Origin of the sequence: Pontivivens nitratireducens, from assembly GCF_014235845.1 — a bacterium.
In the GTDB taxonomy this organism is placed as follows: Bacteria; Pseudomonadota; Alphaproteobacteria; order Rhodobacterales; family Rhodobacteraceae; genus Pontivivens; species Pontivivens nitratireducens.
The window spans coordinates 111,282-166,687 of sequence record NZ_JACJUQ010000001.1; the positions used below are offsets into that span (position 1 = coordinate 111,282).

The following is a 55,406-nucleotide window of genomic DNA, read 5'->3' on the forward strand; positions in this document are numbered from 1 at the left end:
GATTGCGACGTGATCCTCCGCCGGACGGGAATCCTTTACCTGAGTTTCGGTATTTCCGCAAAAAGGGCAGCGCATGTGGCGAACTCCGTCCAGCAGTGCAGATTTGGCACTGCGAGCCATCGGTGGTGGTTCGTGCTACTTTGCCTGCCATGCCTAGGGGTGGCAAGGGTTCACGCGCGGATGCCCCTCAAATACCGGATGCCGAACCCGTGGTCCGGCATCCGATTTCGCGGTGCTTAGGGCGCCTCAGAACGTTTCGATCTGAAGTTGCGCCGCGCAGGTCTGCGGCCCGTAGGTGCCGATCCAGATATCGTAGGTGCCGCTGGCCGGGTTGTTGATGTGCAGCAAGGCGTCGTTCGCGCTGCTGCCGTTGCTGTCATCGTCGAAGAACCAGTCGCCATCGCCATCGTTGATCAGCAAAACGCTGTCGCAATTGCTGACCACACGCAATTCGAGGCTGTAATTCGCATCCTTGTAATAGTTCAGTTCGAAGTCGGGCGACTGTGCGACCCATCCCGTGGGGGAGACGCCGTTATATGTGCGGATACCGCAGCGCGAGACATCGGAACTGCCGCCAGCCGTAACATTATAGTTCTGTGCCGAGTATAGCTGTGTCGCCGAAGCATTGATCGTCGGCCCGGAAAATCCAATGTTCGGACAAGCATAAGCTGCCCCGGCGATGAAAGTCATGGCGGCGGTGGCCAATAATGTCTTGAGCATTTTTCTGTCCCCTCGGTCAGGTGCGGTATATTTCGCGGGCATAATGCGTTCTGAACGTCGTTTCATGCAAGCAATACTGGATCGCACACCTTGTCCGCCCATTGTAATCTGCATTAATGGGATGCGGTAAATTACTGTTCTTCCTGTGTTTTACAGGCGCCTGCGAAGTGTACATGAATTCGCAATATGCAATCGTCTAGATCAGCGTCACCACGACTTTGCGTTCGTGCGGGGCCGAACGATGCTCGAACAGGTATAGCCCCTGCCATGTGCCCAGCGCCAATGCGCCACCTACGATGGGAACGTTCAGGCTGACGGGCAGCACCGCCGCCTTGATATGGGCTGGCATGTCGTCCGGCCCCTCGGCACGATGGGTCAGATAGCGCATCGCGGGATCGTTCGCGTCCGGCACCATCCTGTCGAAAAAGGCTTGCAGGTCGCGGCACACGTCGGGGTCGGCATTTTCCTGTATCAGAAGGGAGCAGGAGGTGTGCTGCACGAACAGGGACACCAGCGATGCCTTGCGTCCGTGCCTTTCGACCAGTGCCTGCACATCAGGCGTGAACTCGGTCAGACCGGCACCGCGTGTGCGGATCCTCAGCGTTGTCTGCATCGTCTTTCCCTCCTCAAACAGGCATCCTATGGAACGGCCCCGGCGTGATGCCGTTGGTTCACAACATTAAAACGGAGAGATCGGCATGAGTGACAGGGTTCTTTTTCTGACAGGTGCATCCAGCGGGATCGGCGCGGCAACGGTTCGGGCCGCGGTCGATGCCGGCTGGTCCGTCGGCATGATGGCGCGCAGTGAGGACAAGCTGGCGGAGATGGCCAGCGAATTCGGCGCGAGCGTGCTGGCGCTGCCCGGCGATGCGACCGAGTACGAACAGCAGGTCGAGGCCATCGGGCGGACCGTGCGACATTTCGGAAAGCTCGATGCCGCATATGCGAATGCAGGCACGGGTCTTTCCTCAGCCGGCACCGAGAACGGCGATACGGATGAGTGGCACCAAATGATCCATATCAACGTGCTGGGGGTTCTGTGGACGGCGAAGGCGGCCATGCCGCACCTCAAGCGGACCCAGGGCCATATGGTCATGACGGGCTCGGCCGCCGGGCGGCGCCATATCGCCGGATCGGTCTACGGCGCGTCGAAATGGTTCGTCCATGGCTATGGCGGCAATCTGGCGGCGGAAATGAAGGAATGGGGCGGTCGCTGCACGGTCATCGCGCCGGGGATGGTCGATACGCCGTTCTTCGATGAGGGCAAACCGGACAAGTTGCAGTCGCAGGATGTCGCGAATGCTGTTGTCTACGCGCTCGACCAGCCTGCGCATGTCAACGTGAACGAGATATTCCTGACCCCCACCGATTGATCTGGCTTTGCAAGAAATCGGCGGGTCGAAAGCTGTGCGCAGAACGTCAGCCATTTACGGCAAAAGTGACGCATCCATCAGCCTGAAACGGGGCAGGGGCATCTGGCCCCCGCCCCGAAAAAGTTACTGATCGAGGAAAGAACGCAATTTGCGGCTGCGCGACGGATGCTTCAGCTTGCGCAGGGCCTTCGCCTCGATCTGGCGGATGCGTTCGCGGGTCACGCTGAACTGCTGCCCGACCTCCTCCAACGTGTGATCGGTGTTCATGCCAATGCCGAAACGCATTCTCAGCACACGCTCCTCACGCGGGGTCAGTGATGCCAGAACCCGCGTCGTCGTTTCCTTCAGGTTGCCCTGAATGGCGGCCTCCAACGGCAACATCGCGTTCTTGTCCTCGATGAAGTCGCCGAGCTGCGAATCCTCCTCGTCCCCGATCGGAGTTTCGAGCGAGATCGGCTCCTTGGCGATCTTCTGGACCTTGCGGACCTTTTCGAGCGGCATTTGCAGCTTTTCCGCCAATTCCTCGGGCGTCGGCTCCCGACCGATTTCGTGCAGCATCTGACGGCCGGTGCGGACCAGCTTGTTGATCGTCTCGATCATATGAACCGGGATACGGATCGTGCGGGCCTGATCGGCAATCGAGCGGGTGATTGCCTGCCGGATCCACCAGGTCGCATAGGTCGAGAACTTGTAGCCGCGGCGATACTCGAATTTGTCCACGGCCTTCATCAGGCCGATATTGCCTTCCTGGATCAGGTCGAGGAATTGCAGGCCCCGGTTCGTGTATTTCTTGGCGATGGAGATCACCAGCCGCAGGTTGGCCTCGACCATTTCCTTCTTGGCCTGACGGGCTTCTTTCTCACCCTTCTGAACCTGCTGAACGATGCGGCGAAATTCGGGAATATCGACGCCGATATAGGTGCCGACCTCTCCCATTTCAGCGCGGACGTTCTCGACCTTTTCACGGTGGACGGAGGCGAGGGTGGACCAGCCACGGCCCTTGTTCTCACCCACACGGTCCAGCCAGCCGGGTTCCAGCTCGGCACCGCGATATTCAGCGATGAAATCCTTGCGGTTGATCCGCGACAGGTCCGACAACTTCACCATGTCGCCGTCCAGCGACATGATCTTGCGGTTGATGCCGTAGATCTGGTCCACAAGGGCCTCGATCCGGTTGTTGTGCAGGTGAAGCGAGTTCACCATCTCGACGATTTCGGAGCGCAGGCGCTGATAGTCCAGTTCCTGTGAGGTGGAAAACGTGCTGGCCTGGTTCAGCGCGGCGGACATGCGGTCGTCCTGCATGGCGGCCAGACGGGTGTAGTCACTCGCGATCCGGTCAAGCGTTTCGAGGACTTGCGGCTTCAGCTGAGCCTCCATCGCGGCCAGCGACAGGTTGGCCTGTTCGTCCTCTTCCTCGTCGTCCTCATCCGTGGTTTCGGTTTTCTCCTCCTCGGATGCATCATCTGTGGAATCGGTCGGGGTCGTGACCTCGCCCTCTTCCTCCTCCTCCAGCGTTTCGCCGAAAGTGGTCTCCAGGTCGATGACGTCGCGCAGCATGATGGCCTCTTCCATCAGCTCCTCACGCCAGATCGTGATGGCCTGGAAGGTCAGGGGGCTTTCGCACAGGCCCAGGATCATCGTGTTGCGGCCCGCCTCGATCCGCTTGGCGATCGCGATCTCGCCCTCGCGGCTCAGCAGTTCGACGGATCCCATCTCACGCAGGTACATCCGCACCGGATCGTCGGTGCGATCCAGTGTTTCGTTGCTGGCCGTGGTGGTGGCGATTTCGCGGCTGGTGGAGGCTTCGGCGTCGCTGGGGGCCTTGGCGTCCTCTTCCTCGGCTTCCTCCGGCTCGATGACATTGATGCCCATTTCGGACAGCATCGCCATCACGTCCTCGATCTGCTCGGACGAGACCTGATCGGGGGGCATCACCGTGTTAAGCTCGTCGTAAGTGATGTATCCACGCGCCTTGGCCGTCGTGATCATCTTTTTCACGCCGGCCTGGCTCATGTCCAGAATGGAGCTCGATCCGCTCTCCTGATCCTCGTCCTTGCGTTGTTCGAGGTCGTTTGCAGCCATGATGCACTCCGTCAAACCGTGCCGTTCCATACCCGAATCAGGGCCGAATCAGCGAAATATCCTGCACGATACTGAATCGATACTGATTCGGCCCGTGCTGCTTTAGCGTTTCTTTATCCAGACCTGCTCCGCGATTAAACGCGAAAGATGGTCTGACAATTCCTGTTCACCGCCGGTTTCGGCGTCTTCGTCCCTGTGACCGCGCAACGCCCGGTCCCGTGCAAGGCTGGCCTGTTGCAGCCGCCAGGTGACACCCTCGTCGGCAACACCATGCAGATCCTCCTCTGCGTCGCGCACCTCATCGCGGATGCCCATCTCGGCGGTCAGCTTGGCCATCTCCTCCAGAATCGCGGCCTGTGCGACCGTTGCGTCGGCCTCGGGGGCCAGATGTCGCGCGACCCGGACGTTGCCCAGCGTATTCAGCCGTTCCCGTGCGTCATAGCCGATTTGCGCCATCGTCGCTTCTACAGCCGCACTGGCATCGTGATGTAGGGGGCTGGTCAAATGAAACAAGAGCACGTCGCGCACTGTGATAAGATCGGCACAGGCCATTGGCAATCGTTCCAGCGATGCCTCCAGCTTCAGCGCTATGTCGGGATGGTTCAGGCATCCCGCGATGATCGCGCTTTCGCGCAGGCGCACGTGATCGTCCAGCGCGTGCGCCTCACGCGCCAGGAACGAGGCACGAGCCCCGGCGCTGGCCGGTTCGGGCGCACCCTTGGGCCGCCAGGGCACGCCCTTTCCAAACCCGCCGCGCCGATTCCGATTGCCGCCGAACAGGGCCTGCCGTTTTTCGCGCAGGGCGGCGGCGTAATGATTGCGGATCGACGGATCCTCGATCATTTGCAGCAACTTGCGCAGGTCCGCGTCCAGTGCCGCGCGCCGCTCGGGGCTGTCAAAGACGCGGCCCTCCGTCTCCCGCTCCCACAGCAATTCGACCATAGGGCGGGCCCCGTCGAGCAAAGCGTGCATTGCGGATGCGCCGCTTTCGCGGATCAGGTCGTCGGGGTCCTGACCGGCAGGCATCATGCAGAACCGCAGGCTCTTGCCCGGTTGCAGCATCGGCAGCGCCACGTCGATCAGGCGCTGCGCGGCGCGGATGCCGGCCTTGTCCCCGTCCAATGCGATGACCGGCTCATCCGCGATCCGCCACATCAGCGCCAGTTGCCCCTGCGTGATCGCGGTGCCGAGGGGGGCGACCGCGTGGCCAATTCCAGCTTGCGCCAGCGCGATCACATCCATGTAGCCCTCGGCCACCACCAGCGATTGCGTCTTGCCCGCAGCCTCACGCGCGGGGCCGTGATTGTAGAGCGCGCGCCCCTTGTCGAACAGCTCCGTCTCCGGTCCGTTGAGGTATTTGGCCCGGGCGTTCGGGTCCATCGCGCGCCCGCCAAGGCTGATCGCGCGGCCCCGCGCGTCGCGTATGGGAAAGACGATGCGGTCGCGGAACCGGTCATAGGGATCACCGCTGTCGGGCTGGGCCGCCACGCCCGAGGCGACGATGTCCTTCGCGTCGATCCCCTTGCCGCGCAGATGTTCGAACAGAACGGTGCGGCCCGCGGGGGCATAGCCGATCTCGAACCGCTCGACGGTCTGCTTGCTCAGGCCGCGACGGGCGATGTAATCGCGTGCGGCGGCGGCCTTCGCACCGGAAAGCTGCCCGCGATAGAACTTTACCGCCATTTCGACGATGTCGCTGAGTCCGGCGCGTTCCTGCGCCCTGGCGACGGCCTTCGGATCGCGGGCGGGCATCTGCATTCCGGCCTCACGGGCGAGGATCTCGACCGCTTCCATGAAGCTGACATTCTCGGTTTCCTTGACGAAACCGATGGCGTCACCCTTCGCATGGCAACCGAAGCAATAGTAGAAACCCTTGCGGTCATCGACGTGGAACGAGGCGCTCTTTTCCTGATGGAACGGGCAGGCGGCCCACATGTCGCCCTTGCCCGGATTCGACTTGCGGCTGTCCCACGTGACCTTGCGCGCGGCAACGGCGGCAAGGGACGTGCGCGCGCGCAGTTCGTCGAAAAAGGAGGGTGGAAGGCTCATCCCCCCAATATCGGCTTTCGCGCAAGGATCGGCAAGATGCCTCGGCGCGAAGTCTTCTCGACGAGGCTGCGATTCAACAGGGCTGCGACCGGTCATGCCGATCCAGGACCAGGATCATCCAGCCCAGCATGATGCCGTTCAGGACATGCCACAGCCAATGCACCCCCAATGGCACCACCGCGCAGATCGCCGGGTCCAGCGACCGCACGATCAACGAAACCGCCAGCACCGCCGCGCCGATCAGCAGGCCGCGCCCGGTCCGGGGCTTGCCCGGCAGCAGCCACAAGCCATAGCCCGCGATCAGCAGCGCGGTGGGGATGTAGCCCTCGGACCCGTTCAGCCCGCCAGTCACGGCCGCGATGCCGCTTGCGATCACGGCCGAAAAGGGAAGGAACAGCGCCACCGCGACGAACCCGGCCCACCGGGGGAGGTCCAGCATGCGCACCGTCGCCAGCCACAGATATACCAGTATGAACAGCAGGATCGGAAACACATCCGCCGCACTGGCCCAGCGCGTGGCGAATGTATGGAACATGAACGATCCGACACCGATTGTCGCCAGTATGACCAGCAGCAACCGCGCACCGGGATCCGCCCGATCCCGCACCATGCGCCACACCACGACCGCCGCGATCAGAAACGCGGCGTTCGTCACGGCATTGGCAGGCTCGGACCAGAAGCTGAAATCCGTGCGCTCGCAGTAGTTGTCGATCTGGGCTGACCAGTCCATGTTGTTCCCCATCCGGCTGTGCCGTACCATGACTTGCTGACGAGGACACGCAAATGAAAATCACCTGGCTCGGCCATTCCGGCTTCCGTATCGAGATCGGCGATCAAATCCTGCTGGTGGACCCATGGCTCGCCGACAATCCCAGCTTCGCCAGCGCCGAAAGAGGCCGCGCGATCACCGGCGCGACCGCGATCCTGCTCAGCCACGGTCACGGCGATCATTCGGCGGATGTTGTGGGCATTGCGAAGGAACTGGACATTCCCGTCGTCGGTATCTTCGATTTGATGAGCTGGTGGGAGGAGAAGGAAGGCATCTCCACCATCGGGTTCAACAAGGGGGGTACGGTCAAGCTGGGCGATGTCGCGATCACCATGGTCAACGCGACCCATTCGTCCAGTATCTCCACCCCCGATGGGCCGCGCTATGCCGGGGGCGAGGCCGGCTTCATGATCGCGGGCGAGGGCAAGACGATCTATTTCTCGGGCGATACGGACGTCATGGTGGACATGGCTGTGTTTCAGGCGCTGCACCATCCGCAGATCGGCATTCTGGCCGCCGGGGGGCACTTCACCATGGATATGAAGCGTGCCGCCTATGCCGCGAAGACGTTCTTCGATTTCGAAACGGTGATCCCGTGCCATTACCAGACCTTCGGCCTGCTGGAGCAATCGGCGGATGTCCTGCGCGAGGCCTTGCCGGATGTGAATGTGATCGAGCCGGAGGTGATGCGCCCGATTACCCTTTAGGCCGCTACACTTCAGATCGAATGATTGCCGGGGTCAGCGCGGCCTGCGGCGTCCGCCCCGCAGGGGGTTTGCCGGGCATGGCGAACTCCCGCCTTTCCACCGGGCATTCCGGCCTGTAAACCTGCGCCCGAACCACGGGAGCATTCGAGATGGCACTGAGCCGAGGCCAACAACTGCGCTATTGGGGGATCGGCGCCCTGATCTTCTTCGCGTTCCTGTGGTTTATAGGGGATACGCTGCTGCCGTTTCTGGTCGGCATGACCATCGCGTATTTCCTGGACCCCGTGGCGGATCGGTTGGAGCGGGCTGGATTTTCCCGCTTGTGGGCGACCGTGGTGATTACGGTCGGCGTGCTGCTCGGCGCGATGATCGTTCTGGTTCTGCTGATCCCGGTGGTGATCGACCAGACCCAATCGCTGATCGCTGCCGCACCCGGCTATGCCGAGACGTTGCGCAATTTCCTCGAAGAACGTTTCCCCGATTTTCTGGAGGAAGGCTCGGACGTGCGCGACGCCATCGACAGCACGACGGAAACGATCCGCGCGCGCATTCCCGACATCGCCAACTCGATCCTGGCATCCGGCATCGCGCTGCTGGATTTCGTTCTCCTTCTGGTCGTGGCGCCTGTGGTGGCCTTCTACATGCTGATGGACTGGGATCGCATGGTGGCCAAGATCGACGGCTGGCTGCCGCGTGAGCATCGCAGCAGCATCCGCGCGCTCGCCCGGCAGGTGGACGACGTGCTGGCGGGCTTTGTGCGGGGGCAGTTGACGGTATGCCTGATTCTGGGGACCTTCTACGCCGTGGCGCTGACCCTGATCGGCCTGCAATTCGGGCTTGTGATCGGCCTGTTCGCGGGCCTGATCAGTTTCATCCCCTTTATCGGCTCGATCATGGGAGGCATGGTCAGTATCGGCGTGGCCCTGTTCCAGTTCTGGGATCAGCCGCTGTGGATCGCCGCCGTGGCCGCTATCTTCGCGCTGGGTCAGGCGGTCGAGGGGAACGTTCTGACGCCGAAGCTGGTCGGCGGGTCCGTCGGTCTGCATCCGGTCTGGCTGATGTTCGCGCTGGCGGCCTTCGGCGCGCTGATGGGCTTTACCGGATTGCTGATCGCGGTGCCCGTCGCAGCCGTCCTGGGGGTGCTCGCACGGTTTGGACTGGAAAAATACCTTCAGGGCAGCCTGTATCGCGGGACCGAGGGGCGGGACGAGGATTTATGAGCCAGCTGCCCCTCGACCTGCCGCACAGACCCGCGCTGGACCGTGAGGCGTTCTTCGTCTCCGCCTCCAACGCGGCGGCCCTCACGATGGTTGAGGCCTGGCGCGACTGGCCCGGTGGCAAACTGGCGCTGACCGGGGCCGGTGGCAGTGGCAAGACTCACCTTGCCCATGTCTGGGCAGCCGGTGCCGGGGCCGTGGTGGTGGACGCCGTGGACCTGCCGCAGTCCGATCTGCCCGCGCTGGCTGAAATCGGGGCCGTCGCAGTCGAGGATGTCGATCACATTGCCGACCTGCCCACCCCGCGTGAGGCGGAGGCCGCGCTGTTTCACTTGCACAACATGCTCTCCGGCGCGGGGGGCAAGCTGCTGGTCACGGGCAAGGGCGCGCCTGCGCGCTGGCGCATCGCGACCGCGGATCTGGCCTCTCGGCTACACGCGGCGGGGCTGGCGACGTTGGGCGCGCCGGATGATGCGCTGATCCACGCGGTGATCGTCAAGATCGCCAGTGACAGGCAACTGGACCTCGACCCGCGCCTGCCGCCCTTTCTGGCGCTGCGGCTGGACCGCTCGCTCGCCTCGATTGCCGGGGCGCTGGCCGAACTGGATCGGCAGGCGCTGGCGGTGCAGCGGCGCATAACCGTGCCCTTCGCCCGGCAGGTTCTGGGGCTGTGACGCTTTTGCTCCCCCGTAATATCCCCGCCGCAGGTTGCGCATGCCGGACAGGGTATTTGTCCGGGGTAATTATCGCATAGCCTTCCTCCGCCCACTGGCGAAGCGCGCCTCGATGGGCTAGAGGTCGCGCCGACCGACATGAGGAAACCCGATGGCCCGTTATCTCGTCACTTCCGCCATTCCGTATATCAACGGCATCAAGCATCTGGGCAATCTGGTGGGCAGCCAGCTTCCCTCGGACGTTTTCGCCCGCTATCTGCGGGCGCGGGGTCACGAGGTGATGCATATCTGCGCCACGGACGAGCACGGCTCCCCGGCGGAGCTGGCCGCGCAAAAGGCAGGCAAGCCGGTTGCGGAATATTGCGCCGAGATGCACGAGGTTCAGGCCGAACTGGCCCGGGGCTTCCGTCTGGCTTTCGACCATTTCGGGCGCTCGTCCAGTCCGCAGAACCACGAATTGACGCAGCATTTCGCGGCTCAACTGGCCAAGCAGGGCCTGATTGCCGAGGTTGTGGAGCATCAGATTTATTCCGTCACAGACGGCCGTTTCCTGCCCGATCGCTATGTCGAGGGGACCTGTCCCAATTGCGGTTTCGAATCCGCGCGCGGTGACCAGTGCGACAACTGCACCAAGCAGCTGGACCCCACCGACCTGATCAATCCGCGATCCACCATTTCGGGCGCCACCGATCTGGAGGTGCGTGAGACGACGCACCTGCACCTCAAGCAAAGCCAACTGCGCGCCGAGCTTTCCGACTGGATCGAGGGCAAGCATGACTGGCCGTTGCTGACCACCTCGATTGCCAAGAAGTGGTTGAACGACGGCGACGGCCTGCAGGATCGCGGCATCACCCGCGATCTGGACTGGGGCGTGCCGGTGCCCGATCTGCCGGGCAAGGTTTTCTACGTCTGGTTCGACGCCCCCATCGCCTATATCGCCGCCACGGCGGAAAAGTTCGACGATTGGGAGCGTTGGTGGCGCACGGACAAGGGCGCCGACGACGTGACCTATGTTCAATTCATGGGCAAGGACAACGTGCCCTTCCACACCCTCAGCTTTCCCGCCACGATCATCGGATCGGGTGAGCCGTGGAAGCTGGTCGATTACATCAAGTCCTTCAACTACCTCAACTACGAGGGCGGGCAATTCTCCACCTCGCGCGGGCGGGGGGTCTTCATGGATCAGGCGCTGGGCGTGCTGCCGTCGGATTACTGGCGCTGGTGGTTGATGAGCAACGTGCCCGAAACCTCCGACGCGCAGTTCACGTGGGAGAGTTTTCAGGCGGGCTGCAACAAGGATCTGGCCGATGTGCTGGGCAATTTCGTGTCCCGCGTGACCAAGTTCTGCCGCTCCAAATTCGGCGAGGAAGTCCCCGACGGCCCGATGGACGAGACCGAGCAGGCCTTGATCGAGGAGTTGACCCGCCGCGTCACCCTCTACGAGGGGCACATGCAGGCGATGGAGTTTCGCAAGGCCACGGCAGAACTGCGCGCGATCTGGGTCGCGGGCAACGAATACTTGCAGGAAACCGCCCCCTGGGCCGTTTTCAAGCAGGATCCGGTGCACGCGGCGGGGATCATCCGCCTCGCGCTGAACCTCTGCCGTCTTTACGCCGCGCTGTCCGTTCCGTTCATCCCGGACGCCGCCGCGATGCTGGCAGAGGCGCTGAACACCGACCTCGACTGGCCCGATGACATGGCATCGGCGCTCGACACGCTCAAGCCGGGGCATGCGTTCAGCGTGCCTGAAAACCTGTTCGCCAAGATTACCGACGAGCAGCGCGAGGAATGGCAGCAGACGTTCCAGGGCCGCTGAGGTGGCACCGCACAATTTGTAACCGCACAATTTTGCCCGTGCCCCAAACCGGGATGTGGGCGTAAGACCGGGGTGGCGCGCACGATCGTGCGTCGCACCACAGCCGCGAAGCAGCCTCAGCGCAGTCCCGTTTCAGGGCGTCTTCCGGCCCGAAGTCGAGGACGATACGTGCAACAATCCCCCCCAGGCGGCGCCCTGCCACACCCCGCCCGAGAGCAACCGGACAATGCACGCGGACTGGCGTGGATGTTCTTTTCCGTCGTCACCGCCTCAGCCATGTCGGTTGCGGTGCGCTATGTCGCGGCGGATGTGGACAGCCGCATGGTCGTGACCTTGCGCGCAGGGGTCACGACATTGATAATCCTTGCAGTTCTGCCGCTGATCTGGCGCAAGCTGCGCTTTACCTCACCCCGCGACCATCTGATCCGGGGGGCGCTGATCGGGTTCTCGACGCATCTGGGATTCTTCACGCTGGTGCACTTGCCCTTGGCGACATCGACAGTGCTGTTCTTTACCGCTCCGATTTTCGCGACGATCCTGGCGGCGGTGTTTCAGGGGGAACGTGTGGGCCCGCGCAGATGGGGCGCGGTTTTGGCGGGGTTTGCAGGGGCTCTGATCATTTTACGACCGGGTTTCATCGGCTTGGAGGTCGCGATGCTGACGGCGCTCGGGTCCTCCCTGCTGTTCGCCATCGCCCTGTCGATGAGCCGCCGCATCGCGCGCGTGGACGGTGCGCTGTCCGCGTTCGTGTCCTCAGTGGTGGTGACGCTGGTCATCAGCGTGCCGATCGCGTTGCCTGTCTGGCAGATGCCGCACGGCTCCTCCGCGTTGATCGGACTGGCGGTTCTGGTGGTCTGCGGTGCCGCGCGGAATGTCGGGGATATTCAGGCCTATCGCTATGCCGATGCGGGCCTGCTGGCACCCATCACCTACCTGCGGCTCGTCCTGATCGGCGGGGCCGGATACGTTCTGTTCGGAGAAGTTATCGACAGCTATACCGCAGCCGGTGCGGCGATGATTGTGGCGTCCACGCTCTATATCGCGCACCGCACCCGCGTAACCGCCTTAAGGGCGAGGTCGTCAGCGTCGTAGCTTTCCCGCAGTTCCGGGTGGCGCGCGCTGACAGGTGACTGCGCCGCGATACTTGGCGTTGCTCCCCCCGGTTGAGTGCCGGGGTGCATTCCGCCGCGAGGATTGAGCGCGAAGCGCACGCCCGATGTTGCCCCTCACCCCCGGGGACCTTAGGCTGCGGCGACCGTTTCCGGAGGCCCCATGAGCGATTCCAATTACCAAGTCCTCGCGCGGAAATACCGCCCCGAAACCTTCGCCGATCTGATCGGGCAGGACGCCATGGTCCGCACGCTCAAGAACGCGTTCGAGGCGGACCGCATCGCCCATGCCTTTCTGATGACGGGCATTCGCGGTACGGGAAAGACGACCACCGCGCGGATCATCGCCAAGGGGCTGAACTGCATCGGGCCGGACGGGCAGGGTGGCCCCACGACCGAACCCTGCGGTAAATGCGAACCGTGCATCGCCATCGCCGAGGGGCGCCATGTCGATGTGATGGAGATGGACGCCGCATCGCGCACCGGGGTCGGGGACATCCGGGAGATCATCGATTCCGTGCGCTACCGCGCTGCTTCGGCCCGATACAAGGTCTATATCATCGATGAGGTGCACATGCTCAGCACCTCCGCCTTCAACGCGTTGCTCAAGACGCTGGAGGAGCCGCCCGAGCATGTGAAGTTCATCTTTGCCACCACGGAAATCCGCAAGGTGCCTGTCACCGTGCTCAGTCGATGTCAGCGCTTCGACCTGCGGCGGATGGAGCCAGAGCAGACCATGGCCTATCTCGCTCAGATCGCGGGCAAGGAAAACGCCGAAGTGGCAGAGGACGCGCTGGCCCTGATTACCCGGGCCGCCGAAGGGTCGATGCGCGACGCGCTGTCCTTGCTGGATCAGGCGATCGCCCACGGGGCGGGCCAGACCACCGCCGATCAGGTGCGCGCGATGCTGGGGCTGGCAGACCGGGGCAGGGTGCTGGACCTGTTCGATACGATCATGCGGGGCGACGCGGCGGGCGCGCTGGCGGAACTGTCCTCGCAATACGCCGCTGGCGTCGATCCGCTGGCCGTCATGCGCGATCTGGCGGAGGTGACGCATTGGATCAGCGTGGTAAAGATCTCACCCGAGGCAGCCGAGGATCCAACCGTCACGCCGGACGAACGCTCGCGCGGCCTGGACATGGCGGAGAAGCTGCCGATGCGCGCGTTGTCACGCGCGTGGCAGATGCTGATCAAGGCGCTGGAGGAGGTCGCCGCCGCGCCCAACGCGATGATGGCCGCTGAAATGGCAATCATCCGCCTGACCCACGTGGCCGACCTGCCCAGCCCCGAGGATCTGGTGCGCAAGCTGCAAAATAGCGGCGCAACGGGCGGCGGCGTGGCGCAAACGACCTCCGCTGGCAATGGTGGTGGCGGCGGGGGCGGCAGCGGTGGCGGAATGACCGCGCGCGCGGCGCTGGGCGGCACCCCTGTCATGCGCTCCGTCTCGCAGACCGTGGCATTGGCGGAGGCGGAGGAAAACCCCCTCGCACGCTATGCGCAGTTCGAGGATGTCGTCGCCCTGATCCGCAAGCGGCGCGACATGCAGTTGCTGGTTCAGGTGGAACGCTACGTTCGCCTCGCCCGCTACAGCCCTGGCCGGATCGAGTTTCAGCCGACGGAGGATGCACCGCCGCAACTGGCCTCGGTTCTGCAACAACGTCTTCATGCGTGGACGGGCGTGCGCTGGGCCGTGACGCTGGTGTCCGAGGGCGGGGCCGAAACGCTGGCGGAAACCAACGCCGCCCTGGCCGATACGATGGAGGCGAAGGCCCGCGAGCACCCGTTGGTCCTGGCCGCGATGCAGGCTTTCCCACAGGCGCAATTCGTGCGCATCCACGTGCCGGAGCCTGAGGAGGACATCAACGAGACGGTCGTGCCGATCGATCCGGACGATGTCGATGACGATTGGGCACCGGTCGATCCGTTCGACTGAACCCGCCGCCGGTTGCGGTGCCCCGCATTGGTTGTTACATCGCAGCACGCAGCTTACCGAAAGTGTCGAAATGGCCGAGACGACCGAGGGTCGCGCACGCGCGAAAACTCTATCCCCGATCCGGGGTCTGGCGCCGTTCCTCGCCCCCTATCGCGTCTGGATCATCGGCGCGGGACTGGCGCTGACGTTCACGGCCGCGCTGACGTTGATCCTGCCCCTCGCCGGGCGTCGGGTGATCGACAATTTCCTCGCCGAGGACCTGGGCCGGATGGACGCCTATTTCGCGGCGGCTTTGGGCATCGCCGCGCTGCTGGCGGTCGGCACGGCGATCCGCTACATGCTGGTCACGATCATCGGGGAACGTGTCGTCGCGGACATTCGCAAGGCGGTCTATGATCGCGCCATCGGCATGTCGCCGGTCTATTACGAGCGTCTGATGACGGGCGAGGTGTTGAGCCGCCTGACCACCGACACGACGCTGATCCTCTCCGTCATATCCTCCAGCGTTTCGGTGGCGCTGCGCAATGTGCTGACGCTGTCGGGGGGGCTGGTGATGATGCTCTTCACCTCGACCAAGCTGACGGTCGCGGTGCTGGTTCTGGTGCCGCTGGTGATCCTGCCCATCGTCCTGCTGGGGCGTCGCTTGCGCGGACTGGGGCGTGAAAATCAGGATCGGATCGCCGCCAGTTCGGCGCAGGCCAGCGAAACGCTGATGGCGGCGCAGACCATTCAGGCCTACACGCATGAGACAGCCAGCCGCACCGCGTTCGGACGGTTGACCGATGCCGCCCTCTCGTCCGCGCAGCGCCGGATCAAGGTGCGTGCGGCCATGACCGCCATCGTGATCTTCCTCGTCTTCGCGGGGGTTGTCGGCGTGCTGTGGCTGGGTGCGCGCGATGTGCGTGCGGATACCATGACGCCGGGCACGCTGTTCCAGTTTCTGATCTATGCCATTCTGGTGGCCGGCGCGGTGGGGGCCCTGTCCGAAATCTGGGGGGAGCTGATGCGCGCGGCAGGCGCGACGGAGCGTTTGATCGAATTGTTGCAGGCCGAGGATCCCGTGCGCGATCCGCAGAATCCTGCGCAGCTGCCTGCCCCCCGCGGCGCGGTGGCGTTGCGCGACGTCTCGTTCCACTATCCCGCCCGCCCGACGGTCGCCGCCCTGTCTGGGGTGACGCTGGACATCTCACCGGGTGAGACTGTCGCCATCGTCGGACCCTCCGGCGCGGGCAAGACCACGATCTTTCAACTGCTGCTGCGCTTCTACGACCCCGATGCCGGAACGGTCGAGATGGACGGCGTGGACATCGCAACGCTGGATCGCACGCAGATGCGCAGCCGTTTCGCGCTGGTGCCGCAGGAACCGGTGATCTTTGCCGATTCCGCGCGTGAGAACATCCGCTTCAGCCGCCCCGACGCCACGGATGCGGAGGTTGAGAGCGCGGCGCGCGCCGCCGCCGCCCACGACTTCCTGCTGGCCTTGCCCGACGGGTATGACACCTATGTCGGGGAACGGGGCGTCATGCTGTCGGGGGGGCAGAAGCAACGCATCGCCATCGCCCGCGCGATCCTGCGCGACGCACCGGTCCTGCTGCTGGATGAGGCGACCTCCTCACTCGATGCGCAAAGCGAACGCGCGGTGCAGCAGGCCGTGGATGAGCTGTCGCAGGGCCGGACCACGGTGGTGATCGCGCACCGACTGGCGACGGTGAAGAAGGCAGACCGGATCGTGGTGATGGAGGGCGGCCAGATCGCCGCCATCGGAACGCACGATACGCTCATCGCGCAGGACGGCCTGTATGCACGACTGGCCCGCTTGCAGTTCACGGACGGACTGAACGACATCTGACCCGGAATCGGTCCCGCTGCGTGGCCTTGCGAACTTCCGCGCAAAACGCATTCCCGGTAGGGCCGCCTCACGGAAAGGGGCACCTGCCGCGAGGGATGTGCGCTTTTGACGCGGCGTCTGGCTTGTGTCACCGTAATTGCTGAGCATTCTGCATCGCAGCAACGATGACCGCAGACAATGCGGCACGTACAATAAGTGGAGGGATACGGACCATGACGAACATGTCGACTCTTGCCGACAAGATTGCGATCGAACAGGCAATGCCGATCGAGAAGCGCTGGACGGCCAGGACGGTCTACGAACAGCTGGCGCAGACCGCGCAGACCCACGGCAACCGCCCAGCCACGACATTTCAGATCAAGTCCGGTCCCAAGGACAAGGCGGAAACCCACACCTGGGCGCAGCTACTGGGCAAGGTTACTCAGGCCGCGAACCTGTTTCGCAGTCTGGGGGTGGGTGACGACGATGTCGTGGCCTATCTGCTGCCCAATGCGAACGAGGCCGTCATCACCTTGCTGGCCGGGGCCACGGCGGGGATCGTGAACCCGATCAATCCCCTGATGGAGCCGGAGAAGATCGCCTCCATCCTGCGTGACACCAATGCGAAGGTTCTGGTCACGCTGGCACCGATGCCCAAATCCGACGTCGCCGAACTGGCCGCGCTGGCCTGCGCCGAGGCACCCAACGTCGAGACCATCCTCGAAGTCGATCTGACCCGCTACCTGTCACCGCCCGTCTCGTGGATCGCCAAGCTCATCCGGCCCAAGGCGGTGCGCGGGCACGACGCGAATGTCCTGAACTTCAACGCCGAAATCGCGAAGATGAATGCAAAGGCGCTGGATTTCGCGGAACCGCAGAACGACAAGATTGCCGCCTATTTCCACACCGGCGGCACCACCGGAATGCCCAAGATCGCGCAGCACCGTCATTCCGGCATGATCTACAACGGCTGGGTCTCGACCGAGATTCTGTTCTCGGAAAAGGACGTCCTGCTGGCACCGCTGCCGCTGTTCCACGTCTTCGCCGCCTATCCCATCCTGATGACGGCGGTGGTGTCGGGCGCGCACATGGTGATGCCGACCCCGCAGGGCTATCGCGGTGACGGCGTGTTCGACAATTTCTGGAAACTGGTGGAGCGGTACAAGGCGACCTTCATGGTGATGGTTCCGACCGCCGCCGGTGCCCTGATGCAGCGCAAGGTCGATGCCGATGTCTCCAGCCTGAAATATGCGTTGTGCGGGTCCGCACCGCTGCCGGTCGAGTTGTTCCGACGCTTCGAGGAGGCCACGAACGTGCGGATCCTCGAAGGATACGGCATGACCGAGGCGACCTGCCTGATCTCATGCAATCCAGCCACGGGGGAGCGCAAGATCGGCTCCGTCGGACTTCCGTTTCCCTATACGGACGCGAAGATCCTGCACTGCGACGATAAGGGCGAGATCATCAAGGAATGCGGAACGGACGAGGTTGGCGAAATCTGTATCTCCAATCCGGGCGTCGTCGTCGGGGCCACCTACACGGACAGCTCGATGAATGTCGGGCTGTTTGCCGGCGATTTCCTGCGCACCGGTGATCTGGGCCGGATCGATTCGGATGGCTTCGTCTTCATCACCGGCCGGGCGAAGGACCTGATCATCCGGGGCGGTCACAACATCGACCCCGCAACCATCGAGGAAGCCCTGTCGGGTCACAGGGAGGTCGCCTTCGTGGGCGCAATCGGTCAGCCCGACGCCCATTCCGGCGAATTGCCCGCCGCTTATGTGGAGCTTGTGGCGGGTGCGACAGTCACCGAGTCCGCGCTGATGGCCTATGCCGAGGAACATATCGGGGAGCGGGCCGCGATTCCGAAACACCTCGAAATCATGGCCGAACTGCCGAAAACCGCTGTGGGCAAGATCTTCAAGCCCGATCTGCGCGCGTCCGCCATCACCCGCGTGTTTGACAAGGCCCTGCGCGATGCCGGTGTCGAGGCGCATGTCACCCGCGTGTTCGAGGATAAGAAACGTGGTCTGGTGGCCGAACTGGTGGCAGACAATGCCTCCGTCACGGATGACGGCGTAAGGCAGGCACTGGGCAACTATTCGCGCCCGTGGCAATGGGCGGAATGATCCGGGCCTGACCTGTCCGGGCCTGAACTATCCGGGGCCTGATCTATCGGGGGCAGTCATGGCTGCCCCCGGAATCATTCGCCCTTGCGACACCGTTCGCCCTGTCCCACAGGCGGATCACCTAAACGCCTCGCCTGCCGATCGAGGGGCCCCCGAACATCAGGGGTCCGCAATCGCAACGGAGCATCAGATCGCGCGGATCGTATTTCACATCTGAGAAAAATGGTGCTGCCGGTGAGATTTGAACTCACGACCTCTCCATTACCAATGGAGTGCTCTACCCCTGAGCCACGGCAGCGTTGGCGCGTCTTTTATCCGATTCACCCCGGTGCGCAACCCCAATCTGGACCAATCCGCAGAACGTCACTATGTCACAGGTCATGAGCAGCAAGGATACCCGATCGGAAGAGACCAAACGCGCCGATGCCGCCCGTGCGGAACGGCTGGCTGAGCAATTGCGCGCGAACCTGCGCCGACGCAAGTCGCAGAGCCGGGCGCGCAAGGCGGCGGACGTCGACCCCCCCCGATCCGACAATCCCGCCCCCAAACAGGACTGAGAGAGGCCGACATATGGACAAGATCATCGTGCGGGGGGGCAATCGCCTGAACGGTCGTATTCCGATAGCGGGTGCGAAGAACGCCTGTCTGACCCTGATGCCGGCGGCCCTGCTGTCGGCGGAGCCGTTGACGCTGACCAATGCGCCGCGCCTCAGCGACATTCGCACCATGACGGAACTGCTGCAATCGCTGGGCTGCGAGGTGGCGAGCCTTCAGGACGGTCAGGTTCTGGCGCTGGGGTGCAAGCAGATCACGAACCACACCGCCGATTATGACATCGTGCGAAAGATGCGGGCCTCGATCCTGGTGCTCGGGCCTATGCTGGCGCGTGACGGTCATGCGGTCGTGTCGCTGCCCGGCGGCTGTGCCATCGGTGCGCGGCCCGTGGATCTGCACCTCAAGGTGCTGGAGGCGATGGGGGCGCAGATCGACCTGCGCGACGGATATGTCCATGCCACCGCGCCCGACGGCCTGAAGGGTGCGGAGTTCACCTTCCCCGTTGTGTCCGTCGGTGCGACGGAGAACGCCCTGATGGCCGCGACCCTGGCCCAGGGGACGACCGTCCTGCACAACGCCGCGCGGGAGCCGGAGATCGTGGACCTCGCCCGCTGTCTGATCGCCATGGGCGCGCGGATCACGGGTGAGGATACCGGCACCATCACCATCGAGGGCGTTGAGAAGCTGCACGGCGCCACCCACCGCGTCGTCACGGATCGGATCGAACTGGGAACCTACATGCTGGCCCCGGTGATGACCGGCGGTTCGGTCGAGCTGCTGGGCGGATCGCGTGTATTGGTCGGAAGCTTCGCCGACAAGCTGGAGGAAGCGGGCGTCACCATCGAGGAAACCCCCGAAGGCTTGCGCGTGACGCGGGAGGATACTCCGCTCAAGCCGCTGCACGTCGTGACGGAGCCGTATCCCGGATTCCCCACCGATCTTCAGGCGCAGATGATGGCGATGCTGATGCTGGCAGATGGCGAAAGCGTGCTGGAGGAGCGGATCTTTGAAAACCGCTTCATGCACGCCCCCGAATTGCAGCGCATGGGCGCGAATATCGTCGTGCGCGGCGGCACGGCACATGTGCATGGCGGTGAAACGTTGAAGGGTGCGAAGGTCATGGCCACCGATCTGCGGGCATCGGTTTCTCTGATCCTCGCGGGATTGGCCGCGAAGGGTGAAACCGCGATCAGCCGGGTCTATCACCTCGACCGCGGATATGAAAACGTCGTCGAGAAGCTGTCCGCATGTGGTGCCGATATCGAACGGGTGACGGAATGAACGGAGAAGATGCAAGTTTCGCGGACGGGCAGGAAAGCCCCCTGCGGTTGATGGCGGCGGATGCCGACGATCTGCGCGTGATGTCGGCGTTGTGTCAGGACGCAGTTGCGCAAACGGCGGAGACGTCGTGGAATGTCAGTCGTCGGGAATTTGCCCTGCTATTGAACCGGTTCCGTTGGGAATATCACGTCGGTCGCCCCGGCCAACCGGCCGAACGCGTGCAATCGACGCTGGTGATCAACGATGTGAAGCGGGTGCGCGCGAACGGCGTCGACCCTAAGGACCGCGATCTGGTCCTGTCGCTGCTGGAGCTGGAATTTGCGCCGACGCAGGACGGGCAGGGCGTCCTGACGCTCGTCCTCGCCGGGGATGGTGAGATCGCGCTGGATGTCGAAAGCCTCAACCTGACGCTGACCGACGTGACCCGCCCGTATCTGGCCCCCTCACGCAAGGCGCCCGATCACAAGCTATAAGGCTTCGGCATATCGCGCGCCAATTTGCCGGGTTGAGAAGCGACCCTCCGGCGGCTAAGCCAGACATGCAACAAGACGAGCGACCCATGCCCCAGTTCCTATCCACCACCGATCCCGATTTCGAAACGAATTTCAGGGCGCTTCTGGGAATGAAGCGTGAGGCGGATGAGGACGTGGACAAGGCCGTCGCCGCGATTATCGCCGACGTCCGCGCGCGCGGCGATCAGGCCCTGATCGACTACACCGCCCGTTATGATCGCCTGACGTTGACGCCTGAAACGCTGGTCTTTTCCGTGGAGGAGATCGACGCGGCCATCGCCACCGTACCGCCGCAGGAACGCTCCGCGCTGGAATTGGCCGCCGCCCGCATCCGCGCCTATCACGAACGGCAGCGCCCCGAGAATGCGCTGTGGACTGATGAGGCCGGTGCGCAGTTGGGGTGGCGCTGGACCGCCGTGTCCGCAGCGGGGCTTTATGTTCCCGGCGGACTGGCCTCCTACCCCTCGTCGGTGCTGATGAACGCCATCCCGGCGCAGGTCGCGGGGGTGGAGCGGTTGTGCATCTGCGCGCCGACACCGGACGGGGTTGCGAACCCTCTGGTTCTGCTCGCCGCGCGGTTGGCGGGGGTGGATACGATCTATCGCCTCGGCGGGGCGCAGGCCATTGCGGCGATGGCTTACGGGACGGACAGTGTGCAGCCGGTGGACAAGATCACCGGACCGGGCAATGCCTTCGTCGCTGCGGCCAAGCGGCGGGTGTTCGGGCAGGTCGGGATCGACATGATCGCGGGCCCATCGGAAATCCTGGTTATCGCTGACGCGGACAACGACCCGGACTGGATCGCCGTCGATCTGTTGAGCCAGGCCGAGCATGACGAGAGCGCGCAGTCGATCGTGATCACGACGGATCGCGCGTTTGGCGAAGCGGTCGCAAAGGCTGTGGACAAGCGCCTCGAAACGCTGGAACGCCGCAAGATTGCCGGCAAGAGCTGGGCGGATTTCGGTGCGGTCATCACCGTGCGCAATATGGAGGAAGCTGTCGCGCTGTCCGACCGCATCGCGCCGGAGCATCTGGAGATCGCCTGTGCCGATGCTCAGGATATCGCGGACACGATCCGCCACGCGGGCGCGATCTTTATCGGCGCATGGACGCCGGAGGCGATCGGGGATTACGTCGGCGGGCCGAACCACGTGTTGCCCACGGCACGATCCGCACGGTTTTCGTCCGGGCTGTCCGTCCTCGATTTCATGAAGCGCACGACCCTCGCCCGTATGACGCCCGACGCTCTGGCAGCGATCGGGCCTGCGGCGGAAACCCTCGCCATCTCCGAAGGGCTGGAGGCGCATGGCCTGTCTGTCCGCGCCCGTCTGGAAAGGCTGAACACATGAGCCGTCTCACAAAAATCGAGTTGGACGATACGGGTCTGCCGCCCCCGACGGCTGAAATCGAGCAGGAACGCAAGGTCGCGCTGTTCGATCTGCTTGAGGAAAATTCCTTCGCGCCCACCGGCGCGCCGGACGGACCGTTTCACCTGTACCTGTCCATTCAGGATCGGCGCCTCGTATTCGATATCCGCGATCAGGACGATGCGGCGGTCGGGGCGTTTCACCTGTCCCTCAGCCCGTTCCGGCAGGTCATCAAGGATTATTTCCAAATCTGCGAAGCCTATTTCGAGGCGGTCAAACGACTGCCCCCCGCCCAGATCGAGGCGATCGACATGGGCCGCCGCGGGATCCACGACGAGGGCAGCCGCATCCTGGCAGAGCGGTTGGAGGGCAAGGTTCAGACCGATCACGCGACGGCGCGTCGTCTGTTCACGCTGATCTGCGTTCTGCATTTCAAGGGGTGATGGCTGACCGTCCGACATCTGTCCTGTTTTGCTGCGATCACAACGCTGTCCGCTCCCCCATGGCGGAGGGGATCCTGAAACAGCAGTTCGGACGCTCGATCTATGTGCAATCGGTCGGGGTGCGTCACGATCAGGAAATCGACGGGTTCGCGATCCAGGTCTGCTCGGAGGTCGGGGTGGAACTGGCGCGCCACCGTTCCCGGTCCTTCGAGGAAATGTCCGAGTGGGGCGACAATCTGGACGCGTTCGACCTGATTGTCGCTCTCAGCCCGGCCAGTCTGCGCCATGCGCATGAATTGACCCGAAATTCCGCCGTCGAGGTTTTGTACTGGCCCATCATGGACCCGACCGGCCTGGCCGAGGGGCGCGAGGAGCGGTTGGAGCATTACCGCACCGCCCGCGATCAGATCCTCAAACATATCAAAGAGCTCTTCGGAACAGCCTGAGCTTGCCAGACCCCGCATCCTCTGACTTCATGGTGTCGAGGCGGGAGGTCGAATGCGCTCCGCTCATGGGTTTCCGGTTGCTGCCAACCGGAAAATGCTGAGCGATCCTGATTCCGGGGGGTATGGATATGCCGTTCGATGGCAAGCGCATGATCCGGGGTGGCTTCACCCCGCTGTTCGGGGGGAACTGATCTGATGAGCTTTGAAACCTGGCTTGTCTTCACCGTGGCGTCCGCCGTCCTCGTGGCGATTCCCGGGCCGACCGTCCTGCTGGTCGTCAGCTTCGCGCTGGGGCAGGGCCGCCGGACCGCCTGGGCGACCGTGCCGGGCGTGGCGCTGGGTGATCTGTTCGCCATGGTGGTGTCTCTCGCAGGGGCCGGCGCGATCCTCGCCGCGTCAGCGACGGCGTTCACGGTGCTGAAACTGCTGGGCGCGCTCTATCTGATCTGGTTGGGGATCGGCCTGCTGCGCAGCGCGCCCAGGACGTTCGTGGCACAGCCCGCCACCGGGCGCAGGCTGTTTCGCAACAGCTTTACCGTGACGTTGCTGAACCCCAAGGGCGTTGTTTTCTTCATCGCATTCGTTCCGCAATTCATCGACGCGAACGGGCCGCTATTGGCCCAGACCGCGATCCTGATTGCGACATTCGTGACGGTGGGGGCCATTAATGCGACGCTTTGGGCGATTGCGGCCGGTACGATGCGCGACAGGCTGGCCTCGATCCGGGCGCAGCGCAATATCGCGCGGGTCGGTGGCAGCTTCCTGATTTTTGCGGGGATGGTCACTGCGCTGACGCGTCGCGCGGCGTAGGACTTGATTTCCCCGCATTTTAGGCCCATATCCGGCCTCGCGCAGGCAACCGCCTGCCCATGATTAACAACTCTGGAGTGAGCATGGCCAAAGAAGAGCTGCTTGAATTTCCCGGGGTCGTGATCGAACTTTTGCCGAACGCGACGTTTCGGGTGAAGCTCGAAAATGACCATGAGATCATTGCGCATACCGCAGGCAAGATGCGCAAGAACCGCATCCGCGTGCTGGCGGGCGACAAGGTTCAGGTCGAAATGACCCCCTATGACCTGACCAAGGGTCGGATCAATTACCGCTTCAAGTGATGGCGCCCCGATGCGCCTGACATTGGCGTCAGCCTCCCCGCGCCGGCGGGAGCTGCTGGCGCAGATCGGCGTCACACCTGACGCGATCATGCCCGCCGATATAGATGAGACCCCACAGCGTGGCGAACAACCGCGCCCCTATGCCCTGCGTCTAGCGCGGGAAAAGGCGGCGGCGGTGGATGTGCCGGGGCTGGTGCTGGCCGCGGATACGGTGGTCTCCGTGGGGCGTCGCATCCTCGGCAAACCCACCGATGCGGATGAGGCGGCGCGCTTTCTGACCCTGCTGGGCGGGCGTCGGCACCGCGTCATGACGGGTATCGCCTTGCGGCGTGCGGATGGCTTCGTTTCCGCGAAAACCGTAGAGACTTCCGTGAAGTTCAAGCGTTTGTCCGCCGCCGAACTGAACGCCTATATCGACAGTGGCGAATGGCAGGGCAAGGCGGGCGGATATGCCATTCAGGGAATCGGTGCCGCATTCGTGCCGTGGATCAGCGGCAGTTACACCAACGTGGTCGGCCTGCCTCTGACCGAGGTGGCGGGCCTTTTGAACGCGGCGGGATATCCGCTGAGCTATCAGGGGATTGCCGCATGAAGGGTCGCATTGTCGCCATCCAGCCCCGATCCGACGGCGCAGGCAATATTGCCGCCCTGATCGAGGATGGCCGGCTGGAGGATTTGCTGGTCGATCCGGCGGACGGCTCTGGCCTGCAACCCGGTGCGATCTGTCGCGGCGTGATGGAGCGTCCGCTCAAGGGGCAGGGCGCGGCAATCGTGCGCTTGCCCGACGGTCAGAAGGGCTGGTTGCGGGAGCCGAAGGGCATCTCTCCGGGCATGTCCATCCTCGTTCAGGTCTCCACCCACGCGGAACCCGGCAAGGCGATCCCGGTCACGCTGCGCCTGACCTTCAAGTCGCGCTACGCCATCGTCACTCCCGGCGCACCGGGCCTGAATGTCGCCCGCTCCATTCGGGATGAGGAAGAACGCGACCGGCTGGACCTGCTCGCGCGGGAGGGGATGCAGGGGGCCGAAGGGATCGGTCTGGTCCTGCGGACCTCGTGCGAGGGCGCATCGGATGAGGATATCGCCGCCGATATCGCGGATATGCGCCAACTGGCCGAGGCTGTTCTGGGCGATGAGGGCAAGGGCCCGGAATTGCTGGTGGACGCCCCGGATGTGGCCACACGGGCCTGGCGCGACTGGCCGCAGCCGGACATGGTGGCCGAAGGGCCGACCGCTTTCGACGATCACGGCGTCACGGATGTGTTGGAGGATCTGCGCGCGATCCGGGTCAACCTTGGCGGGGCTGCATGGATGGCTGTCGAGCCGACCTCGGCGCTGGTGGCGGTCGATGTGAACACGGGCGGCGATACCTCACCTGCCGCCGGGTTAAAGGCGAATTTGGCCGCGGTGGAGGCATTGCCACGCGCCTTGCGCCTTCGCGGTCTTGGGGGGCAGATCGTCGTCGATTGCGCGCCGATCTCCAAGAAACAGCGCCTGGATGTCGAGGCTGCGGCCCGCCGCGCCTTCAAGCGTGATACGGTCGATACCCAAGTGGTCGGCTGGACTCCTCTGGGCCATCTGGAGCTGCTGCGAAAGCGGGAGCGTCAACCCCTGCGGGAGGTAATGCCGTGAAGTGTCCGATATGCGGTCGCCCGCGCGACCAGAAATACCGTCCCTTCTGTTCGAAACGCTGTACCGACGTCGATTTGGCGCGCTGGCTGGACGGCAGCTATGCCATTCCCGACGAGGGGGCCGATACGGCGGAGAACACGCCCCCGACCCCGGTTTTTCGTGGGGACGATGTCTGATGCGGCAGCTTGTCAAAAAGCCTCTGGACACCCCGCTGGGCCTGTTCTAAACCCGCCTCACCCGAGGGAAACCTCACCCGATGCCCGGGTAGCTCAGGGGTAGAGCAGCGGATTGAAAATCCGCGTGTCGGTGGTTCAAATCCGCCCCCGGGCACCATTTCTTCATTTAGGCCTGTGAAATCCCCTAATACCCTTGATTTCGGCAGCATCCTGGAGGCTCAGGACGTGGGGGAATGCGCCGCGCTCACCACGTATGTGCCCGCCAGCTTCAGCAGACGGAACGCTGCAACGCCGTGCGGCGTGCCCATCAGCTGCGCAGGTGCGAGGACGTTGCCTAGTCTCAGCCTAACGATCGGAAGCGTCTTGTAAGGCAAGGTTTCAAAGTATCGATGAGTGGTAGGGGAAACTGCTATGATAATTCCAGCAACAAGACCAGAGCGGTCAGGCCCCTTGATCCTTCCCCTCCGTTGCGTGAAACACCTTCGTGTAGCGAGGGAGAGACGACGTGACCGATTTCGAGGCGACCAGGGCGATGTTCCACCTGCCGGACGGGGTGATCTATCTCGACGGAAATTCCCTTGGTCCCTTGCCGGTCGCCGCGCAGTCGCGGGTTGCGTCGATGATGCGCGACGAATGGGGCGATATGCTGATCACCGGCTGGAACCGGGCCGGATGGATGGCGCAGCCCATGGCGCTGGGTGACCGCATCGCACGCTTGATCGGAGCGGAGCCGGGTCACGTGGTTCTGGGCGATACCCTGTCGGTCAAGGTCTATCAGGCGCTTGCCTCCGCCTTGTGCATGACGGACCGGAAGGTGATCCTCAGCGACAGCGGCAATTTCCCCTCCGATCTCTACATGGCTGAGGGGCTGATCCGCATGTTGGGGCAGGGCCACGAATTGCGCGTCGTAGCCCCCGAGGAGGTCGAGGACGCGATAGACGAGACTATCGCCGTCACCCTGATCACCGAGGTGGATTATCGCACGGGTCGCAAGCATGACATGGCAGCCCTGACCGCCAGGGCGCAGGCGGCCGGGGTCCTCACCATCTGGGATCTGGCCCATTCTGCCGGTGCGCTGGCCGTGGATGTGGCGGGCGCCGGCGCGGATTTTGCCGTCGGCTGTACCTACAAATATCTCAACGGAGGGCCGGGGGCACCGGCGTTCATCTATGTCGCGCCGCGCCACGCGGATCAGGTCGTTCCCGCGCTGAGCGGCTGGTTGGGGCACGAGGCGCCGTTCGCCTTTGACCGGGATTATCGCCCGGCTGGTGGAATCGAGCGGATGCGGGTCGGCACCCCGTCGGTGATCCAGATGGCATCCCTCGACGCGGCGCTGGATATCTGGGACGGCGTCGATATGGAGGATTTGCGGGCCCGCTCCATCGCGCTGTGCGATCTGTTCATTGCCGAGGTCGAGGCGGCCACAGATCTCGTCCTCGCATCACCGCGGGACGGCGCAGCGCGGTTCGCAAGTCAGTTTTCGTCACGCCGAGGGATACGCCATCATGCAGGCCCTGATCGCAAGAGGCGTTGTCGGGGATTTTCGCGCGCCCGATATCCTGCGGTTCGGCTTTACCCCGTTGTATATCGGTGAGGCAGACGTGCGGCAGGCCGCGGCGATCCTGGCGGATGTTATGGACACCGCCTCCTGGGATCGCCCCGAATTTCACCGACGCCAAGCCGTGACGTGACGCGCCGCATTTGAGATGCTAGGCCTGAACCAAATCCGTGACGATACCTTGAGGATGACCCCATGAGCGCCGTTTTCGTACAGATCCGCTGCAAACCCGGTACGACCTATTCCGTCGCTGACGAATTGTATGAGCGAGAGATCGTGTCGGAACTGTACTCGACCTCGGGCGAATGGGATCTGCTGCTGAAGCTCTACCCACCCGAGGGTGCCGATATCGGGCACTGGATCAACGAGAACATCGCCAATATCGCGAATGTCGAACGGTCCATGACGACGCTGACCTTCAAGGCGTTCTGATCTCATCCTGCCTCTACGGGACCCGGACCTGCGGCGCAGTGTCCAGAATCGCGCCCGTGATATGATCCAGCGCGAAGGCGGCAGCGCCTTTGGCCCACAGCTGATCGTTCCATTTGTGCACGCGCAATTCCACCGGCCTGTCGCTTAGGTCGATCGAATTGGCCTCCATCATCTCGCTGACTTCGATGTCGTACAGATAGTCGTATTGTAGCTGCTCGCCCGACAGAATGATGAGGGCAGGATCGAAGATGTTGACGATATTCGCCAGCCCGATCCCGAACAAACGGCCCGCGCGGTGAAAGATCGACCTGGCGATGAGGTTGCCCGCCTTTGCCTCGTCAAAAAGGTTCTCAAGCCTGTCGTGATCCTGGGATGTATCGGCGGGGAGGGCCATCTCCGCCTCACGCAGCAGGGCGTAGTCGGCGAGGTAGGCCTCCAGACATCCGCGCTGCCCGCACCGGCACAATGCCCCGTCGGGCTGAATTTTCATGTGCCCAAACTCCACCCCGCGACCGCGCGTCCCGCGATACAGGCGGTTTGCGATGACGATGCCCATGCCCAGACCCTGTTCGATCGTCACCACGATAAAGTCGCGCTGCTCGCGCCCGACGCCGAACCACAGTTCCGCCAAGGCCAGAAGGTTCGCGTCGTTGTCGATTACCACCGGGCATTTCAGCGCGTCCTGTAGGCGTGCGCCGAGCGGAATCATCCGGCTGTCGAGGACGGGGGACCAATGCACCATCCCCTCCGCCGCGTTCACGAAACCCGGCAGGCCGACGCCGATGGCGGAGATATCGCTTCGGCTCAGATCGGCCTGGGTAAGGGCGCTGTCCAAAGCCCGCTCGATCAGCGCGAGGATTTCATCGGCACCGGCGTTTTGCAGCGGCTGCGATATCGCGGCTTCGGACAGTTGCCTGCCCTGAAAGTCGAGCAATACGAGTGTCGTGACGTTCGCGCCCAGTTTCAGCCCGGCGACGACATGCGCGTTCGGGCGTAGTTGAAGTTTGACACGGGGGCGCCCCCTTAGGGTTTCGGTCGAAATGGCCGCAGCTTCTTCGATCAGACCGCGCGCGATCAGGTCGGACGTGATTGCGGTCACGGTGGCTGGGCTGATCATTAGATCGCGGGCGATATCGATGCGCGCGATCTGCCCCTCGGCACGGATCTGCTGGAAAATCCGTGAGATCGCAGTTCCCTCATTCACGTTCCCCAGCGGTGCGCGGGGGCCGTATCCGTCACATGGATCGTTCATTTAATTCATGACCTTCATCAAATGCCGTATGGATATGGGAAGAATCTCGTCTAAATCGGGCGGTCATCTCGAAAATCCAGCCAGTTTATGAATGTATCACATGTTATAAATTTGACAGACAAATTAAATAGGCAAATGTTCGACCGCAGGATCACCTGTCGAATCGGCGAAGCAAAACAGTGGGAGCGGTATCATGTATCTGGGTCTGGACCTCGGCACCTCAGGCCTGAAAGGCGTCCTGATCGGGGATACGCAGGCTGTCATCGGGCACGCGACGGCCGCGCTCAGCGTTTCCCGGCCTCAATCGGGATGGTCCGAGCAAGAGCCGTCGCAATGGCTGCGTGCGGCGGAGGAGGTTCTCGACGCACTCGCCGCGAAACATGATTTGTCGGCAGTTAAAGGGATCGGTCTGTCAGGTCAGATGCATGGCGCAACCTTGCTGAACGACGCAGATGAGGTGTTGCGGCCCTGCATCCTGTGGAACGATACGCGGTCCCATGCCGAAGCTGCCGCCATGGACGCCGATCCCCGGTTTCGTGATCTGACGGGCAATATCGTGTTTCCGGGCTTTACCGCCCCGAAACTCGCCTGGATTCGGAAGCATGAGCCACAGATTTTTAATCGCGTTGCCAAGGTATTGCTGCCAAAGGATTATCTGCGGCTCTGGCTGACGGGGGAGCATGTCGCGGAAATGTCGGATGCGGCGGGAACCGGCTGGCTGAACACTGCAAAACGCGATTGGTCGGATGAACTGCTGCGCGCGACCGGGCTGGACCGCACCCGCATGCCGCGCCTGATCGAAGGGTCGGAAGTGTCAGGAACCCTGCGCCGCGAACTGTGCGCGCGGTGGGGGCTCAGCGCGGATACCGTTGTGGCCGGGGGTGGGGGTGACAATGCCGCCTCAGCCGTCGGAATGGGGGCCGTTCAGAACGGACAAGCGTTTCTGTCCCTCGGCACCTCGGGCGTGTTGTTTGCGGCGAATGACAGCTACTCACCCGATGCGGCCTCGGCCGTACACACGTTCTGTCATGCCTTGCCGGGTCGCTGGCACCAGATGGGCGTCATCCTGGCAGCGGGGGATGCGTTGAACTGGTTCGCGAAGGTCAGCGCAGCGAAGGCAGCGGATCTGACGTCGGCGCTTGGCAACGTGCAGGCCCCCGGACGCGCGATTTTTATGCCCTATCTGGGTGGGGAGCGTACACCCCATAACGATGCGCGCGTTCGCGGATCCTTCATCGGATTGGAACATGCTGCCGATCGAGCCGCTATGACCCGCGCAGTGCTGGAGGGGGTGGCATTCGCCTTTGCCGATTGTCGTGATGCCCTGATCGCAACGGGCACCACGCTGGAACGGGCGACTGCGGTGGGCGGCGGATCGTTGTCACCGCATTGGCTGCAAATCATGGCAAATGCGACGGGGCTGGCGCTCGACGTGCCGGTATCGGGGGATTTCGGGGGTGCCTTTGGTGCCGCGCGCCTCGGCATGATGGCGGCCGAACATGCGGGGGTGGAGATCGCGACGCCTCCGAACATTCATCATACGATCGAGCCGGATCCGGCACTCGCCTCGGCCTTCGCAGATGCGCATGCCCGTTATCGCGCCGCATCTGCCGCTATCAGGAGTCTGAGCATATGAGCTATTTCGATGGCATCGCCCCCATCGCGTTCGAGGGACCGGACAGCGCCAATCCTCTGGCCTTTCACCACTACGATCCGGATGAGGTCGTGCTGGGCAAACGGATGGAGGAGCATCTGCGCTTTGCCGTGGCCTATTGGCACAGCTTCGCCTGGGAGGGCGGGGATCCCTTCGGAGGACGCACTTTCGACCGGCCCTGGTTCGATGGCGGGATGGACGCCGCGCGAACCAAGGCGGATGCCGCCTTCGACATGTTTCGCATTCTGGGTGTGCCCTATTTCTGTTTTCACGATGCGGATATCCGGCCAGAGGGGGCGACCTTCGCGGAAAACTCCGACAACCTGAAGGCCATCGTCGATGTGTTTGAACAGAAGATGGCGCAAGGCGGTCCGAAACTTCTGTGGGGCACCGCCAATCTGTTTTCGCACCGCCGTTATATGAGCGGGGCCGCCACAAATCCCGACCCGGATGTCTTTGCCTTCGGAGCCGCCACGGTCAAGACCTGCCTGGATGCGACCCACCGTCTGGGCGGTGAGAACTACGTTCTGTGGGGAGGGCGCGAAGGGTATGAGACGCTGCTCAACACCGATCTGAAATCGGAGTTGGACCACCTCGCACGGCTTTTGCATCTGGTCGTGGATTACAAGCACAGGATCGGATTCAAGGGCACGATCCTGATCGAACCCAAGCCGCAGGAGCCGACCAAGCACCAGTACGATTACGACGTCGCAACGGTGTACGGCTTCCTCAAGACCTATGGATTGGAAGGAGAGGTCAAACTCAACCTTGAGCAGGGCCATGCGATTCTGGCGGGGCATTCGTTCGAGCATGAGATCGCGCTGGCGCAGGCACTGGGCGTCTTCGGCTCCATCGACATGAACCGCAATGATTATCAGTCCGGGTGGGACACGGACCAGTTTCCGAACAACGTGCCTGAGGTCGCACTGGCATATTATGAAATCCTCAAAGGGGGCGGTTTTGCCACCGGCGGCACGAACTTCGATGCGAAGCTGCGGCGGCAAAGTCTCGATCCGCAGGATCTGATCGCCGCGCATGTCGGCGGCATGGATATCTGCGCCCGAGGGTTCAAGGCGGCCGCGGCAATGTTGGAAGACGGCGGGTTGGAAGCAGCCCGCGTCGACCGCTACGCAGGTTGGAACGGCGCGGACGCGCAGCACATGCTGTATGACGCTACCCTTGAGGACATCGAAAGTCGGGTACTGAACGATGGTATCAATCCCGAACCGGTATCGGGTCGTCAGGAACAGTTGGAAAACTGGGTGAACCGCTTCGTGTGAAGCGGGTGGACAGCGCCCGCCACGGACGCGTAAGCAATCCCCCTATTCGTCCGTTCGGGGGGGGACATGAGTTCCAGGAGCAGAAGAAGGAAGGTTCTGACCCAGCGTGAGATCTGGCGCCTTGTCCGGTTTCTGACCGTGGGCGCTGCGGTGGCGTTGACCTATTCGCTCTTGTTCACGGGATTGCGAACGACGGGAGCGAACTTGTGGGAGTCCAATGGAGTCGCGCATGTCGGTTCCGTCACTGTGCAATATGTCGCGCACACTCTCTGGACGTTCCGCAGCAGGCTGCTCGACCATCGCCAGCAGGCGCGTTTTGTCGGCGTCATCCTGTTCGGTTTCGGGTTCAGCTTCGCAGTTACCACAACGATCTCTCCCACAATGGGGTGGCCGGATTGGGTTTCGGTTCTGTTGGTCGTCTTTCTGCTGCCCGTCTTCAATTATGCATTGTACAGATTCTGGGTGTTTCCGCAGCGAACCCGTTAGTTTCGAATCGATGCGACGGCATCGGCATCTATGCTGCGACCGTCCTCCAATTTCAGGACCGGACCCGACGCAGTCATCCGAGCCTCTTCAACCCGTGAGTGGACGAAGGGTTGTGCCAGCAATCTGTCACCGTTGGCCACCGCGCTTCGCAATTCAAAATCATACAAGCCGTGCGGCAAGTCCCGACCCGTTGCCAGGGTGCCGCTCCATGCTCCGCCGGAATATGCTTGATCCGCTACGATGTCGCCCATCGCGTCGCGCACAACCAGACGCGCCCCGGCTGGCGGCGGCGCATCAAAGTTCAGTTCCACCGGCGCGCCCGAATAATGTGCCTGTCCCAGAACCGACACCGATTTTCCCAGCCACGCCGCAAGTCCGTTCGTGTCGTTCGCCGTCAACGCCGCCGTCAGGTTGTCGAGCTTGGTGTTTGTCTCGATCTGCTGCTCGACGGAGGTGAATGTGGCAAGTTGTTCCACGAACTGTGTCGATTCCATGGGATTAAGGGGGTCCTGGTTCCGCATCTGCGTGGTCAGCAGAGTTAGAAACGTCTCGAAATCCGTTGTCGGGGAGGATTGCGCGGGCGTGGCCGCGCCAGCGGATGCAGGTTGTGCCGTTCCAGAAATTTCCATATCGATTCCTTGTCAAAGCCTCATGTCCAGCCGATCGCTGATCGGGGTCAGACCGATCTCGACCGTATCGAAGGCGTTATCTTCCAGAGTGCTATCGAAGGCGGGATTTTGATCGGCATCCCCGCCTTGGCCGAAGGTCATTTGCGCACTGTCGAAACCCTGAGCCAACAGATCGCTGGTCAGAGAATCGGCATAGCGACGCAGCAGATCCAGCACCTCCGGCCTGTCGGGGGAAAGGTGCGCGGTCACATGTCCGTCGATGATTTCAAGCGAGATCCGCACGCGCCCCAGTTCGGCAGGGTCCAGCCGCAATTCCGTTTGCGTCCCATCCCGCGCGAGGGTCACGATTGCCATCTGCCCTCTGATCTGGGCGAGGGTGGCATCGGTTCCTGTCGCTACGGCCTGTAGAGCCACAGCCGGCATGGGCCGCTCCACCGGTCCACGTGACAGTGAACTGGTGCCGATCGCGCTCGACACCTGCGCCTCGAGTTCGAGGTCGGATATATCGGGACCGGACTTTTCCGGCGAACCCTGTATAGGTGGCGGCGGAACCGGTATCGAGGCAGCAGGTGTCGTGCCGTATGCCGTGACGGGAGCAGCGCGGCCATTCGTGAGCCTGTCTGCGCCGCCAGCTGTCTGTGCAATATCTGGCGCACGTCGTGGCGATTCGCTGGAAAATTCGTCAACCTCAAGTCCGGCATGGGGCGCCGTACTTTCAGCGGTTTGAGGCATAAACGTGCGATTTGCCGGTTGGTTTATGGCAACGCGCGATTTTTCAAACTGCTGATTTACAAGTGTGCGATTCTGCGGATGCGGGATCGAAGCATCAATCTGGCGCGGTACCTGCGGTGCCACGAATTCAGCCACTAAAGGATCGGCTTCTTCGACTGGCAAGGCACGGTCACCGGGCGAATCGTCTGAAATCCGCTGCGGATCGGCATCTTCGGTCATGATCGGAATGTCTGGAGCATCAGGAAATACCGCGACAGCGACTTCATCGTCGAGCACCATACGCGTCTCTTCGACCACCGCGATCTTATCGAACGAATCAGCGCGAACCACAGTGGCGAACTCGTTTGGCGGCGAAGCCTCACCCTCCTTCGCGATCTGCCCCATAAGGGCGCGCGCCGCATTTTCGATACTCGCAAGATGCACAGCCGTCTCCTCAATACCGGATCATAGGGCCTACGAATTCTTACGATTTCTTTACTTCCATCCCACAAAAAGGCGGCATCCAGAATGGAGAGAAAGAAATGCTGTCAGAAATTACACTGCATGATTCTGCCGTACCCAGGGTTCAGGAGGCGGCCTTGCGCCGCACCGCCGTCGAATTCGAGGCTTCGTTCCTAGCTGAAATGTTGAGCCATAGCGGTTTCGGCGCGGCGCGGACTGAACAGGGCGGTGGAGCGGGGGAGGACGCCTTCGCCTCCCTGCTTGCCAGAGAGCACGCCAAGGTTTTCGCCCAGAAGGGGGGAATCGGGTTGGCCGACCGAATATTCGAAAGCCTGGTGCAAAGTTCGGAGGCGGTCCGATGAGGGCCCGCGTCGTGAGGCGCATAAACGAGGCCATCATCCGCCAGCGCGAGGCGATCATAGCGGGGGATTACCCCGATCCCGAGGTGATAGAGCGTATCGGCCCCATGCTCAAAAAACTGTCTGAACGCGAACTGGCCCCCATCAGTGAGGCGTTGAGCCGCAACCTCGAATTGCTAGGAATTGCGCGGGACGCCGTTGCCGAAATGCGCGCGCCCCCCTCCGCCACCGGGTTGCGCACATATACGGCGCAAGGGAACTTGCGGCCCCCGACTGAGGCGGCCGAAGTTCTCATCAAACGGTAACCCATTGTTAACGATACTAAGTCCGCCGCATTTACTCCTTGTTAGGATGCGGCGGGCCAGATGGTCATGCGATCCAAGGAGATCGGCGCGGTTCCAACCGGAATGGAGGGACCGCTTTCGTCAGAATGACGTTCAGGGTCGGTTCTACGGCCATTTTCTCAAAGCCGGTGCTGAATGCACCGCACATGGAGTTAAAAGATATGTCCAGCATTCTGACGAACAATGGCGCAATGGTTGCGCTCAGCACACTTCGCAACATCAGCTCGGGTCTGGCGGAAACGCAAAAGGAAATTTCGACAGGTCTCAAGATCAGCTCCGCCGCTGACAATGCCGCAGTCTGGTCGATCTCGCAGGTCATGCGATCCGATGCCGATGGTTTCGGCGCGATTTCCGAAAGCCTGTCGCTCGGCAATTCCACGGTCGCCGTCGCCCGCAAGGCATCGGAATCAATCACGGAACTGCTGGGCAACATCAAGACTCAGGTTATCGCAGCGCAGGAATCCGGCAACGACAAAACGAAGATCCAAAGCGAGATTTCCGCCCTGCGCGATCAGGTCAGTTCAATCGTCGGCGCCGCGCAGTTCAAGGGGGTAAATCTTCTTCAGGGAAGTCAGGCGATTACGGTCCTGTCCTCCCTCGACCGTACGGCCGACGGCAGTGTCAGCGCCTCGCGTATCACGGTGAACCGCAACGACCTTTCCGTGACTGAGGAAACCGCAGGCACCACGGCGGTCGCTGCGGGCGCATTGATGACCGGAACACGTACAGGGTCGGCAGTCGCCGGAAACGCCGCCGATCCAGACGCGGTTGTCAGCTTCACCTCAGGTGGCGTGGAACTGGGTGCAACCTATACCATTACACTGACTGGCACGGGTGCGGCCGGATCCGATACTTCCGGCGAACAGACGTTCACCTATGTTGCGGGGGAAAGCGATACGGAACTCAGCGTTTCGACTGCCCTCAAGGATCAGATGGATACCTATATATCCGACAACAGCCTGACCAACATCTCCACCTCCCAGGATGGGGCGACGGGTGCACTGACGGTCGCATTGGCCGGTGGCGCTGGTACTGACAGCATTGATGTTGGCTTTACGGAGTTTACAGGCGGTACGGTCGATGGCGGTCTGTCGGCACTGGCCGGGATGGATGTGACAACGGAGGAAGGCGCTGCTCAGGCGCTGACCGATGTGGAATCACTGATCAACACCGCAATTGATGCGGCCGCTTCGTTCGGCTCCACTCAGGGGCGGATTTCCACCCAGTCCGACTTCGTGTCCAGCCTGACTGACTCGCTGATGTCCGGGGTGGGTTCGCTCGTCGATGCGAACATGGAAGCGGCGTCCGCCCGTCTGCAATCGTTGCAGGTTCAACAGCAGTTGGGCATTCAGTCGCTGTCAATCGCGAACCAGTCGCCGCAGTCGATCCTTTCGCTCTTCCGTTAAGGAGAACTCATCCGGGCCGGTGAAGCGCGGCCCGGATGAACCACGGCTGTCATGAGGGATCGAACTACACCGATCGAGCGGTAAGGAATTCAGGAAATGAATATTCGGGTGGCCCAGAACGGGTATGGGACTGCGCAACGAAATGTCGGCACACCGCGCGCGGTGGAGATAGACGTTCTGGCGCAAATCACGAGAACGCTGCGTGCGGCGGAGGCGGCGAGAGATACGGAATACGCGGCCTTTGTCGATGCACTGCAAGCGAATGCAGAACTGTGGCGAATTTTCGCTCAGGATTTAAGCGATACCGGCAATGGTCTGCCCCTGGAATTGCGTCGGGGTCTTTTTGCCTTGGCGGGCTTTGTGCACGATGAAACCAATCGGATATTGTTGAACGGCACCACCTCCGAGGAGCTTTGCGCGATCAATCACGATATTCTGACAGGCCTTAGACAATCCAACCCGGTCGAGGCGGGTTTATGAGCGGCCTGGTTCTGAAGTTACGACCGGCGGAGCGCGTACTGATCAACGGGGTCGTGATAGAAAATGGGGATCGACGTTCCCGATTGAATATCCTGACGCCCAACGCGAATATCCTGAGGCTTCGCGACGCCATTCATCCCTCCGAAGCATCCACCCCGGTCACACGAGTCTGCTATCTCGCGCAGCTGATCCTAGCCGGTGAAGCTGATGAGGAGAAGGGCCGGGCTCAACTTCTGGATGGGCTGGGACAACTGGCTTTCGTTTTCAACGATGGCTCGGCCCACGATATTCTGATGGAGGCCACGGCCCACGCCAAGGCCAGTATGATCTATCAATGCCTGCGTGCGTTGAAGTCGCTGCGCACGATCGAAGTCACGTTGTTCGCGAAAAGCGATGTGGGTCGGGTTCCACAACCCACTGACGCTTAACCTGATCGCGCGATCAGCGCGGTCAATCGCGCGAAGGACAGGGTCGCATCGGGCAAGTCCCGGGCGGCCCACATCGCGTCGATCTTCGCGGCTGCTCTCAGAATACGATCCGCTTCCGGATCCGCACCCTCTGAGGACAGTCCGGCGTCTCTCAGCGGAGCGATCCGGGCGGCTGCGGTCAAGGTTTCGCGCACGGTGGCGATGGTCTCATTCTCCGTCTTCGTCGCGGCTTGCGGCAGAGAGCGGGAGACTGACTTCAGAACATCTATCGCGGGGAAGCGACCGCGCTCTGCAATGTCACGGTCCAGAACGATATGCCCGTCGAGCATCCCACGTACCATATCCGCAAGTGGTTCGTCCATGTCGGAGCCGGCTACCAGAATGGACAGCACTGCCGTGATGTCCCCTTCCGAGATGGCACCGGGGCCGAGGCGTTCCATCATCCTGGCGAGATCTTGCGCCGTATTGGCGGGGAACCCGACACTGACCATACGCCCGCTTTGCGCAGCTTCGATCTGTCGATGCGCCTCCGCCCAACGGGTGAGGGAGTCCATCAACACCAGCACATGTCGTCCCTCACGTTTGAAGTGTTCAGCGATATCTATGGCGGTCAGCGCCGCGCGTCTGCGTTCGAGGGCGGAACAGTCAGCCGTAGCGGCAACGCAAATCGACCTGGCGCGCGTCTCGGGGTCCATCACATCGCGCAGGAAGCTGGCGAGTTCGTGCCCCCTTTCCCCGATCATGGCAAAGACGATGACATCAGCTTGTATACCCCGCGCCAGAGAGTTCAGCAGACTGGTTTTTCCGACGCCCGATCCGGCAAAGAGCCCCACTCTTTGCCCGCGGACGATCGGAAGCATGGTGTCGATCGCGGGTTCGCCCGTATCCAGCCGGTCGCCCAGACCGCGTCGTGCCAGCACGTTTCGCTGTGGTGCCGACGGATTTCGCGTTACCCGAACGTTCAACGGCCGTCCGTCGAGGGGGTCGCCAAACGCATTGACGATTCTGCCCAGCCAGCGCGAATCGGGGCGCAGTGACCCGGACGCTTCCTTCCAAAGCAGCAATCCCGGCGACAACTCCGCCACGCTGCCGAAGGGAATCAGTCTGATTTCACCCGGGGAAACTGCGGTAATTTCGGCCCGGGTTCCTCCCTCGATCATGCACAGATCGCCAACACCGACGTGCTGATCCAGTCCCGAAGCGATCAAAAGTCCTTCTTCTATGCGCTTCAGCGTCCCCATACGCACCTTTTGGGGGATTTCGCGGATCATTCGCGACATTTCTGCAAACTGGGCCATGGGCGATCCTCTTCGGTCCTTTGATTACCCTTTGTTCACTTCCGAAGGTAAAGCCGAGGTTGAAGAGTATAGGGAGAAGCCCTGAATGATCGAAAACAACTCACTTTTATCCATGGCGGCATCTGCCTCGCGGCATGCAGCGGTGCGTCAGACTGTGATCGCGCAGAACATCGCAAACGCCGATACACCCGGATTCGTCGCGCAGGACGTCGTTTCATTCTCTCAATTCGTGTCAGGTGGCACGGAGGGATTTGATATACGCCATACCAGGGCAGGCCACTTGGCAGGGTCTGAGGGTATCGAAGGCAGACTGCTGATCGACAGTTCGGCACAGGGCGCGACCACTCCCGACGGGAACTCGGTTTCGATCGAGGATCAGATGGTACGGGCCGCCGATGCCCGGCGACAGCACGATCTGGCGCTGACGCTCTATCGCAAATCACTGGATTTGATCCGCATCGGCCTGGGCCGTGGATGATAAGGGAGAAACCCGATGAGCGATCTGCTGTCTTCAATGCAAAGTTCCGTCAGCGGGATGACCGCGCAATCCATGCGTTTGCGCGTCAGTTCCGAGAATATCGCGAACTCCGATACGCCCGGCTATCATGGCAAGATCGTGCGGTTTGCACAGGTTGCCGCTGGCGACGGCACCTCGCGTGTGGTCAGCGGACCACCCGAGCTCAGCAATGCGTCCTTGGAGCGCATCTATGCGCCCGGCCATCCCCTGGCCGATGCCGAGGGGTATTATGACGGGTCCAACGTCAATTTGATGGTTGAAATCGCCGACGCGCGTGAGGCGCAGCGAAGCTATGAGGCCAATCTGAAAATGTTCGATCAGGCGCGTGCGATGTCATCCTCGCTGCTCGATCTGCTGCGCCGTTAAGGAGGCTCGATATGGATATTCAATCTGCACTCGCCGGAAAGGCATACGGACTTTCGCGTCAGATCGCGGTGGAACCTCAGTCCCAGACGGGCGCCGCCTTCGCTGAGGTCGCGGCAGACATGGTCTCGGATCTGCAAGCGACGGAAAAGGCGGCAAGCGGCGCGTTGACCGGAACCGTCGATCCCCACGCGATGGTGCAGGCATTGGCCGAAACGGAACTCGCGATCGAAACCGCTGTCACTTTGCGGGACAAGGTGGTGGAGGCCTATCAGGAAATTCTGAGGATGCCGGTATGACGGAGGGTGAGCTGCTCGATCTGTTGCGGGAGGCCTTGTGGGCCGCGCTGATCGTGGCCTTGCCCGTGCTGGCCGTGGCGCTGACGATCGGCCTCGTGATCGGATTGCTTCAGGCGCTGACATCCATTCAGGAAATGACACTGACATTCGTACCGAAACTGGCGGGGATTCTGGCAGTGTTCTGGATCACGATGGATTTTTCCGGGCGTGTTCTTCTCGTTTTCTGGGACAAGAGCGTTCTGCCTGCCATAGCGGGGTCATAAGCCATGGATGTAGCAGGAACCGTCGCACTCTCACGCCAGTCCGGGCTTGACCGGGAAATGCGCGTGATTGCCAACAATCTCGCGAATATGTCTACCCCCGGCTACCGCCGTGAAGGGGTCGTTTTTTCCGAAAGTGTGAAGACCGCGCAAGGTGAGGCGGACAGCATTTCGATGTCTTCGCTGAATACGCGCTATTCCGACGTCGCAGCCGGGGCAATGCGCTCGACCGGGGGTGCCCTGGATCTGGCGATTGATGGAGAGGGCTTCTTTCAGGTCGAGGGGCCAACCGGCGCGCGCCTCACCCGTGCCGGCGCGTTCATGAAGGATGCGAACGGACAGATGATAAATGCCGCAGGTGAGTTCCTGCTCGACGGGGGCGGAGCGCCGATTCTGCTGCCGCCGGGCAGTATAGATGTCGAAATCTCCGCCGATGGAACGGTGACGGCCGGCGGCGATCCGGTCGCGCAGCTTGGCCTGTTCGTTGCCGCCGAGGGTGCCAGCTTCGAGCGGGAGGACGGCGTCCGTTTTCGCTCCGACCAACCGTTCGAACCGGCTCCGGATGCGCGGATCATGCAAGGGCAACTCGAGGACGCGAATGTCAGCGCGGTTGGGGAGATGACCCGGATGATCGAGGTTCAGCGCGCCTATGAATTCAGTCAGGCCCTGCAGGAACGTGAAGATGAACGTCAACGCGCGGTCGTACGAACCCTCGGGCAAGCCCCTCAATAATATAGGAGAACGCAGATGAGAGCATTATCCATTGCGGCGACGGGTATGGACGCCCAGCAAATGCGGGTCGAGGTCATATCCAACAACCTCGCGAACATGAGCACGACGGCCTATAATGCACGTCGCGCTGAATTTTCCGATCTTCACTATCAACAGGTCAGCCGCGCGGGCACCATCAATGCCGCGGACGGAACTGTGCTGCCCACAGGTGTTCAACTTGGCCTCGGGGTTCGCGCCTCCGCCGTGACGATGCATGTCGAGCAGGGCTCGCTTCGCGCCACTGGGGGTGAGCTGGATATTGCGATCGAGGGCGGCGGATATCTGGAGGTGGAGCTGCCGACCGGGCAACAGGCCTATACCCGTGACGGTGCTCTGAAACGCAGCGGCGAGGGGCAGATCGTTACGTCCGACGGCTTCGCTGTCATCCCGGAAATCACGATTCCAGACGATGCCCGAAGCATTTCGATCAACGCTCAGGGTGAGGTCTATGCCTATTTCAGCGATCAGGTTCAGCCTCAGTTGATGGGGCAGCTTACGCTCGCTGATTTCACCAACGTCAAGGGGTTGGAGGCATTGGGCGGAAACCTGTTCGCCGAAACCGAGGCTTCGGGCGGGGCCGTGGTCGGCAGTCCCGGCGACACGGGATTCGGCACGATGCGTCAGGGCTATCTGGAGGACAGCTCCGTCGATGCGGTGCGGGAAATGACCGAGCTGATCGAGGCGCAGCGTGGCTACGAATTGAATGCGAAGGTCATCACGGCTGCGGATCAGATGCTCGCTGCGACGACACAAATCCGATGAGTAGAGCAGGTATCTTGATGCTCGCCCTGGCGTTCGGCGTGCCGAGCTTCGCGCAATCGATTGTTCCAATCCGTGCGATCCGCGCCGAACAGGTCGTGCGCCCCTCGGATATATCGGCCGCGCGCGACAGTTGGCCCGGGGCGATTTCGCAGCTGGAGGATGCGATCGGACGTGAGGCGCGGGTGACCTTGTATCCCGGCCGCCCGATCCTGCAGGGCGATCTTGCTGAACGGGCTGTCGTGGATCGCAATCAGATCGTCCTGCTGAATTACTCGACCGGCGGTCTGGCAATCATAGCGGAGGGGCGCGCACTTTCTCGCGGCCGTCCCGGCGAACGTATTCGCGCCATGAATGTCGCGTCCCGAATGACGATCTGGGGCACGGTGCAGGCTGATGGCACCCTGGAGGTTTCACAATGAAGCGATCACTCGCGATACTGGCTCTGCTGGCGGGATGCGCTTCATCCGATATCGGACGGCCACCGACAGTCACGCCGATCGATGCACCGGAAAACCAGATCATTGCCGCGGTAAGCCCGGAAAGGCTGGCCCTCAGCCAGGCCGCCCTTGCCCGGGCCGAACCCCTGACATCCGATGGGTCGCTTTGGCGGTCTGGCCCGACCAGCCTGTTCGGCGATCGCCGTGCCCGCGTGCTGGGTGACATTCTGACCGTCGTTATCGAAATCGATGAGCAGGCCGAGATCACGAATGCGACGGATCGATCCCGTTCAGGGCAGGAGGGGATGAGCGTCAGCTCCTTGTTCGGTTTGCCTGAAAGCCTTGCCAATCGTGGTGTTGGGCTGGACCCCGGGGTCGCTGCGAACTCCAGCTCCGGCTCTTCCGGCTCCGGAACCACGCGCCGGCAGGAGGAAATCGCCCTGCGGGTTGCGGCGACCGTGGTGGACATCCTGCCGAACGGTCATTTGGTGGTACTGGGCAGTCAGGAAGTCCGCGTGAATTTCGAGCTGCGTGATCTGCAGGTCGCCGGGATCGTACGACCCGAGGATATCTCGCGTCGCAACGAGATTACATATGACAAGATCGCCGGCGCGCGCATCATTTATGGCGGGCGGGGTCAGATCACGGACGTTCAGCAGCCGCGCTATGGTCAACAGATGCTGGAACGCGTCCTGCCATTTTAGGGGAAGAACCGTATGCGCTTGCTTTTTATCTTGCTTCTCGTCCTTGCTTCCGTCGTCGTTGGAGCAGGCGGTGCCTGGTTTCTCAGACCCGGTTCCGAGGTGATGGAGGTTGGAAATGCCGCAGAGGATCCACAAGATCTGGAGCATTACAGCTACGTCGAGCTTCAGAACCAGTTCGTGGTTCCCCTGACCGAAGGGGACACTGTCACCGGTCTTGTGGCCGTATCGCTCGCGATCGAGGGCAAGAAGGGTGAGGAGAAGACGATCCTGCATGCTGAACCCCGTTTGCGGGATGCGTTCCTGCGTGTGCTGTTCGAGCATGCACGGGCAGATGGATTTCAGGGCGATTTCACCAACGATACGAGCATGGCGGAGCTTCGATCACGGCTATCGGCTGCTGCTCTCGACAATCTGGGACAGATCGTCAGTGGTGTGCTGATCACCAGCGTTACGCGCCAGGACTTTTGATCACTCATCAATGAACCTGCGTGCCCGCTGCTGATCCATACGTTTGCGGGTTTTTCTATCGGCATCTGCGATCAACTGGTCCTTCCGCCTCAAACCCGCCAATTCAAGGCTGAGGTTGCGACGTTCTTCCTCCAGCGTCCGTAGGGTGGTCTTCATGTGCGTCAGACGTGCTGCGCGGGACCGGTCCGCTTCCGCTCTCATCATCACGTCTGACGGGGGTGCTTCTCGCTCCAGATCGTCGATGTCCCGTTGCAGGCCGCTTATTTTCTGACCCAGACCCGCCGCCCCGATCTCTCGGCTGGATATGATCGCGGCCAAACAGACGCGTACCCGGGCGGCGTCGTTCGGCTTCATCTGGCCTGGCCTCGCGCCCGGGCCCGCATCCGATCTGCAAACCGGATCGCTGCTGCGACGGCAACATATGTTTGTTGGGGTATCTCGGATCCCACTGGCAGCTCCGCGAAAAGGGTTCGCGCGGTGGGCACATCTCTGAAAACCGGAATGCCGTTTTCCGCGGCCAGTTCCCGTATCCGCGCGGCGATTTCGCCCTGACCCTTCGCCACGCAAACGGGTGCGCCGCCTTGGTCCCGCGCCCATTTCAAGGCCACAGCTATTTCCGTTGGATTGACCAGAATCACGTCGGCTTCGGGCACGTCAGCCAGCATGCGGTTGCTGGCAAGCTCTTGCGCGCGGCGTCTGCGTTGCGCTTTCTGGTGCGGGTCGCCCTCCGCATCCTTGGATTCGTCGCGAAGGTCCTGATGGCTCATCCGCAGCTTGCGAAGATGCTCGAAGCGCTGCCAGAGCATATCGACAACCGAAATCGCACCCGCGACCACGGTCGCCACACCCAACAGGGACAGGACCGTACGCCCCATATAAATCGCCAGCGACCCGCCGCTCGAACCGGAGAGGCCGATGAAGCGATCCTTTTCGAGACGAAACCAGATCGCCAGGGCGAGCGACAGGATGATCAGTTTGGCGAAGCTCTTTGCGAACTCGAACAAGCCTTTCGCCCCGAACTTACGACCGAACCCCTTCAGAACGCTGATCCGCTCAAGTTTGGGCATCAGGTTCGAGCCGGTGAAAAGAACACCGCGTTGCGCGATCAGAACCGCGAGGATCATCGTAATCGGCAGGACGATCAGCATACTCGCTGACACGAAAGCAGTCATGACCGCGCCCTTGGCCACGGCGATCCCCTGAGGGCCAGCCGCCTGAGCAAAGATTTGGGAGAGACTGCCGCCCAAGGTATCGATTTGCGCAGCGCCGATAATGAGCAGGCCGATCCACAGACCCAGATATGAAGTGGCCGAGAGCAGGTCGGGACTTCGCGCGATGTTGCCCTTGCGCCTTGCATCCTCCAGTTTCTTGGGTGTCGGGTCGTGGATTTTCTCACCGCTGTCGTTCGCCTCACCGCTCATGGCAGAACCGAAAATGGCGCAGACAACACGCGCGCGAGCAGGTCGTTCCAGTGATACAGGAGCGTTGGAGCAGCCATCAGCATCATCAGAATGGATGCGCCCGTGATTGCGGGCGCGCCAATGAATGCAACCATAAGCTGCGGCATCGCACGGTTTATCGCACCCAGCGCCACGTTATATGCAAGCGCAACCACGACGAAGGGTGCCGCGAGAGTGAAGCCCAGTGCTATGGCGTGCCCGGTTCGCGCGATGCTCCACTCCGCAAGCTCACCCGCAACCGGCAACCTACCCAGCGGTATGAGGTCATAGCTCAGCACCAGCGCCTCCGCGATCCGAATGTGCAGGCCGAGAACGAGCGCCAGAGTTACGCCGGCAAGCGAAAGCAACGCCCCGATCGCAGGCATCGGATCGGGCATCGCACCGGGGCCCAGAAGTTGCGCCAGGGAAGTGCTCTGCGCGGCGATCGATCCGGCGAACTGCAAGGCCATAACGAGGAACCGAACGGACAGGCCGAGCGCTACCCCCACCGCAATCTCGATGAGCAAACCGGGAAGCAGCGGCACGCCCTGCGTATCGGGCACCATCGGCCAGACGATCATGGTGAATGCAACGGCCCCCGCCAGTCGAACACGCATCGGCAACAGCGATGAACCGAACCCGGGCATCAGCCCCACTGCCGCCGCTATCCGGACGAAGACGAGGATCAGGGCCGTGAGCACCTCTTCGGACAGCATAGCGATATCGCCCATCGCATCCATCAGGCAGCTACGGTCCCTAGAAGAGCCGGTTTGTCGCCCGGTCCGATTTCGTCGTAAGACAGAACGGTGCTGCGAATTCCACGCGCCGCGAGAATGGCGCGGACGAACCGGCGTCTACGAGCAGCCGTGATGATGGCGGGGGTGCGTCCTGCCTCGGCCAAGCGGGCGATTTCGGCGGCGATCCGTTCCGTCAAACGGTTGATGTCCGTCGCTGGCAGCGCGATATCGTGCGCCCCACCGGTCGTGCCGATTTCATTCTGCGCGAAAAGCGTTTCCCATGCCGGGTCGAGCTGGATCAGCGGCAAGGCTCCATCCTGCTCCTTCAATTCGGCGGTGATCTGGAAGGAGAGGCGCTGGCGCACATGCTCGACCAGAATATCCGGAGCGGTGGTTTGCGGGCCGGCCTCGCTCAACGCTTCTAGGATCAGGGGAAGATTGCGGATGGACATCTGTTCATCGAGCAGCAGCCTGAGGACGGTTTGAAGAGTATCCAGACTGATGCGGTCGGGAACGTATTCATCCAGCATCTTGCGGTTTGCCGCCGCGCGGGCCGGATCGCTGGGGCTGACGAAGGCATCGAGAATCTTGCGCAATGCGCGACGGGTGAACAGCCGTCCGAAGTGACTTTTAATAACCTCAAGAAGATGCGTTGCGATCACCTCCGCCGGGGTGATGACCGTGTGCCCGGCCAGATCCGCGGCGTCGCGCTGGCCGGGGTCGATCCAGCGGGCAGGGGCGCCGTATACGGGTTCCGACACATCCTGACCCGCGGGAAGGCCCGCGCGCTCATCCGGCAGGAGCATGAGCAGGCTATGCGCCTGAAGTCTGCTGTCGGCGACGCTGACCCCTTGGATGCGAATGGAATAGCTGCCCATAGGGCTGCCGGGGTCGTCCGTCAGGCGAATTTCCGGCAGGATCAAACCGTAAAGTTCGGCAATGTGGTTGCGCATGTTGACGATCCGTGCGTCCAGACCGCTTGCCGCATTCATCGCCACAGGAATAAGGTCGGGGGCTACGGTCACATGGATTTCGTCCAGATCAAGCACGTCGCCCAGCGGGCGCTCCTTTGCGATCGGGGCGGGTACGGCGGCTTGCTTCGTGGCCTCCAGCGCCATTTTGCGCTGTTTGGCGATCCCCAGATAGGCGGCGGCTGCTAGACTGATCGCCCCGATCATGAAGGGGATGAAAGGTAGGCCCGGGATGACTGCGAACACAGCCATCAAGCCTGCCACGGTGCCCAGAGCCGCCGGATACCCCCCCAATTGCGACAGGATCGCCTGATCCGCGCTGTCACTTGCGCCGCCCTTTGCCAGCAGCAGCGCGGTTGCGATGGAAATGATCACGGCGGGGATCTGGCTGACCAGTCCGTCACCGACCGTCAGTATCGCGTAAGTCTCGAACGCCTGACTGGCGGGCATAGAATGCGCAAAGATCCCGATGGCGAGGCCTACGACGAGGTTCAGCAGTGTAATCAGCAAGCCCGCGATCGCGTCGCCCTTGACGAATTTCGACGCGCCGTCCAGCGAGCCAAAAAATGTTGTTTCCTCCTGCTCGACCTTGCGGCGGGTGCTTGCCTCCTCATGTGTCATTGCGCCTGCGGCCATGTCGCTGTCGATCGCGAGCTGTTTCCCCGGCATCGCGTCCAATGCGAAACGGGCCCCGACCTCCGCCATGCGCCCGGCGCCCTTGGTGATCACCATGAAGTTGACGATCAGCAATACGCAGAACACGACGAGGCCGAGATAGACGCTGCCGCCCATCACGAACATCGCGAAGCCCTCAATCACGCCCCCCGCGGCGTGGGTTCCGCTATGACCCTGACCGATGATCAGCTTGGTCGATGAGATGTTCAGCGACAGGCGCAGCATCAGGCTGGCCAGCAGGATCGTGGGAAAGGCGGAGAAATCCAGCGGCCGCTGGATGAACAACGTGTTCGCAAAGATCAGGATTGCCAGTCCGAACGATGCAGCCAGTCCCAGGTCGAGCACGATTGCCGGCACCGGCAGGATCATCATGATGATGACCGCCATCAGGGCCAGTGTCATCAGCACCGTCGGTTGGTACAGAACCCTCAGGTCGAATGTGCTGCCCATCCTAATAGCCGTGCAGAGGGCCGGCGGCCCGTGTCAGCAGGGGGCCCGTCGCGCGGGTCAGAAAGAACACCGATCCGGCATTGTGGGAGGGCTCAGCCTCAGCCAGAACCGTGGGAAGATCCGCCAGAATGGCATCGAACCGCGCAGCATAGCGGGTGGCGAATTCGGGCGTGCCCGAATGATAGCGACCAGCGGCGAGGCTCCAGGTGCCGAGCGTCTCAAAATGCCCCTTCAGATATGTCGCGGCATAGTCGGCATTGGCGGCGGGGTCGAACATGGCCGTCACGCTGTCGAAGGCCTGACCGTGCCAGCGCCAGTTCAGTTGAAAGCAGCCGACATCGAAACTGGGTCTGTTTTGCGCAAGAGCCTGCTGCGCAAAGGCCTCCGCCTCCGCCCGGTTGTCGAACCAGTGGCCGGCCCCCTCCAGATTGATGGTCCATGGCCAGGGTTGCAGGGCACCGTCGCGGCGTCTGCCGGTTTCGGTCAAGGTGATGGCGCGCATGACCTCGACCGGGATCTGATGGTCCCGCGCCGCACGGGCGGCGGCCTGCTCACAAATTGCCGGACTGGCCTGTGCCGGTCCCGACAGGAAAATCAACATCATCAGATGTCGGAACTTCATCAGCGGATTCTCCTGCTTCTGCATATTCGCGAAGACAGGATTAGCGACAGATGGTTACCGGAAGGTTTCGATTCGTGAATGGCGCAGCGCCACGCATTCAACAGGCCACGTGGCGGCGATCCCGGCCGCCACGTGACACGGCATCAGTTCAGATCAGCGGAAAGATCCTCGTCGATGCTGGTTTCCGCGTCCGAGACCGCTTCACGCAATGCGCCCAGGATTGCCGGACCACGCTCTACATTTTCCTCGAACCAGACATATACCGGCTCTGCCGCTTGCGCGAATGCGGCCTTTTGCTCAGGCGTGGGGACGTAGAGGTCGCCGCCCCCCTCGACGAAGGCCTCGTAGGCTTCGATGGATTTGCGTTTTGGCGAGGCGAACGTCGCCTGCTGCAAGGCGTAGAATCCGTCCACGACGACGCGGCGCAGATCCTCGGGCATCGACATGAACGTCTCGTTCGACATCCACCACAACGCGCCCATATAGGCGTGACCGTCCAATGTCATGTACTGCAGCCCGGCATCCGGAAACTTCATCCCCATGATATCGGTGATGCCGTTCTTTGACCCCTCGACCACGCCTGTCTGGAACGAGGTGAACAGTTCCGCCCACGGGATCGGGGTGGGGGACGCGCCCAGCGCGCGCACCAGTTCCTGCGGCAGATCGGCCACGACGGTGCGAATCTTCAGCCCCTCCATGTCTTCGGGCGTTTCGATGCGGTGCTGGGTGTTTGCGAAGTTGCGCCAACCGCCCGTGTTTCCGATTGTCATCAGCCGGATCGTGTCGCCGCTGTCCTCCAACGCCATCTGGCGCATCGTCCGCACGAAGTCCCCTTGCATCACCGTTTCCGCAACGCGGTCGTCGCGCATCAGGTAGGGCAGGTCCAGAACCTGAACGTAGGGGAAGATTCCCGCCGCACCGCCCGAGGTGGACATGTAGATGTCGATGGCCCCCTCGGCCACACCTTGCAGGCATTCCGCGCCGTTGGAACACAGCTGAGTCCCCATGAAAATTTCCACTTCGATCGCACCGTTCGAAGCGGACTCGACGTAGTTTTCAAACACGACCAGTCCGTCGTAATCCTCGTCGTTTTCGTTGGAATTTGCAGTCGCGCGGATGGTGTAATCCTGTGCGTGCGCGCCCGTCGCGGCGCTGACGCCGATCGCGGCGGCCAGCAGCAGCGATTTGAAGCCTAGGTTCTGGTTCATGCTTGGTCCTCCTGTTGAGTGATCTTCGTTCGTCAGGGTTCAGCCCGCATAGCCGAGCAGCCGGGGCACGGTAAGAGATAGGGCGGGCACATAGGTAATCAGAAAAATCACGACGATTTCCACCGCGAGAAACGGAAGTATGGCTTTCGAGATCGTCTCCACCCGCTCTCCCGATACGGACGATGCCACGAACAATACCAGACCCATCGGCGGGGTCGCCAGACCCACAGTCAGGTTGACGCTCATGATCATGGCGAAATGAACGGGGTCGATACCCATGTTCACGAAGATAGGTCCGAGTATCGGCCCCAGGATGATGATCGCCGGTCCAGCATCCAGAAACATGCCCACCACAAACAGGAGCAGGTTTATCAGAAACAGCAGCATCAGCGGGTTCGAGCTGAGCGACAGGACGAAATCCGCCATGCTTTCCGGCGCTCGGCTCAGGCTGACCACCGTCTTGAACGCCATGGCGGCCCCGACCAGCAGCAAGACCACAGCGGAGGCGAGCGCCGCACGTTTCAGCACCTCGGGCACATCGCGCCAGGTCATCGTGCGCAGAACGAACAGGCTGATGAACAGCGCATAGGCCGCCGCGAGGGCCGAGGCCTCCGTCGGCGTGGTGATGCCCCACAAAATGCAGCCGAGGATGATGACCGGTGTGAGCAGTGGGAAACACGCCTTCAGGCTGGCCTGTCCCCGGTCGGCCCAGCTTGCGCGTTCTGAGGCGACCGGAAAGTCGTATCTGTCGGCCATGACCTTCGTGATGACCATCAGGCCCACCCCGACCATGATGCCGGGGATCAGGCCCGCCGCGAACAGATCCTTGACGCTGACCTCCATCACATAGGCGTAAATGATCATGATGCCGGAGGGCGGAATGATCGGCCCGATGACGGAGGACGCCGCAGTGATCGCTGCCGCAAAACGCCGGGGATAACCTTGTTTCTCCATCGCGGGTATCAGCATCGAACCCAATGCCGAGGTATCCGCCACAGCGGAGCCGGACATCCCTGCGAACAGCATCGAGCTGAAGACATTCACATGCGCCAGACCGCCCCGAAAATGACCCATCAAGGCTTGCGCGAATTCAACGAGGCGCAGGGTAATTCCGCCCCGGTTCATCATCTCCCCCGCGAGCATGAAGAAGGGGATTGCCATCAGCGGCGTCGAATCCATCCCATTGTAGACATTGCGATACAGCAGCGCGATGTCGCGCATATAGGTGGTATCGCCCCGTATCAGCGCATCCCACCAGATCAACAAACCCGGAGCCGCCAGCAAGCCAAAGAAAACCGGCAGCCCGATCAGCAGCAGCGTTAGAAACACCGGCAGGAACCAGATCAGCATGTCATTCGGCCCCGGCGGAGATCATCGCGGGATCACGAGGGAAGGTCGCATGCGGATCGAACAGCTGGATAAGGGTCTTGAGCGTAAGTTCCACATTCACAAGGATCAGAAGCCACAACCCCACCAGAAGCGATGCCATCATGTGCGAGCGGGGCATCTTGTCCCACCCGAACTGCCAGCCATCCTCGATGCTGGGAAAAAAGAATGTCTTGAGCGTGGCTGTCCTGAACGTGCCTGCGAACCCCGTCACCTCGTTCCAGCCGATATGCGCCCCCACGACCAGCACGGTTTGTGCCAGCATCAGCAGGAACAGCGACAGCACCAGCGCCGGCAACCGGGGCAGTGAGCGCACCGCCGTCTCGATCGAGACGAAGCCGCCCCAGCGATATCCCGACGCCGCAATCAGGCCCGTCATCCACAGCATCATGAAGCGTGCGAATTCCTCGGTCCAGTTCGGGGCAGCGTTAAAGGCGTATCGCATGACGACCTGATACAGGATCGTGACCGTCATGAGCCCTATCAAAACCCATGCGATGGACCGGCCCAATGCGAGCAGGATGGAATTCACGGAGACCAGGACACCGAAAAGCATCTTGAGAACGCTCAACCTGGACCCTCCCTGTCTCTGCGGATCATCTTCGATGTGATCGGTGGCGCGTTGCCGAGACCACAGAATGGATACGCGCCGCCCAATTGCGCGAGGATCTCGCGATGGCATTGTTACAATGTCATAATGCGCCTTGGCGCTCGATGGTTTCACTATAGAGTCAAAACGAAGCACAGAATTGTGTCAAGTTGACCATTTCCCCGTGACGTTCGGCACAGGGCGCTACATACCTGATTGCGCGTGTACGACAGGGTCGGGCTTTCACGCTTGTCCCCTTGCCGTGCGTGACCGTACGAACGAAGCGAGGACGCAACGCGGATTGGAGCGGAGCATGGACGATATCTTCGACCTTTGGGTGATCGGGGGCGGTATCAACGGCGTGGGTATCGCGCGCGATGCCGTGGGGCGTGATTTGAAGGTGGGGCTGTGCGAGCAGGGCGATCTGGCCGGTGCCACCTCGTCCGCATCGACCAAGCTGTTCCATGGCGGTTTGCGTTATCTCGAATATCTGGAGGTCAATCTGGTTCGCAAGGCGCTGATCGAGCGTGAAACGCTGTTACGCGCCATGCCCCATATCTCCTGGCCGATGCGATTCGTCCTGCCGTTTCATCCAGATATGCGGTTCGAGGGGGAAACACCGGTCAGTCGCATCGTCGGTCGGCTGATGCCATGGACGAAGGGGAGCAGACCCGCCTGGCTGGTGCGGCTGGGTCTGTTTTTCTACGATCATCTGGGCGGTCGCAAGATCCTGCCACCGACCCGAACGCTCGATCTGCGAACCGATCCGGCGGGTATACCGCTCGAAAACAGGTTTGAGCGCGGCTATGAATATTCCGATTGCTGGGTCGAGGATAGCCGACTGGTCGCCCTGAACGCGCGCGATGCCGCCGAGCGTGGGGCGCAGATCCTCGTCAGAACCAAATGTGTCGGCGCAAGACGGCATGACGATCATTGGGTGATCGATCTGGAGGACGTGAACACGGGGGAACTGTTCCAGCGCCAGGCGCGCATTCTGGTGAATGCAGGCGGCCCGTGGGTCGAGGATATCGTGCGCAACACCGTGCGGGTCCACACCGACGAAGGTGTCCGACTGGTGCGCGGCAGCCATATCGTCGTCAGGAAACTGTTCGATCACGACCGCGCTTACTTCCTTCAGGGTGAGGATGGCCGGATCATGTTCGCGATCCCCTATCAGGAGGATTTCACCCTGATCGGCACGACGGATGAGGATCATCAGGGCGGCCCCGGAACGGCCGAATGCACCCCTGCCGAAGCGGATTACATGCGCGATTTCGTCAACAAGTATTTCGAAGCCGACATTCAGGCGGAGGATATCGTCTGGACCTACTCCGGGGTGCGCCCGCTCTACGATGACGGGGCAAAATCAGCGACGGCCGCCACGCGCGATTACGTCCTGTCCGTCGATACGGCAGACGACAAGGCACCGCTTCTCAGCGTGTTCGGCGGCAAGATCACAACATATCGGAAGCTGGCTGAAACGGCTCTGACGAAACTGGCCCCGCATCTCAGGGTGGTGAAGCCGGACTGGACCGCAGGTGTGCCCTTGCCCGGAGGGGATTTTCCCGTGGACGGTGTTCCCGAGCAGATCGCCACCCTGACCGCCGCGGCACCGTTCCTGGATCAGAAGACGATACGCCGGCTCATCAGGGCCTATGGCACTGACGCGGTCGTGATGCTGGATGGTGCGGACAATGTCGAGGCATTGGGCCGCGATTTCGGCGCGGGTCTGACGGAGCGCGAAGTGCTTTGGCTGATGGAGAAGGAATGGGCGCAGACGGCAGAGGATGTCGTCTGGCGTCGCTCCAAGCTCGGACTGCGCATGACACCGGATCAGATTTCGGCGCTCGACACATGGATGCAGTCTGCGCGCGTTTGAGCGCGGGCGTATTTCAAACCGCCGCGATGATCTGGTCCAGATGTTCGATGATTTCGGCATAGGGGTCGTCCGTCAATCTGACACCCTTCACATCATCCCGCGCACCCAGCTTGGCCGGGGCGAAGCTGACGCTGTGATCGGTTGATCCTATCACCAGCTCCATCTGGTCCACTGCCGTTCGGGGAACGGGGATCATGTCCCCTACCTTCCAGCGTTCGATCTCGCCCATCGTCATGCGAGTCCTGTGCATCACTGCTGTCATGACCACGGGGCAGTTCAGCGCGGCCTGATGCATGTGGTGTTGCCAGATGCCGCCAGCGCTCTCCGGAACCTGTGCTTCGGTCTTTTTCGGGATCGATTGCAGGCTGTCGAGAACGGAGAGCGGTATGATAAGCTCGAAATCCGCGTTCCTGGCGGCCTCCCCGATATCCAGGTTTATGCCGATCGTCATCACATCCGCTCCGGGCGGCGCGATACTGACCTGAGTGACGTTCTGCTCCAGAAACGCGAGGGAGAATGTGCGCGCGACGGGCGTGCCCATGGTTTCCTCCATCGCGCGTGTGAAGCAGGTGATGGCGCCCGCCAGAAAATCCTCACACAACTCCATGTCTATGGCCGTCAGGGTTCGTGTGGTTGGCACCGGCGACACCGCCGGGTCCCCTCCCATGCGAAGATCGACGAGGTGAAACACCAGTTCCGAACTCATGTTGATCATCGCGGCTGTGTCCAGCCCCGCGATCCTCGCCACGCCAAGCATGGACGGAATGGGAATACGTTCCACCGTGTCGGTCAACTTGGAAACATCCGTTACGGTGATGATGGCCCCGGTCGTGGTCTTGAACAGATCACGGGCCGTCCGCTCAATCGCGGCGGCAAATCGCGCGGCGATGGCGGAGAATTCCGGCATCGGCACGCGGCCCTCCGGTCTTTGCGCGACCTTTCGCGCAATTATGGTGCCCGCATTCTCGCCCAATCGCTCAACTCCGATTCCAACGTCGTGCGATCTCAATACCGGGTTCTGTATTAACGACAGGTTACGACCCGCATTAAGCTAAAATGGACGCTATATCGCGCGGAGCCGTTAAGGCCTGAGCGGCGTTTCTCCTCCATGCAGGGCGTGAGGAGCGAACCAATGACCAGCCAGAGCGGAACCGACAGACCCATCATCATCAAACGAAAGAAGGTCGTCGCCGGCGGTGGGCATCACGGCGGTGCATGGAAGGTTGCGTATGCCGACTTCGTGACCGCGATGATGGCGTTCTTCCTGCTTATGTGGCTGCTGAACGCGACAACGGAGGATCAGCGCATCGCGCTCGCCACCTATTTCACGCCGACAATCTCGATCTCCAACAATTCGGGGGGCGGGGACGGCGCCCTGGGCGGGGACACGATCTTTGCCGAGGATACGCTCACGCAGATGGGCACTGGCGCGACCGAGGTTCGCCCGGCCGAGGCTCAGGCCGCACGCGGTGACACTGGCTCCGCGCCGGAGGTCAACGACGCCGCCGCGCGGCAGGACGTGGACATCGCCGCCGCAATAGAATCGGCTCTTCTGGCGAGCGGCGGCGAAACCAATCTGGCTGACGAGTTGCTACAGCACATCCGTACCGAGGTCAGCGACGAGGGGGTTCTCATCGAAATTTCCGGTCTGCCGGATGCAGCCCTGTTCGAACGTGGAGGCGATCAACCCACGGACCGGCTGGCAATCCTGCTCGACATGATCGGATCGGTGCTGCCGCTGGTGCAGAATGACATCGCGGTCATAGCATATCGGCAGGATGGAATCACGCCGGTCTCAGGCTCGGACAGGGCCGAGGCGGTGGCAGGGCTGTTGACGCGGCACGGTCTGTCGCCTGAGCGAATCGAGCGCGTTACCGGTCATGCGACACGCGAAACCGGGAACTTCGTAACCGGAACACGGCCCGATGATCGTGTAAAACTGACGATCCTGCGGAATTAGGAGATTCTTAAAGGAGTTGCGTGAATAGTCCATTCAGACAGGTCGAAAGGACACATCGTGAGCATCTCCTCCTCCATGAATGCAGGCGTTACCGGTTTGAATGTGAATGCCAGCAGGCTGGCAACGATTTCGGACAATATCGCGAACTCGTCTACCTTCGGGTACAAGACAGCGGAAAGCGACTTCTCCTCCATCGCTCT

Annotated in this window: 60 protein-coding genes, 2 tRNA genes and 1 pseudogene (2 of these 63 cut by a window edge); 43 read left to right on the top strand and 20 right to left on the bottom strand. The window is 62.0% G+C overall.

Annotation, left to right across the window (positions count from 1 at the left end; genetic code table 11):
* The 3 genes from nrdR to H1S03_RS00595 all read right to left on the bottom strand — a co-directional run.
* A protein-coding gene (gene nrdR, locus H1S03_RS00585; protein ID WP_166192914.1) for a transcriptional regulator NrdR crosses the window boundary here: on the bottom strand, positions 1–75 show its beginning. It extends 402 nt beyond the left edge of the window; only the first 75 of its 477 coding nucleotides appear in the window; it begins with the start codon at positions 73–75; its stop codon lies beyond the left edge, outside the window.
* Between the two features lie 171 nt (positions 76–246).
* A complete protein-coding gene (locus tag H1S03_RS00590) occupies positions 247–720 on the bottom strand; it encodes a hypothetical protein (protein ID WP_185802698.1) in 474 nt (157 codons plus the stop codon).
* A gap of 196 nt (positions 721–916) precedes the next feature.
* Positions 917–1,333 carry a secondary thiamine-phosphate synthase enzyme YjbQ gene (locus H1S03_RS00595; RefSeq protein WP_185802699.1) on the bottom strand — a complete coding sequence of 139 codons (417 nt, stop codon included), beginning with the start codon at positions 1,331–1,333 and terminating at the stop codon, positions 917–919.
* An 85-nt stretch (positions 1,334–1,418) separates the two neighbouring features.
* Here H1S03_RS00595 and H1S03_RS00600 point away from each other — a divergent pair, with 85 nt between their 5' ends.
* Positions 1,419–2,093, top strand: coding sequence for an SDR family oxidoreductase (locus H1S03_RS00600; protein ID WP_185802700.1), 675 nt, complete (start codon positions 1,419–1,421; stop codon positions 2,091–2,093).
* 123 nt (positions 2,094–2,216) lie between these two features.
* On the opposite strand, the gene rpoD is transcribed toward H1S03_RS00600, so the two are convergent.
* The 3 genes from rpoD to H1S03_RS00615 form a co-directional block, all read right to left on the bottom strand.
* A complete protein-coding gene (gene rpoD / locus H1S03_RS00605; protein ID WP_185802701.1) occupies positions 2,217–4,175 on the bottom strand; it encodes an RNA polymerase sigma factor RpoD in 1,959 nt (652 codons plus the stop codon).
* A 102-nt stretch (positions 4,176–4,277) separates the two neighbouring features.
* Positions 4,278–6,224: a DNA primase gene (gene dnaG / locus H1S03_RS00610; protein ID WP_185802702.1), complete on the bottom strand. Its 1,947-nt coding sequence runs from the start codon at positions 6,222–6,224 to the stop codon at positions 4,278–4,280.
* A gap of 73 nt (positions 6,225–6,297) precedes the next feature.
* Positions 6,298–6,954 carry a ceramidase domain-containing protein gene (locus tag H1S03_RS00615; RefSeq protein WP_185802703.1) on the bottom strand — a complete coding sequence of 219 codons (657 nt, stop codon included), beginning with the start codon at positions 6,952–6,954 and terminating at the stop codon, positions 6,298–6,300.
* Between the two features lie 53 nt (positions 6,955–7,007).
* On the opposite strand from H1S03_RS00615, the gene H1S03_RS00620 reads away from it, so the two are divergent.
* The 8 genes from H1S03_RS00620 to H1S03_RS00655 all read left to right on the top strand — a co-directional run bounded on the left by H1S03_RS00620 (position 7,008) and on the right by H1S03_RS00655 (position 18,406).
* Entirely contained in the window at positions 7,008–7,700 is a 693-nt protein-coding gene (locus H1S03_RS00620; RefSeq protein WP_185802704.1) for a metal-dependent hydrolase, read from the top strand.
* Positions 7,701–7,849: 149 nt separating this feature from the next.
* Positions 7,850–8,920 carry an AI-2E family transporter gene (locus tag H1S03_RS00625; protein ID WP_166192890.1) on the top strand — a complete coding sequence of 357 codons (1,071 nt, stop codon included), beginning with the start codon at positions 7,850–7,852 and terminating at the stop codon, positions 8,918–8,920.
* The gene (locus H1S03_RS00630; protein ID WP_185802705.1) at positions 8,917–9,591 is read left to right on the top strand and encodes an HdaA/DnaA family protein; all 675 of its coding nucleotides are present in this window, start codon (positions 8,917–8,919) and stop codon (positions 9,589–9,591) included. The genes H1S03_RS00625 and H1S03_RS00630 overlap by 4 nt, the downstream gene beginning before the upstream one ends.
* Before the next feature lie 151 nt (positions 9,592–9,742).
* On the top strand, positions 9,743–11,407 hold the full coding sequence (gene metG / locus H1S03_RS00635) for a methionine--tRNA ligase (protein ID WP_185802706.1): 1,665 nt from the start codon (positions 9,743–9,745) through the stop codon (positions 11,405–11,407).
* 168 nt (positions 11,408–11,575) lie between these two features.
* On the top strand, positions 11,576–12,499 hold the full coding sequence (locus H1S03_RS00640) for a DMT family transporter (protein ID WP_166192882.1): 924 nt from the start codon (positions 11,576–11,578) through the stop codon (positions 12,497–12,499).
* Between the two features lie 180 nt (positions 12,500–12,679).
* Positions 12,680–14,449 carry a DNA polymerase III subunit gamma/tau gene (locus tag H1S03_RS00645; protein WP_185802707.1) on the top strand — a complete coding sequence of 590 codons (1,770 nt, stop codon included), beginning with the start codon at positions 12,680–12,682 and terminating at the stop codon, positions 14,447–14,449.
* A 70-nt stretch (positions 14,450–14,519) separates the two neighbouring features.
* Entirely contained in the window at positions 14,520–16,298 is a 1,779-nt protein-coding gene (locus tag H1S03_RS00650; RefSeq protein WP_185803050.1) for an ABC transporter transmembrane domain-containing protein, read from the top strand.
* A gap of 212 nt (positions 16,299–16,510) precedes the next feature.
* Positions 16,511–18,406 (top strand): acyl-CoA synthetase, encoded by a 1,896-nt coding sequence (locus H1S03_RS00655; protein ID WP_249777757.1) that lies wholly within the window; start codon positions 16,511–16,513, stop codon positions 18,404–18,406.
* A 223-nt stretch (positions 18,407–18,629) separates the two neighbouring features.
* On the opposite strand, the gene H1S03_RS00660 is transcribed toward H1S03_RS00655, so the two are convergent.
* Positions 18,630–18,704: transfer RNA gene (locus H1S03_RS00660), tRNA-Thr, on the bottom strand.
* Between the two features lie 82 nt (positions 18,705–18,786).
* Here H1S03_RS00660 and H1S03_RS00665 point away from each other — a divergent pair.
* The 14 genes and pseudogenes from H1S03_RS00665 (at position 18,787) to H1S03_RS00730 (ending at position 27,920) form a co-directional block, all read left to right on the top strand.
* Positions 18,787–18,963, top strand: coding sequence for a hypothetical protein (locus H1S03_RS00665; protein WP_185802709.1), 177 nt, complete (start codon positions 18,787–18,789; stop codon positions 18,961–18,963).
* A gap of 13 nt (positions 18,964–18,976) precedes the next feature.
* Positions 18,977–20,242 (top strand): UDP-N-acetylglucosamine 1-carboxyvinyltransferase, encoded by a 1,266-nt coding sequence (gene murA, locus H1S03_RS00670; protein ID WP_185802710.1) that lies wholly within the window; start codon positions 18,977–18,979, stop codon positions 20,240–20,242.
* Positions 20,239–20,715, top strand: a complete 477-nt coding sequence (locus tag H1S03_RS00675) for a DUF2948 family protein (RefSeq protein WP_166192822.1) — start codon at positions 20,239–20,241, stop codon at positions 20,713–20,715. Before murA ends, H1S03_RS00675 begins: the two co-directional genes overlap by 4 nt.
* 86 nt (positions 20,716–20,801) lie before the next feature.
* Positions 20,802–22,103 (top strand): histidinol dehydrogenase, encoded by a 1,302-nt coding sequence (gene hisD / locus H1S03_RS00680; protein ID WP_185802711.1) that lies wholly within the window; start codon positions 20,802–20,804, stop codon positions 22,101–22,103.
* Positions 22,100–22,564 (top strand): UPF0262 family protein, encoded by a 465-nt coding sequence (locus H1S03_RS00685; RefSeq protein WP_166192816.1) that lies wholly within the window; start codon positions 22,100–22,102, stop codon positions 22,562–22,564. Before hisD ends, H1S03_RS00685 begins: the two co-directional genes overlap by 4 nt.
* The gene (locus tag H1S03_RS00690) at positions 22,564–23,010 is read left to right on the top strand and encodes an arsenate-mycothiol transferase ArsC (RefSeq protein WP_185802712.1); all 447 of its coding nucleotides are present in this window, start codon (positions 22,564–22,566) and stop codon (positions 23,008–23,010) included. Before H1S03_RS00685 ends, H1S03_RS00690 begins: the two co-directional genes overlap by 1 nt.
* A 195-nt stretch (positions 23,011–23,205) precedes the next feature.
* Positions 23,206–23,820 carry a LysE family translocator gene (locus H1S03_RS00695; protein WP_185802713.1) on the top strand — a complete coding sequence of 205 codons (615 nt, stop codon included), beginning with the start codon at positions 23,206–23,208 and terminating at the stop codon, positions 23,818–23,820.
* A gap of 83 nt (positions 23,821–23,903) precedes the next feature.
* Entirely contained in the window at positions 23,904–24,122 is a 219-nt protein-coding gene (gene infA / locus H1S03_RS00700; RefSeq protein WP_097927999.1) for a translation initiation factor IF-1, read from the top strand.
* A 10-nt stretch (positions 24,123–24,132) separates the two neighbouring features.
* Complete coding sequence (locus tag H1S03_RS00705) at positions 24,133–24,714, top strand: Maf family protein (RefSeq protein ID WP_185802714.1); 582 nt, start codon at positions 24,133–24,135, stop codon at positions 24,712–24,714.
* A complete protein-coding gene (locus H1S03_RS00710; RefSeq protein WP_185802715.1) occupies positions 24,711–25,754 on the top strand; it encodes a ribonuclease E/G in 1,044 nt (347 codons plus the stop codon). The genes H1S03_RS00705 and H1S03_RS00710 overlap by 4 nt, the downstream gene beginning before the upstream one ends.
* Positions 25,751–25,930, top strand: a complete 180-nt coding sequence (locus H1S03_RS00715) for a DNA gyrase inhibitor YacG (protein WP_185802716.1) — start codon at positions 25,751–25,753, stop codon at positions 25,928–25,930. The genes H1S03_RS00710 and H1S03_RS00715 overlap by 4 nt, the downstream gene beginning before the upstream one ends.
* An 82-nt stretch (positions 25,931–26,012) precedes the next feature.
* Positions 26,013–26,087, top strand: a tRNA-Phe gene (locus H1S03_RS00720).
* Positions 26,088–26,435: 348 nt separating this feature from the next.
* A pseudogene (gene kynU / locus H1S03_RS00725) lies at positions 26,436–27,621 on the top strand (kynureninase).
* Between the two features lie 62 nt (positions 27,622–27,683).
* Entirely contained in the window at positions 27,684–27,920 is a 237-nt protein-coding gene (locus H1S03_RS00730; protein ID WP_166190256.1) for an Lrp/AsnC ligand binding domain-containing protein, read from the top strand.
* Between the two features lie 13 nt (positions 27,921–27,933).
* Here H1S03_RS00730 and H1S03_RS00735 read toward each other — a convergent pair whose 3' ends face one another.
* Positions 27,934–29,172, bottom strand: coding sequence for an ROK family transcriptional regulator (locus H1S03_RS00735; RefSeq protein WP_185802717.1), 1,239 nt, complete (start codon positions 29,170–29,172; stop codon positions 27,934–27,936).
* A gap of 193 nt (positions 29,173–29,365) precedes the next feature.
* Here H1S03_RS00735 and xylB point away from each other — a divergent pair, with 193 nt between their 5' ends.
* From xylB to H1S03_RS00750, 3 genes are all read left to right on the top strand, one after another.
* Complete coding sequence (xylB, locus tag H1S03_RS00740; RefSeq protein WP_185802718.1) at positions 29,366–30,808, top strand: xylulokinase; 1,443 nt, start codon at positions 29,366–29,368, stop codon at positions 30,806–30,808.
* Positions 30,805–32,106: a xylose isomerase gene (gene xylA / locus H1S03_RS00745; RefSeq protein WP_185802719.1), complete on the top strand. Its 1,302-nt coding sequence runs from the start codon at positions 30,805–30,807 to the stop codon at positions 32,104–32,106. The genes xylB and xylA overlap by 4 nt, the downstream gene beginning before the upstream one ends.
* Positions 32,107–32,172: 66 nt before the next feature.
* A complete protein-coding gene (locus tag H1S03_RS00750) occupies positions 32,173–32,592 on the top strand; it encodes a GtrA family protein (protein ID WP_185802720.1) in 420 nt (139 codons plus the stop codon).
* Here the strand turns inward: H1S03_RS00750 and H1S03_RS00755 are convergent.
* Positions 32,589–33,221: a flagellar hook capping FlgD N-terminal domain-containing protein gene (locus H1S03_RS00755; RefSeq protein WP_185802721.1), complete on the bottom strand. Its 633-nt coding sequence runs from the start codon at positions 33,219–33,221 to the stop codon at positions 32,589–32,591. The genes H1S03_RS00750 and H1S03_RS00755 overlap by 4 nt on opposite strands.
* A gap of 12 nt (positions 33,222–33,233) precedes the next feature.
* The gene (locus H1S03_RS00760) at positions 33,234–34,337 is read right to left on the bottom strand and encodes a flagellar hook-length control protein FliK (protein WP_185802722.1); all 1,104 of its coding nucleotides are present in this window, start codon (positions 34,335–34,337) and stop codon (positions 33,234–33,236) included.
* 137 nt (positions 34,338–34,474) lie between these two features.
* Between H1S03_RS00760 and H1S03_RS00765 the strand changes: the two genes are divergently transcribed.
* The 5 genes from H1S03_RS00765 (at position 34,475) to H1S03_RS00785 (ending at position 37,411) form a co-directional block, all read left to right on the top strand.
* On the top strand, positions 34,475–34,756 hold the full coding sequence (locus H1S03_RS00765; RefSeq protein ID WP_166190270.1) for a rod-binding protein: 282 nt from the start codon (positions 34,475–34,477) through the stop codon (positions 34,754–34,756).
* Entirely contained in the window at positions 34,753–35,058 is a 306-nt protein-coding gene (locus H1S03_RS00770) for a hypothetical protein (RefSeq protein ID WP_221892549.1), read from the top strand. The genes H1S03_RS00765 and H1S03_RS00770 overlap by 4 nt, the downstream gene beginning before the upstream one ends.
* Positions 35,059–35,258: 200 nt before the next feature.
* Entirely contained in the window at positions 35,259–36,503 is a 1,245-nt protein-coding gene (locus H1S03_RS00775; RefSeq protein ID WP_185802724.1) for a flagellin N-terminal helical domain-containing protein, read from the top strand.
* A gap of 96 nt (positions 36,504–36,599) precedes the next feature.
* The gene (locus H1S03_RS00780) at positions 36,600–36,983 is read left to right on the top strand and encodes a flagellar biosynthesis regulator FlaF (RefSeq protein WP_185802725.1); all 384 of its coding nucleotides are present in this window, start codon (positions 36,600–36,602) and stop codon (positions 36,981–36,983) included.
* Complete coding sequence (locus tag H1S03_RS00785) at positions 36,980–37,411, top strand: flagellar biosynthesis repressor FlbT (protein WP_185802726.1); 432 nt, start codon at positions 36,980–36,982, stop codon at positions 37,409–37,411. Before H1S03_RS00780 ends, H1S03_RS00785 begins: the two co-directional genes overlap by 4 nt.
* On the opposite strand, the gene fliI is transcribed toward H1S03_RS00785, so the two are convergent.
* A complete protein-coding gene (gene fliI / locus H1S03_RS00790; protein ID WP_185802727.1) occupies positions 37,408–38,709 on the bottom strand; it encodes a flagellum-specific ATP synthase FliI in 1,302 nt (433 codons plus the stop codon). The two genes, H1S03_RS00785 and fliI, sit on opposite strands and share 4 nt — an antisense overlap.
* 85 nt (positions 38,710–38,794) lie before the next feature.
* Here fliI and H1S03_RS00795 point away from each other — a divergent pair, with 85 nt between their 5' ends.
* Genes H1S03_RS00795 through H1S03_RS00835 form a run of 9 tightly spaced genes read left to right on the top strand, consistent with a single transcriptional unit; the run spans position 38,795 to position 43,290 of the window.
* Positions 38,795–39,187: a FlgB family protein gene (locus H1S03_RS00795; protein WP_185802728.1), complete on the top strand. Its 393-nt coding sequence runs from the start codon at positions 38,795–38,797 to the stop codon at positions 39,185–39,187.
* A 15-nt stretch (positions 39,188–39,202) separates the two neighbouring features.
* Positions 39,203–39,592 carry a flagellar basal body rod protein FlgC gene (gene flgC / locus H1S03_RS00800; RefSeq protein WP_166190284.1) on the top strand — a complete coding sequence of 130 codons (390 nt, stop codon included), beginning with the start codon at positions 39,203–39,205 and terminating at the stop codon, positions 39,590–39,592.
* Positions 39,593–39,603: 11 nt separating this feature from the next.
* Positions 39,604–39,888 carry a flagellar hook-basal body complex protein FliE gene (gene fliE, locus H1S03_RS00805; RefSeq protein ID WP_166190286.1) on the top strand — a complete coding sequence of 95 codons (285 nt, stop codon included), beginning with the start codon at positions 39,604–39,606 and terminating at the stop codon, positions 39,886–39,888.
* Positions 39,885–40,151, top strand: coding sequence for a flagellar biosynthetic protein FliQ (locus tag H1S03_RS00810; protein ID WP_166190289.1), 267 nt, complete (start codon positions 39,885–39,887; stop codon positions 40,149–40,151). The genes fliE and H1S03_RS00810 overlap by 4 nt, the downstream gene beginning before the upstream one ends.
* Positions 40,152–40,154: 3 nt before the next feature.
* Positions 40,155–40,880 carry a flagellar hook-basal body complex protein gene (locus tag H1S03_RS00815; RefSeq protein ID WP_185802729.1) on the top strand — a complete coding sequence of 242 codons (726 nt, stop codon included), beginning with the start codon at positions 40,155–40,157 and terminating at the stop codon, positions 40,878–40,880.
* Between the two features lie 15 nt (positions 40,881–40,895).
* A complete protein-coding gene (gene flgG, locus H1S03_RS00820) occupies positions 40,896–41,681 on the top strand; it encodes a flagellar basal-body rod protein FlgG (protein WP_166190293.1) in 786 nt (261 codons plus the stop codon).
* Entirely contained in the window at positions 41,678–42,100 is a 423-nt protein-coding gene (flgA, locus tag H1S03_RS00825; RefSeq protein WP_249777759.1) for a flagellar basal body P-ring formation chaperone FlgA, read from the top strand. The genes flgG and flgA overlap by 4 nt, the downstream gene beginning before the upstream one ends.
* A complete protein-coding gene (gene flgH / locus H1S03_RS00830) occupies positions 42,097–42,822 on the top strand; it encodes a flagellar basal body L-ring protein FlgH (RefSeq protein ID WP_185802730.1) in 726 nt (241 codons plus the stop codon). The genes flgA and flgH overlap by 4 nt, the downstream gene beginning before the upstream one ends.
* Positions 42,823–42,834: 12 nt before the next feature.
* Positions 42,835–43,290: a flagellar basal body-associated FliL family protein gene (locus H1S03_RS00835; RefSeq protein WP_185802731.1), complete on the top strand. Its 456-nt coding sequence runs from the start codon at positions 42,835–42,837 to the stop codon at positions 43,288–43,290.
* Here the strand turns inward: H1S03_RS00835 and H1S03_RS00840 are convergent, their stop codons facing one another.
* The 8 genes from H1S03_RS00840 to H1S03_RS00875 form a co-directional block, all read right to left on the bottom strand.
* A complete protein-coding gene (locus H1S03_RS00840; RefSeq protein ID WP_185802732.1) occupies positions 43,291–43,644 on the bottom strand; it encodes a hypothetical protein in 354 nt (117 codons plus the stop codon).
* A complete protein-coding gene (locus H1S03_RS00845) occupies positions 43,641–44,711 on the bottom strand; it encodes an EscU/YscU/HrcU family type III secretion system export apparatus switch protein (protein WP_185802733.1) in 1,071 nt (356 codons plus the stop codon). Before H1S03_RS00845 ends, H1S03_RS00840 begins: the two co-directional genes overlap by 4 nt.
* A complete protein-coding gene (locus H1S03_RS00850; RefSeq protein WP_249777760.1) occupies positions 44,708–45,460 on the bottom strand; it encodes a flagellar biosynthetic protein FliR in 753 nt (250 codons plus the stop codon). The genes H1S03_RS00845 and H1S03_RS00850 overlap by 4 nt, the downstream gene beginning before the upstream one ends.
* Before the next feature lie 8 nt (positions 45,461–45,468).
* Positions 45,469–47,562 carry a flagellar biosynthesis protein FlhA gene (gene flhA / locus H1S03_RS00855; protein WP_185802735.1) on the bottom strand — a complete coding sequence of 698 codons (2,094 nt, stop codon included), beginning with the start codon at positions 47,560–47,562 and terminating at the stop codon, positions 45,469–45,471.
* A gap of 1 nt (position 47,563) precedes the next feature.
* On the bottom strand, positions 47,564–48,184 hold the full coding sequence (locus H1S03_RS00860; RefSeq protein WP_185802736.1) for a transglycosylase SLT domain-containing protein: 621 nt from the start codon (positions 48,182–48,184) through the stop codon (positions 47,564–47,566).
* Between the two features lie 143 nt (positions 48,185–48,327).
* Positions 48,328–49,392: a TRAP transporter substrate-binding protein gene (locus H1S03_RS00865; RefSeq protein ID WP_185802737.1), complete on the bottom strand. Its 1,065-nt coding sequence runs from the start codon at positions 49,390–49,392 to the stop codon at positions 48,328–48,330.
* Positions 49,393–49,431: 39 nt separating this feature from the next.
* On the bottom strand, positions 49,432–50,742 hold the full coding sequence (locus tag H1S03_RS00870; protein ID WP_185802738.1) for a TRAP transporter large permease: 1,311 nt from the start codon (positions 50,740–50,742) through the stop codon (positions 49,432–49,434).
* Between the two features lies 1 nt (position 50,743).
* The gene (locus tag H1S03_RS00875) at positions 50,744–51,349 is read right to left on the bottom strand and encodes a TRAP transporter small permease (RefSeq protein ID WP_249777761.1); all 606 of its coding nucleotides are present in this window, start codon (positions 51,347–51,349) and stop codon (positions 50,744–50,746) included.
* A gap of 331 nt (positions 51,350–51,680) precedes the next feature.
* On the opposite strand from H1S03_RS00875, the gene glpD reads away from it, so the two are divergent.
* Positions 51,681–53,246: a glycerol-3-phosphate dehydrogenase gene (gene glpD, locus H1S03_RS00880; protein ID WP_185802739.1), complete on the top strand. Its 1,566-nt coding sequence runs from the start codon at positions 51,681–51,683 to the stop codon at positions 53,244–53,246.
* Between the two features lie 13 nt (positions 53,247–53,259).
* On the opposite strand, the gene H1S03_RS00885 is transcribed toward glpD, so the two are convergent.
* Positions 53,260–54,219 (bottom strand): FliM/FliN family flagellar motor switch protein, encoded by a 960-nt coding sequence (locus H1S03_RS00885; RefSeq protein ID WP_185802740.1) that lies wholly within the window; start codon positions 54,217–54,219, stop codon positions 53,260–53,262.
* 159 nt (positions 54,220–54,378) lie between these two features.
* Here H1S03_RS00885 and H1S03_RS00890 point away from each other — a divergent pair, with 159 nt between their 5' ends.
* Positions 54,379–55,206 carry a flagellar motor protein MotB gene (locus H1S03_RS00890; RefSeq protein ID WP_185802741.1) on the top strand — a complete coding sequence of 276 codons (828 nt, stop codon included), beginning with the start codon at positions 54,379–54,381 and terminating at the stop codon, positions 55,204–55,206.
* A 57-nt stretch (positions 55,207–55,263) separates the two neighbouring features.
* Positions 55,264–55,406 carry the 5' portion of a flagellar hook protein FlgE gene (locus H1S03_RS00895; RefSeq protein WP_347339191.1) on the top strand. The gene runs 1,171 nt beyond the window's last position, so 143 of the gene's 1,314 nt are visible here — the first part of the coding sequence; its start codon is at positions 55,264–55,266; its stop codon lies off the right edge, out of view.

Bases quoted from the DNA above. Each gene is read 5' to 3' on its own strand.
- H1S03_RS00590 (WP_185802698.1), bottom strand. From the start codon at position 720: ATGCTCAAGACATTATTGGCCACCGCCGCCATGACTTTCATCGCCGGG.
- H1S03_RS00595 (WP_185802699.1), bottom strand. From the start codon at position 1,333: ATGCAGACAACGCTGAGGATCCGCACACGCGGTGCCGGTCTGACCGAG.
- H1S03_RS00600 (WP_185802700.1), top strand. From the start codon at position 1,419: ATGAGTGACAGGGTTCTTTTTCTGACAGGTGCATCCAGCGGGATCGGC.
- rpoD (WP_185802701.1), bottom strand. From the start codon at position 4,175: ATGGCTGCAAACGACCTCGAACAACGCAAGGACGAGGATCAGGAGAGC.
- dnaG (WP_185802702.1), bottom strand. From the start codon at position 6,224: ATGAGCCTTCCACCCTCCTTTTTCGACGAACTGCGCGCGCGCACGTCC.
- H1S03_RS00615 (WP_185802703.1), bottom strand. From the start codon at position 6,954: ATGGACTGGTCAGCCCAGATCGACAACTACTGCGAGCGCACGGATTTC.
- H1S03_RS00620 (WP_185802704.1), top strand. From the start codon at position 7,008: ATGAAAATCACCTGGCTCGGCCATTCCGGCTTCCGTATCGAGATCGGC.
- H1S03_RS00625 (WP_166192890.1), top strand. From the start codon at position 7,850: ATGGCACTGAGCCGAGGCCAACAACTGCGCTATTGGGGGATCGGCGCC.
- H1S03_RS00630 (WP_185802705.1), top strand. From the start codon at position 8,917: ATGAGCCAGCTGCCCCTCGACCTGCCGCACAGACCCGCGCTGGACCGT.
- metG (WP_185802706.1), top strand. From the start codon at position 9,743: ATGGCCCGTTATCTCGTCACTTCCGCCATTCCGTATATCAACGGCATC.
- H1S03_RS00645 (WP_185802707.1), top strand. From the start codon at position 12,680: ATGAGCGATTCCAATTACCAAGTCCTCGCGCGGAAATACCGCCCCGAA.
- H1S03_RS00650 (WP_185803050.1), top strand. From the start codon at position 14,520: ATGGCCGAGACGACCGAGGGTCGCGCACGCGCGAAAACTCTATCCCCG.
- H1S03_RS00655 (WP_249777757.1), top strand. From the start codon at position 16,511: ATGACGAACATGTCGACTCTTGCCGACAAGATTGCGATCGAACAGGCA.
- H1S03_RS00665 (WP_185802709.1), top strand. From the start codon at position 18,787: ATGAGCAGCAAGGATACCCGATCGGAAGAGACCAAACGCGCCGATGCC.
- murA (WP_185802710.1), top strand. From the start codon at position 18,977: ATGGACAAGATCATCGTGCGGGGGGGCAATCGCCTGAACGGTCGTATT.
- H1S03_RS00675 (WP_166192822.1), top strand. From the start codon at position 20,239: ATGAACGGAGAAGATGCAAGTTTCGCGGACGGGCAGGAAAGCCCCCTG.
- hisD (WP_185802711.1), top strand. From the start codon at position 20,802: ATGCCCCAGTTCCTATCCACCACCGATCCCGATTTCGAAACGAATTTC.
- H1S03_RS00685 (WP_166192816.1), top strand. From the start codon at position 22,100: ATGAGCCGTCTCACAAAAATCGAGTTGGACGATACGGGTCTGCCGCCC.
- H1S03_RS00690 (WP_185802712.1), top strand. From the start codon at position 22,564: ATGGCTGACCGTCCGACATCTGTCCTGTTTTGCTGCGATCACAACGCT.
- H1S03_RS00695 (WP_185802713.1), top strand. From the start codon at position 23,206: ATGAGCTTTGAAACCTGGCTTGTCTTCACCGTGGCGTCCGCCGTCCTC.
- infA (WP_097927999.1), top strand. From the start codon at position 23,904: ATGGCCAAAGAAGAGCTGCTTGAATTTCCCGGGGTCGTGATCGAACTT.
- H1S03_RS00705 (WP_185802714.1), top strand. From the start codon at position 24,133: ATGCGCCTGACATTGGCGTCAGCCTCCCCGCGCCGGCGGGAGCTGCTG.
- H1S03_RS00710 (WP_185802715.1), top strand. From the start codon at position 24,711: ATGAAGGGTCGCATTGTCGCCATCCAGCCCCGATCCGACGGCGCAGGC.
- H1S03_RS00730 (WP_166190256.1), top strand. From the start codon at position 27,684: ATGAGCGCCGTTTTCGTACAGATCCGCTGCAAACCCGGTACGACCTAT.
- H1S03_RS00735 (WP_185802717.1), bottom strand. From the start codon at position 29,172: ATGAACGATCCATGTGACGGATACGGCCCCCGCGCACCGCTGGGGAAC.
- xylB (WP_185802718.1), top strand. From the start codon at position 29,366: ATGTATCTGGGTCTGGACCTCGGCACCTCAGGCCTGAAAGGCGTCCTG.
- xylA (WP_185802719.1), top strand. From the start codon at position 30,805: ATGAGCTATTTCGATGGCATCGCCCCCATCGCGTTCGAGGGACCGGAC.
- H1S03_RS00750 (WP_185802720.1), top strand. From the start codon at position 32,173: ATGAGTTCCAGGAGCAGAAGAAGGAAGGTTCTGACCCAGCGTGAGATC.
- H1S03_RS00755 (WP_185802721.1), bottom strand. From the start codon at position 33,221: ATGGAAATTTCTGGAACGGCACAACCTGCATCCGCTGGCGCGGCCACG.
- H1S03_RS00760 (WP_185802722.1), bottom strand. From the start codon at position 34,337: ATGGGGCAGATCGCGAAGGAGGGTGAGGCTTCGCCGCCAAACGAGTTC.
- H1S03_RS00765 (WP_166190270.1), top strand. From the start codon at position 34,475: ATGCTGTCAGAAATTACACTGCATGATTCTGCCGTACCCAGGGTTCAG.
- H1S03_RS00770 (WP_221892549.1), top strand. From the start codon at position 34,753: ATGAGGGCCCGCGTCGTGAGGCGCATAAACGAGGCCATCATCCGCCAG.
- H1S03_RS00775 (WP_185802724.1), top strand. From the start codon at position 35,259: ATGTCCAGCATTCTGACGAACAATGGCGCAATGGTTGCGCTCAGCACA.
- H1S03_RS00780 (WP_185802725.1), top strand. From the start codon at position 36,600: ATGAATATTCGGGTGGCCCAGAACGGGTATGGGACTGCGCAACGAAAT.
- H1S03_RS00785 (WP_185802726.1), top strand. From the start codon at position 36,980: ATGAGCGGCCTGGTTCTGAAGTTACGACCGGCGGAGCGCGTACTGATC.
- fliI (WP_185802727.1), bottom strand. From the start codon at position 38,709: ATGGCCCAGTTTGCAGAAATGTCGCGAATGATCCGCGAAATCCCCCAA.
- H1S03_RS00795 (WP_185802728.1), top strand. From the start codon at position 38,795: ATGATCGAAAACAACTCACTTTTATCCATGGCGGCATCTGCCTCGCGG.
- flgC (WP_166190284.1), top strand. From the start codon at position 39,203: ATGAGCGATCTGCTGTCTTCAATGCAAAGTTCCGTCAGCGGGATGACC.
- fliE (WP_166190286.1), top strand. From the start codon at position 39,604: ATGGATATTCAATCTGCACTCGCCGGAAAGGCATACGGACTTTCGCGT.
- H1S03_RS00810 (WP_166190289.1), top strand. From the start codon at position 39,885: ATGACGGAGGGTGAGCTGCTCGATCTGTTGCGGGAGGCCTTGTGGGCC.
- H1S03_RS00815 (WP_185802729.1), top strand. From the start codon at position 40,155: ATGGATGTAGCAGGAACCGTCGCACTCTCACGCCAGTCCGGGCTTGAC.
- flgG (WP_166190293.1), top strand. From the start codon at position 40,896: ATGAGAGCATTATCCATTGCGGCGACGGGTATGGACGCCCAGCAAATG.
- flgA (WP_249777759.1), top strand. From the start codon at position 41,678: ATGAGTAGAGCAGGTATCTTGATGCTCGCCCTGGCGTTCGGCGTGCCG.
- flgH (WP_185802730.1), top strand. From the start codon at position 42,097: ATGAAGCGATCACTCGCGATACTGGCTCTGCTGGCGGGATGCGCTTCA.
- H1S03_RS00835 (WP_185802731.1), top strand. From the start codon at position 42,835: ATGCGCTTGCTTTTTATCTTGCTTCTCGTCCTTGCTTCCGTCGTCGTT.
- H1S03_RS00840 (WP_185802732.1), bottom strand. From the start codon at position 43,644: ATGAAGCCGAACGACGCCGCCCGGGTACGCGTCTGTTTGGCCGCGATC.
- H1S03_RS00845 (WP_185802733.1), bottom strand. From the start codon at position 44,711: ATGAGCGGTGAGGCGAACGACAGCGGTGAGAAAATCCACGACCCGACA.
- H1S03_RS00850 (WP_249777760.1), bottom strand. From the start codon at position 45,460: ATGGGCGATATCGCTATGCTGTCCGAAGAGGTGCTCACGGCCCTGATC.
- flhA (WP_185802735.1), bottom strand. From the start codon at position 47,562: ATGGGCAGCACATTCGACCTGAGGGTTCTGTACCAACCGACGGTGCTG.
- H1S03_RS00860 (WP_185802736.1), bottom strand. From the start codon at position 48,184: ATGAAGTTCCGACATCTGATGATGTTGATTTTCCTGTCGGGACCGGCA.
- H1S03_RS00865 (WP_185802737.1), bottom strand. From the start codon at position 49,392: ATGAACCAGAACCTAGGCTTCAAATCGCTGCTGCTGGCCGCCGCGATC.
- H1S03_RS00870 (WP_185802738.1), bottom strand. From the start codon at position 50,742: ATGCTGATCTGGTTCCTGCCGGTGTTTCTAACGCTGCTGCTGATCGGG.
- glpD (WP_185802739.1), top strand. From the start codon at position 51,681: ATGGACGATATCTTCGACCTTTGGGTGATCGGGGGCGGTATCAACGGC.
- H1S03_RS00890 (WP_185802741.1), top strand. From the start codon at position 54,379: ATGACCAGCCAGAGCGGAACCGACAGACCCATCATCATCAAACGAAAG.